This is a genomic window from Pseudomonas sp. zjy_15, from assembly GCF_043101865.1.
GTDB classification, from domain to species: domain Bacteria; phylum Pseudomonadota; class Gammaproteobacteria; order Pseudomonadales; family Pseudomonadaceae; genus Aquipseudomonas; species Aquipseudomonas putida_Y.
Window position 1 is genome coordinate 1 of sequence record NZ_JBICII010000032.1, and the last position, 56,807, is coordinate 56,807.

The window sequence follows — 56,807 nt, forward strand, 5'->3', positions numbered from 1 at the left end:
CACTTGTGATGCTGATAATCTTTTTGACTATCAGTCCGTACTCACAAGCACCCACACGAATTGCTTGATTCGATTTGTTAAAGAGCGTTTGGTTAAGAGCTTTTCGTCTCAACCGAGGCGCGCATTCTACGCTTTCCTCAGAACCTGTCAAGCGTTTGTTTTGAAGTTTTTACTACCACTTTCTTTCGAAAGCTAACAACTTCAACAACTTACTGCTTGCCCCGAAGCGTTCATCGCTGCGAGGAGGCGAATAATACGCGCTTTGAAATCAGAGTCAACACCTTGTTCTGAAAAACTTTTCCAACAACCTTTTGCCGCTACCTGGCAACTAATGAAAGCGCAGTGGATCTGTAAAGAAACACACCACGGAGCGTAGCGGCCATGAGCAATGGGCAAAGCGAGAAAACCCCCGGTCTCTCTGCAGATGAAGAGCAGGAGGTCAGCCACAGCCAACCGCCGCGGGCGGCACTGCTGCATGAAATCATTCGCTACCAGGGCGATCAGGAGCTGGAACGTACACTTGCCGCGTTGTGGTGGTCGGCACTGGCCGCCGGCCTGTCCATGGGGTTGTCGTTGATGGCCATGGGGCTATTCTACGCCCGCCTGCCGGAAGGCGACGGTGCCCACGTGATCGCCAGCATCGGCTATAGCGCGGGCTTTCTTGCCGTGATACTGGCCCGCCAGCAACTGTTCACCGAAAATACGATCACCGCGGTGCTGCCCGTCATGACCGCCCCTACGCTGGCCAACTTTGGACGACTGCTACGTCTCTGGGGCGTGGTGTTGCTTGGCAACCTGGCAGGTACTCTGCTGATAGCCTGGGTGATGCTGGAACTGCCGATCTTCGACAGCAAGACCGATGTGGCATTCCTGGAGGTCGGCCGCAAGGTAATGAAGAACGACGTCAGCCAGATGTTCGCCAAGGGCATCATATCGGGCTGGATGATTGCCACCATGGTCTGGATGATTCCGTCAATGGAGCACGCCAAGATCTGGATCATTCTGATGATCACCTACCTGATGGCCCTTGGCGATTTCACTCATATAGTGGTGGGGTCAGTCGAAGTGTCCTACCTGGTGTGGGCTGGCGACGAAACCTGGCGCCGCTTCTGGCTGGAATTTGCATTGCCGACGCTGGCGGGCAACATCATAGGCGGCAGTTTCATCTTCGCCCTGATCAGCCATGCACAAGTGCGCAGTGACAGCGGTAAACCACCCTCGCGACTTCTGGATGACGACCAGGCCCTGTCCGCGCGCAGCAGGCACGAGCACAAATGATACTCAGCGTGCCGCTACGGTGAGTTCATTCCCCCTGGCCTTGCTAACTCACGGGCCAGGGGCTACACACCAGTTCCGCCCGCCATGCGGCGAGTCCTGGCTACCCCGTCTCCATCTGAGCCGGGTTGGCCAACATTACAAGGAACCGTCAACTGCCCCCACTTTGATCGAATCAACCGTGAATTGGCTTGTAAGGTCATTACTCGCCAATGAAGCACTGTTCAACAATATTCAAGCGAATTATGCGATGAACGGTACATCGGCAAAAGAAGATAAGCATTATGGACAACCGCAACGGCAAAGGGCTTTCATTCGTCAAGCGCATCTACCTGCCGCGTGTCATCGGCCTGGGAATCGGCCTGTTCACGGTCATGGCGGCCATTGCGCCGCTGTCGCCACCCTTCTGGACATGGCTGCTGGTACTGTTCAATGGTTTGCTGTGGCCGCACGCGGCCTACCTGTGGGCTTCCCGCTCGACAACGCCTTACCAGGCGGAACAGCGCAACCTCCTGCTGGACTCGCTGATGGGCGGGTTCTGGACCGCCGCCATGCACTTCAACCCGCTGCCCAGCGTGACCGTGCTGTCGATGATGACGATGAACAACGTCGCCGCCGGCGGCAAGCGCATGGTCTTTCGCGGGATGCTGGCGCAACTGGCCGGCATGCTCGCCGCCCTCCTGCTGCTTGGCCCTGGCTTGCAATTGATCGCCACGCCCCAGCAAGTCTATGCGTGCCTGCCAATGCTGGCGCTGTACCCGCTGGCCTTGGGCTGGGTGTGCTACCAGCTTGCGATCAAGCTGGGCGACCACAAGCGCCGGCTGAGTGCCCTGAGCCTCACCGACAGCCTGACCGGCCTGTTCAACCACGGCGCCTGGAAGGACCTGCTGCTGCTGAAGTTCCAGGCTTGCAAGCAGCAACAGGGGCACGCGGTGATTGCCCTGATCGACATCGATCACTTCAAGACCATCAACGACACCTTTGGCCATGTGGTCGGCGACTGTGTACTGCGCCAGCTCAGCGCTGAGCTGCGGCGAAGCCTGCGCGAGGGCGACCAGGCCGGACGTTACGGCGGCGACGAGTTCTGTGTGATCCTGCCCGAGACCAGCCAAGCTCAGGCCTGCCAAGCAATGGAGCGCCTGCGCGAACGGGTTTCCAGCTACCGCAACCCGCAGCTACCGCACCTGCGCATAAGCCTGAGTATCGGCCTGTCGCCCTTCGAGGCCGACCTCGAGTCCCCTGAACATTGGCTCGAACAGGCGGACAAGGCGCTATACCTCGCCAAGCACGCTGGCCGCGATCAGGTCAATTTTGCCCGCGGTCAAGCTGCCACGCTCAGGCTGGCCTATCCTGATTGAACCTCCTTCCTGACTGCCTGGCGGGAGGTTGCCTGAAGGAGCCGCTCGCGCATGGCCAGGACCGCCAAGCTTTCACCCGCTAGCCCCACACCGCGCTTTCAGGTGCGCCACCTCATTGCCGGTTTCAGCGCAGTGTTCGGTCTGGCTTGCCTGGTCATTCTCGGCGCGCTGTTCAATATCGCTAGCACACTCGACCGACAGGAGCGCCAACGTAGCGCCTTCCATGCGAACCAGGCGCTGGAACAACGGCTGCTCGCCTCACGCCAGTTTCTGTCCAGCTATGCCGTATGGGATGCAGCCTTCGAGCACCTGGCGGGCCAAGCCGACTGGCAATGGGCCTACGAGGAAAAGAACGTAGGCGAGTCGCTGTACAGCGCCAGCGGCTACGAAGGGGTGTTCGTCGTGGAAAACGACCGCACCACCTATGCCTTGTTCAAAGGCCAGCCCAGCCAGGCAGGTGCCAACACCTTTATAGACACACCGCTACAGCCGATCATCGAACAGGCCCGCGCAGCAGCAATTTCACGCGAGCAGGTCACCCGTTTCGTGCTGTTCAATGGCTGGCCGGCCGCACTCAGTGCAGCAGCCGTGCGCCCGGACAGGGAGGTTACCGACAGCGAAGTGAGCCAGGCGCCGGTAATGCTGTTCATCGACCAGCTCACCGAAAGCAAACTGGCACAGTTGGGCAACGGCGCCGGCCTGACCGGCATGCACGTGGAAAAGGAGGATAGCCAGAATCACAGCCACCTGCGTATCGACCTGGGCGACACCGGCTACCATCTGACCTGGAACAGCCCGCTGCCGGGGCGTCAGATGCTGTGGGCTGTGTTGCCAGCACTATTGTGCGCACTACTGATACTTGGACTGGTGATGCTTTACCTGTTCCGCCATGCCTTGCGCAGCTCCCGGGCAGTCGGCCTCACGCTCGTGCATCTGCAACAAAGCAACCAGGCCCTGGAGGCCAGCGAGCAACGTTTCCGCGCGGTGGCCGAGTCGGCATCCGACTGGATCTGGGAAACCGACCGGCAACAACGCCTGACCTACCTGTCGCAACGCTTCACCACCGTCACCGGTTACCTGGTGGACGGCTGGCTGGGCCACCCGCTCAACCAGTTGCTGGCCTGCGATACCACGCCGCTGTCACCTTGGCTGGACGCTCTGGCTACCGCCGACCCACAGCAATTGGCCAACCTGCGCTGCACTTACCGCGACCAGAATGGCCAGAACCGCTACTGCCGGATATCCGCCCGCGCTATCTGGCGCGATGGCAAGGCCATCGGTTTTCGGGGTACCGCCAGCGATATTACCGACGAAGTCGACGCCCACGCGCGCATCCAGCACCTTTCGCAGCACGACCCACTGACCGGGCTGGCCAACCGCAACAAGCTCGCCAGGCACCTGGAGCAGGCCTTGTTGCGCGGCAGTGACTCGCCGCCGCTGACCTTGTTGCTGCTGGACCTGGACAACTTCAAGCCGATCAACGACTCGCTCGGTCATGCCGCCGGAGATGCCGTGCTGCAAGAAGTGGCAACGCGCCTGCGCGACACCACCCGCGACGGCGATCTGGTCGCGCGTCTGGGCGGCGACGAGTTCATCCTGGTACTCAGCGGCATGGACAACAGCAGCGAAATCGACCGCTTCTGTGCGCGCCTGATCGGTCTGCTGCAGCAACCCATCGTTTTCGACAGCCAGCCTCTGCACATTGGTGCCAGCATTGGTGTTGCCCAGACGCGCAACCAGGGCTTCGATGCCGGTGAGCTGATCCGCTGTGCCGACATCGCCCTGTACCAGGCCAAGGCCGATGGAAAGAACACATGGCGCTACTTCGTTGCCGAAATGAATCAGCAGATCCAGTATCGCCGTCAGTTGGAGAACGACCTGCGCCGGGCCCTGCGCAATGAGGAGTTCGAGTTGCATTACCAGCCGCGCTACCGCCTCGACGACCTGCGTATCGTCGCGGTCGAGGCCTTGGTGCGCTGGCAGCACCCCCAGGAAGGCTTGCTGGGGCCGGACACCTTCATCCCGTTGGCTGAGCAGAGCGACATCATTGTTGCGCTAGGCCGCTGGGTGCTGCGCGAAGCTTGCCGCACGGCTCATGACTGGCCGGCCGACGTACTGGTTTCGGTCAACCTGTCGCCTGCGCAGTTCTTGCGCAGCGATGTGGTAGCCGACGTGCGCGAAACCTTGCTGGACACCGCCTTCCCCGCCCAACGGTTGGAGCTGGAGATTACCGAGAACGTGATGCTCAACGACATCGAGGGTGCGCTAGGTACCATGCTGTCGCTCAAGGAGCTTGGCGTGCGTCTGAACATGGACGATTTCGGCACCGGCTATTCGTCGTTGGGCTACCTGCGTACCTACCCGTTCGACAGCATCAAGATCGACAAGCGCTTCATCAGCGGCCTGAACAACGGCGGCAGCGACCGCGCTGTGGTCCAGGCCATCATCAACCTGGGTGAGGCGATGGGGCTGACAGTGACAGCCGAAGGCGTGGAAAGCGAACATCAACTCAAGGCGCTGGAAAAGGACCGCTGCCATGAAGTGCAAGGCTATTACCTGAGCAGACCCCTGGACAGCGCCGGGTTGGCGGCGTTGCTGCACCAAACATCCCAAAGCACTGCACAGCCCTTGTAGACGCGGCCTGGTACTGCTCCTAAACAGACTGGGTGCGCTGCTGCAGGCTGCGCTGCGCCACGATCTCGGGCAGGTCACACCGACGCAGATAGGTGCGCAGCGGTTCACCAATGTTCAAGCGGTCATCCACATGCTGATCCAGCAACAGCGACAGTCGTTCGCGGCACAGCGCCATGCGCTGCCCTTGCTCGGGCCGCCAGACAAACTCGCTGCAGGGGGTGATACTGGCGTCGGCCACGTCCATGCCGAACGCGTCCTCGGAGAAACGCACGATATGAACACCGCGCTTGCCGTGAAAACCGACAAAGCCCTTTAGCTGATCGGCGGCGTTGCAGATATCCTGGGAAGTGATGGCCATGACGTAACCTCGCAATGAAATCGGAAGATACGCACGCCTGGCAGGAGAAGGGTTGCCTCTGTCGGGCAACTCACAACGGCAGCCTAACGCAACTGGCGGGCCGCTCGCCAAGTTTTTTCGTGTTTGCCCGACAGTCAATGCCGGCTTGGCCTGACGGTCGTCGGCGAATTAAAGCTGCACTGCCTTCACCACACGCACAGGCTTACCGCTTCGAAAGTTACATTTCTGCCTGACGAGGCAGCACCATCACTGCGGGTCGCCGCCCTCGTGCACCTGCACACTCGCCGTCATCCCCGCACTCAAGGTCAGCCCTTCCGGCACTTGGTCCAGGCGAATCCTCACCGGTATGCGCTGGGCCAGTCGCACCCAGTTGAAAGTCGGTTCTACCTCCGGCAGCAATTGGCTGTCCGGATTGCTGTTGCGATCGGTAATGCCGCGGCTGATGCTCTCCACGTGCCCCTGCATCGGTTCACCCGCCCCCATCAGCCAGACTTTCACGGTGTCCCCAACGCGAATGCGCGGCAGCTTGGTTTCTTCGAAATAGGCCTGGATGTAGAACGTCGAATCATCCACCAGTGCCATCACCGATTCCCCGGTGTTCACATAATTGCCTTCAGCCAGACGCAGATTGGTGATATGCCCGCTGCGCGGTGCCCGCACTTCACTGCGCGCCAGGTTGATCTTGGCCACCTGCAACTGCGCCTCGGCCTCATGCAACTCGCCGCGCGCAATGGCGGCATTGATCTGGGCGTTTTCACGCAACTCGGCACTGATCGCCTCTGGCCCTAGGGCAGTACGCCGGGCCGCTTCACGCTCGCGCAAGCGCAGTTGCTGGGCGCGGGTCTCGGTCACCGCACTGGCCTGGTCGAAGGCGGCCTGGAAACGCTCGCGGTCGATACTCATCAACAGGTCGCCAGCCTTGACCTGCTGGTTGTCATGGACCTTGAGTTCGCGCACCCAGCCAGACACATCAGGCGCAATCACCACCACATCGGCGCGTACACGGGCATCGCGCGTCCACGGGGTGAGCATGTAGTACTGCCACAGCTGGTAGCCGGCCAACACGGCCAGGGCCACCACACACAGGGTCACCAGAGTACGTACGGCCGCACGCATCGAAACACTCCTTTATAAAGTTCCCAGCAGGCGTACCACCAGGAACAACACACAAACGAACAGCGCCGCGTCGAACAGCGCCTCATGCCAGATCCAACGCCCCAACGGTGTGGCATGCACCACCAGGCGCAGCAGGCCGGTGAGCAGCAGCGCCAACAACACATAAAGCAGAAACGGGCTGAGCAGCACACCGCCCACTTCCCACTCACGCAAGCCCATGGGTGTCCTCCTGCCAGCGGCACCATTTGCCCCAGCTTTTCTGTAATTGCAGCACCGCCCCCTCGGCCAGCCGAAGCGGGTCGCTGGCAGGCAGCCGACGCAAGGCAGCAATGAACTGCTCACTGGCAGCATCCAACCGCTGCCCTCGCCCGGCAGCAGGCCCATTGGCCAGCACTGCTTCCAATTGTTGCAGGTACTCGCGCTCGGCCCGCCCCAGGGGGGCCTGGGCGACCGCCAGGCACATGCGCAGGTGCACCAGTTCGTCGCCGATATCCAGCCCGTGCAGGCCGTCATCCCAGCGTTTGCGTTCGCCTTCCGGTAATTCACTGGCATGCCGCGCCAGTTGCATCAGCCGGTCGGCCATGCGCCCGCCAAACCAGCTGTCAGCCCCGCGCAGGTCGCGCCGAGTCAGGCGCACCAAGTCGTTCTGGGTTGCAGCACGCAAGCGCCGGCCCAGCCAGGCCGGGTGGCGGAACACCAATAAGCGAAAGGCCATGACCGCTGCCGACACCCCCACCAGCATGGCCAGGGCACTGTTCAGCATGGTCGCCACGCCGAACTGCATGGCGTTGAGCGGCGACACCAGCACAATGAAGTGCAGGCAATAGGAAGTGGCCGTAGCCCCGGTACGCGGATGGGCCATGCCCAGTGCACCTAGAAACAGCGGCACGCCCATGCCCAGGCAGAGCATGGCGAAACTGCTCCATTGCGGCAGCATGATCTGCCCGACCAGAAACGCAGCCGGTATTGCCAGGAATATCCCGCGCAGGAAGCTCAGGCCGATCTGCGCGCCGTTTTCGCGACTGGCGAACAGGCTGCAGACCACGCAGGTAAGCACCAGGCCACCCGGGGCCGAAGGCCAGGCCGTAGCCAGCCAGAAGCCACTCATCACCAAAAAGGCCAGCGCGCTGCGCGAGCCGAACAGCAAGGCCAGCGACCAGTCTCGGTGCGCAGCCAATCCCTGGGACACGTCCTTGGGTGCCCTGCCCGCCTCCACATCCTCAAGTGCCTGGCTGGCGGCCATGGCATAGTCCAGCAGCAGGGCCATGCGCGCCAGGCAGAAGTGTTCAGCCGAACTGATCTGCTCATCGTGTGCGGCATCCCAGATGCGCTGACGCAGCAACAACAGGCTGGGCTGGTCGGGTTGGTCCAGCAACGTGCGCACTTCCTGCAACCAGGGCGTCAGGTGCTCGACCTCACACTCTTCCAGTTGCCGCCACTGGCGGCGCACCGAACGGGAAATACGCAACAGCACCATCAGTTTCTGGCTAAGGCCACGAATGGCACGAGCACGTTGGCGCCCGCGATTGCCCTCGAACCAGGCATGCTCACGTTGGCTGTCGATGGCAACGATGCGCCCCAGGCTTTCCAGCAGGCCTTTGCGCGCCTCGTCCTCTCCGCCCAGCATGGCTCTGGCGGCCTGCAGGCCGTTCTGCCAGGCCTGTCGCGCCTGCCCGCCCAGTTGCTGCTCGACCCGCATGGGCCAAAGCAAGGCACTGCTGGCTGTTGCACAGAAAATACCCAGGCAGATCTCGGTACAGCGAGCCACGGCCTGGTCGAATACCTGCAGGGGGTGATCGATGGCCGGCAAGGCAATGATCGCTGCGGTATAGCCGGCCAGTACAAAGGCATAGGCCCAGGCGCTGCGCAACTGGGTGGACGCGGCGGTGCACAGGGCCAGCCACAGCGCCAAGGTAAGCAGGAACAGGCCGGGGGTCTGGGCGAACAGGCCGATGAACAGCACCGACATGACGGTACCTACCAACGTGCCGGCCAACCGCGCCAAGCCTTTCTGCACCACCATGCCCGATAGCGGCTGGGCGACGATGAAAGCAGTCATCAATGCCCAGGAGGGTTGCTCAAGCCCCCAGCGCATCGCCAGCCACAACGCCAGGCCGCCACCGAGCAGGGTCTTGATGGCGAACTTGAGGGCGAGGCTGCTGGGAGCGAACAGGGCCTGAAAGGTGATGGGCACGAGGCGGACCTTGCGGGGAAAAGTCTTGCTGAAAAGATAGACAATGATAAGCAGGATAAAGCGGAAACGATTAATTAGCTAGCTAATCATGTATATTCGATTGGCCTGCACTGAAAGGGACAGCTCAGGCAGTAAAAAATGCAGGCAAAAAAAATGGGCGACCGAAGTCGCCCTAAATGCCTTGCGTGCTCGTGTACCCGGAAGGTCAGCGCGGCTTGCGCTTGTTCGAGTCCTTCCAGATGAAAATGCCCAGACCGGCAAAGAAGGCGACCATCAACCCGACCGTTACCACACCGGCGATAACCACGTTGTCGAAGAACATGTTGGCCTCCCCATTCGTTTGCCGTTGTCCGATGGGTGCAAGTTAACCAATGTGGAGGCGGGGAAAATTGATCAGCGTCAATGGTGCCCGGGGCCGGGCACGCGAGGGGGGCGCAGGGTTGACCTGCGTCAAGTTTCAGCGCTTCTTCGGCTTGCCCTTGGGCTTCTTTTTCTTGCTGGTACTCAATGGCAGGGCCTGCTCGAAAGCGTTGCGCATTTCGTTCAGCCGCTTTTCCTTGAGGTCGTGGACGCGCTTGGCACGTTCGGCATCGAAATCGATGAGGTTGTCTTGGCTCATGGGTGGGCTCGACGATCAACAGAGAATTGCATGATGAAGCCAGGCGCAGGCGCTGACCAGCCCCTGTATCAGACTTCGATGTCCACCAGCAGTCCCTGGCGTACATGCTCGCCCATCAATGGCGCTACCGGCACGGTGTTGTCGGCATTGACCTCGTCACCCGGGACGGCATCGTAGCGCTCGTGCTCGCCCTTTTGCCGGCGTTGCTGCTGGCGGCGCTGTTCATCGCGCAGCAACAGTACCTGCTCCTGCGGATCGCGCTGGCGCTTGAGGTCGATGGCACTATCGCCGGACGCAGGCTGCGTCGGCACCACCGGCTTGATGTCAGGTGTTGGCTTGACCGGGTCCTGTTGCGAGGTGACCGGGGCGGCACTGAGCGGAATGATCGGCGGCAGCATGGACGTTCTCCTATGCCCCCTGTATCGGCAGGCGCAGCTTTACCTTGATGTCATGGACAACATTTACTCGGCTTCGTCACCAGGGAAGTCGTCACCTGGCGGGCTGGCCTCGCTCCAGGGTCGCTTGTACACCTGCTGCCAAACCGCAGCCATATGATCGCGTATTGCCTGCGGCGCGGCTTTCAGCGAGGCGCTGTCCTCGCGCTCACCACCGACCGGCTCCTCGCCCGCCGGGGTGATCAGCGACTGACCGGTAATGGTGTAACTGGCCTGCCCTTCACGCATCTCGATGTCGATGTCGTGCGGGTCGATACCGCCGCCGCAGAACGCATGGCTGGCCAACGTTACCTCGGCCACGCCATTCTTGTTCAGGTCACTGACATCACTGACGTCATTATAGAAGTCAACGTCCAGATCCAGCCCCGGGCAAGTGGTTTCCTGCTCGATCTGCCAACGCGCCCTGAAGGTGTCGTTCTCGGCCGTGCGCCCGTACAAGGTGGCCTTGAGCACCACCTTGTCCACTTCCTGTCCGCTTTCCAGGTCGCTGGCCTGGCCATCGCTGCGGCTCAGAACCAGCAGCCCCTCGCCGTCAACATCCCGAAAGTGCACGCTCTTTATCGGCGTCTGCACGCCCAGTACCTCAAGCTGCTCCATCGGGATGGGGGGCAATGTCTCAAAGTCTTTCTGCTCGCAGGCGCTCAGCAGCACCAGGCTGCCCACGGCTATCGAAGCGCTGATCCAGCGTTGCTTGGCAGACATGTTGATCCAGGGCCCTCGTCGGCGGCGCTGTGCAGAACGATGAAACGACTAGACTGTGCCTTTCGGTACCTTTCGATGCTATCGGCACTTTGGTCTGACCGGCCGATCCGTTAACATAATCGGCTTTTTCACCGCGGGAGTTCAGGCAGTATGGCGCAGCAGTATCAACCGGGGCAACGCTGGATCAGCGACAGCGAAGCAGAGCTCGGCCTGGGTACCATCCTGGCGCAGGATGGCCGCCTGTTGACCGTGCTCTACCCGGCCACTGGCGACACCCGCCAGTATTCCCTGCGCAACGCGCCGCTGACCCGCGTGCGCTTCTCGCCAGGTGACCAGATCACCCACTTCGAGGGCTGGAAGTTGACCGTGCGCGAGGTCGAGGACATCGACGGGCTGATGGTCTACCACGGCCTGGACGGGCAAAACCAGCCTCGCACCCTGCCCGAAACCCAGTTATCGAACTTCATTCAGTTCCGCTTGGCCAGCGACCGTCTGTTCGCCGGGCAGATAGACCCACTGTCGTGGTTCAGCCTGCGCTACAACACCCTGCAGCACACCAGCAAGCAGATGCAGTCGGCACTGTGGGGTTTGGGCGGCTGCCGCGCACAGCCCATTGCCCACCAACTGCACATCGCCCGCGAAGTCGCCGACCGCAGCGCCCCGCGCGTTCTGCTGGCCGACGAAGTGGGCCTGGGCAAAACCATCGAAGCCGGCCTGGTCATTCACCGCCAGCTGCTGTCGGGTCGCGCCAGCCGCGTACTGATCCTGGTACCGGAAAACCTCCAGCACCAGTGGCTGGTGGAAATGCGCCGGCGCTTCAATCTGCAAGTGGCGCTGTTCGACGCCGAGCGCTTCATCGAGAGTGACGCCAGCAATCCGTTCGAGGACGCCCAACTGGCGTTGGTTGCCCTGGAGTGGCTGGTCGACGACGAAAGGGCCCAGGACGCGCTGTTTGCCGCAGGCTGGGACCTGTTGGTAGTCGACGAAGCCCACCACCTGGTCTGGCACGAAGACCAGGTCAGCGCCGAGTACGGCCTGGTCGAGCAACTGGCCCAAGTGATCCCGGGCGTACTGCTGCTCACCGCCACCCCAGAGCAGCTTGGCCAGGACAGCCACTTCGCCCGCCTGCGCCTGCTCGACCCCAACCGTTTTCACGACCTGGCCGCTTTCCGCGCCGAGAGCGAGCACTACCGCCCGGTAGCCGAGGCGGTGCAGGAGCTGCTCGACGAGGGCCGTCTGTCGCCCAAGGCCCACGCCACCATCCAGGGCTTCCTGGGTGCCGAAGGCGAAGCCCTGCTGGCTGCGGTCAGCGACGGCGACACACAGGCCAGCGCGCGGCTGATTCGCGAGTTGCTGGATCGCCACGGCACCGGCCGCGTATTGTTCCGTAATACCCGTGCGGCGATTCAGGGCTTCCCCGAGCGCCAGTTGCACGCCTATCCGCTGGCCACGCCCGAGCAGTACCGCGACCTGCCAGCCGGCGAGCACGCCGAGCTGTACCCGGAAGTTGCCTTCCAGGCCCAGGGTGACGTTGCGGATGACGAGCGCTGGTGGCGTTTCGACCCGCGTGTCGACTGGCTGATCGACACCCTGAAGATGCTCAAGCGCACCAAAGTGCTGGTGATCTGCGCCCACGCCGAAACCGCCATGGACCTGGAAGATGCCCTGCGCGTGCGCTCCGGCATCCCGGCTTCGGTGTTCCATGAAGGCATGAGCATCCTCGAGCGCGACCGCGCCGCTGCCTACTTTGCCGATGAAGAGTTCGGTGCCCAGGTACTGATCTGCTCGGAAATCGGCAGCGAAGGCCGCAACTTCCAGTTCGCTCATCACCTGGTGATGTTCGACCTGCCAGCGCACCCCGATCTGCTCGAACAGCGCATCGGCCGCCTTGACCGGATCGGCCAGAAGCACACTATCCAGTTGCACATCCCGTACCTGCAGGACAGCCCGCAGGAGCGCCTGTTCCAGTGGTACCACGAAGGCCTCAACGCCTTCCTCAACACCTGCCCCACCGGTAATGCCCTGCAACACCAGTTTGGCCCACGCCTGCTGCCGCTGCTCGAAGGCGGCGAAAACAAGGCCTGGGATACCCTGGTGGCCGACGCCCGCGGCGAGCGCGAGCGTCTGGAAGCCGAACTGCACACTGGCCGTGATCGCCTGCTGGAGCTCAACTCCGGCGGTGCCGGCGAAGGTCAGGCGCTGGTCGAGGCTATTCTCGAACAGGACGACCAGTTCGCCCTGCCGATCTACATGGAAACCCTGTTCGACGCCTTCGGCATCGACAGCGAAGACCATTCCGAGAACGCCCTGATCCTCAAGCCGAGCGAGAAGATGCTCGATGCCAGCTTCCCGCTGGGCGACGATGAAGGCGTGACCATCACCTACGACCGTGGCCAGGCGCTGTCGCGCGAGGACATGCAGTTCCTCACCTGGGAGCACCCGATGGTGCAGGGCGGCATGGACCTGGTGCTGTCAGGCTCGATGGGCAACACCGCCGTGGCGTTGATCAAGAACAAAGCGCTCAAACCAGGCACTGTACTGCTTGAACTGCTGTTCGTCAGCGAGGTAGTGGCACCCCGCAGCCTGCAACTGGGCCGCTACCTGCCACCGGCGGCACTGCGCTGCCTGCTCGATGCCAATGGCAACGACCTGGCGTCACGCGTGGCCTTCGAAACCCTCAATGACCAGCTCGAGAGCGTACCGCGCGCCAGCGCCAACAAGTTCGTCCAGGCCCAGCGCGATGTGCTGGCCAAGCGTATCAGTGGCGGTGAAGAGAAGATTCTGCCAACCCACGTCGAGCGCGTGGCCGAAGCCCAGCGCCGCCTGGCAGCCGAGGCCGACGAAGAGTTGGCGCGCCTGGTAGCGTTGCAAGCGGTCAACCCGAGTGTGCGTGACAGCGAAATCGACGCCTTGCGCAAGCAGCGCGAAGATGGCCTGGCGATGCTGGAAAAGGCCGCCCTGCGGCTGGAAGCCATCCGCGTGCTGGTGGCTGGCTAAGAAAAACCAGGCACCGCTGCCCTTGTGGGAGCGGGCGGCCCGCGAACACCGGCGCAGTCGGTGACAGCCACCGTGCTGGATTCTTCGCGGGCACGCCCGCTCTGACCGGGCAAGCAATATTCCTGACTGCGATTACAGTGATAACCAAATCGTAGAAATCATTGTGCCATTAGTCAGGAAGGCTTAAATACTCCTTCCTATACTGCCTCTGGACAGTCTGCACAGGGTTGTAGCGCAGACGAGTGAAGACTCGATCAAGAGGCATTCCATGGAATGGCTGGGGCTGCAACTGTTCGCCGATCTTCCCGCAACCGGGCGCATCGTCATCGACTGCCGTCATGAACCGTTCTTGGTTCTGCTCGCCTATTTCGTTGCTTGCGCGGCCTGTCTAGCCACCCTCGACATGGCCGAGCGCCAGTCCCACAGCGACGACCCGACCGCCCACCGGCAATGGAACATGCTGGGAGCCTGCTGCCTGGCAGGCGGTATATGGGCCATGCACTTCATCAGCATGCTGGCTTTTCGGGCCCCGGTAGAAGTGCACTACGACGTATCCCTGACCATTCTTTCACTGCTCATCGCATTGTGCGTGGCCTGGCTGGCCATGCACAGCCTCGAACGCAGCAAGATGCGCGCGTACCACTTTGTGCCGAGCGCAGTGCTGATCGGCCTGGGCATCATCCTCATGCATTTTGTCGGCATGGCCGCAATGGAAACGGGTGCCCGCCAGTACTACCAGACCGGCTTGCTACTTGCCTCTGCCGCCATTGCCCTGCTTACCGCCCTGACCGCGCTGTACCTGGCCCGCTACTTGCGCAATGGCAGCGGCACCCTGTACCAGGCCATGAAGTACGGCGCCAGCCTGCTGATGGCCGGCGGCATCGTCGCCACTCATTTCACCGCGATGTCGGCCATGACCCTGATCATCCCTGCCGATACCGCACTGCGCCTACCGTCTGGCGACAACAGCCTGCAACTGGGACTGGGCATCGGCTTCATCACCCTGCTGATCAGTGGTGCCAGCATCAGCGCCGCACTGGCCGACAAGAAGTTGCAAAGCAAGGAGCACGACCTGCGCCGGGTCAGCGTGCTGCTCAGCCAACTGGACCAGGCCCGCGCTTCGCTGCAGCAGGCGGCGCACTACGACGCCCTGACCAACCTGCTCAACCGCCGTGGATTCAACCAGGTATTCGCCGAGCGCCTGGTCGAACATCAGGCCAGTGAAAACCGCCTGGCCGTGATGTTCCTCGACATCGACCATTTCAAGCGCATCAACGACAGCCTCGGCCACGACGCCGGTGACGAGCTGCTCAAGGTGATCGCCAACCACATCAAGGCCGCTACCCGCAGCCACGACCTGGTTGCGCGCTTTGGTGGCGACGAATTCTGTGTGGTCACCAGCCTGAACAGCCGCGACGAAGCCCGCCACCTGGCCCAGCGCATCATGCAACGGATGAAAGACCCCATCGACCTGGGCGGGCGGCGCATGGTCATGACCACCAGCATCGGTGTAAGTATCTTCCCGGACGATGGCGGCACAGCCGAAGAGCTGCTCAAGCATGCCGACCTGGCCCTCTACCAATCCAAGGACAACGGGCGCAACAGCCTGAACTTCTTCAATGACAGCCTGAAGGCCCGCGCGTCGATCGCCTTGCAACTGGAAGAAGAGCTGCGCCTGGCCCTGCTCGAAGAGCGTGGGCTGCGTGTGTACTACCAGCCGATCTTCGACCTGCGCAGTGGGCAAGTGGCCAAACTGGAAGCGCTGGTACGCTGGCAGCATCCTCAACACGGCCTGCTCGGGCCCGACCGTTTTGTCGGCATTGCCGAAGCCAACGGACTGATCATCGACCTGGACCTGTGGGTGCTTCGCCACGCCTGTGCCGACCTGGCCCGCTTGCAGCGTCACGGCTGCGGCGAAGTCAAGGTCACGGTCAATTGCTCGGCAGTCACCCTCAGCCACGACGAACTGCCCAACGAAGTTGAAAAGGCGCTGCTCCACGCCGGCCTTGCGCCGCGCCATCTGGAGCTGGAAGTGACCGAGAACGCCCTGGTGGGCGATATCCAGCGCACGGTCAGCCTGCTCAAACGCGTCCGGGCCTTGGGGGTGGCACTTTCGATCGACGATTTTGGTACCGGCTACTCGTCACTGGCCTACCTCAAACGCCTGCCGCTGGATGTACTGAAGATCGACCGCACCTTCCTGCAGGATGTACCGGGCAGCCAGAAAGACCGCGAAATTGTCCAGGCAATCATCGCCATGGCGCATACCCTGCACCTGCGGGTAGTCAGCGAGGGCGTGGAAACCGCCGAGCAGCAGGCTTTCCTCGAAAGCCATGGTTGCGACTACCTGCAGGGCTACCTGTTGGGGCGCCCCGTACCGCTGGCCGAGTTGCGTCCTCTGCTGGAGCGGTTGCAGCGCCAGAGTGGCCGGATCACTCCTTGTTGCGGTACAGCTCTACCAGGGTCGCCGGATCTTTTTGCAGGTAACCCTGGCTACCGTGCAACCGCATCAGTTGCGCGGCAAGGCCACTGAGTGGCGTTGCTGAGCCTTGCTCGCGGGAAAACTTGACCGCGCCATCGAGGTCCTTGAGCAGCGTGCGTACGTGCCACTTGATCGGCTCGAAGCGGCTCTCGGCCATTTGCGGCGCAAGAATCTGCAATGGCTTGGAATCGGCAAAACCACCGGCCAGCGCTTCAGCGATCAGCGTCGCATCCACGCCCGACTGTTCGGCCAGTGCCACCACTTCTGCAATTACCAGGGCATTGCACGCGACGATCATCTGGTTGCAAGCCTTGGTCACCTGGCCCGCGCCTACCGCCCCCATATGCGTCACGCGCTGACCAAGCACCTGCAGCACCGGGCGTGCACGCTGCAGGTCGGCCGCTTCACCACCAACCATGATCGCCAGCGTGCCAGCTTCGGCACCGGGCGTACCGCCAGATACAGGTGCATCCAGCCACGCCATGCCGCACAGTGCCGCCAGCTCGGCGGCCATTTCACGGGTGGCGGTGGGTTCCAGGCTAGAGAAATCGATCAGCAACTGGCCGCTGCGCCCGCCTTGGGCAATGCCTTGCTCACCGAACACCACTTCACGCACCACCGCCGTGTCGGCCAGGCACAGTAGCACCATGTCGCTGTCACGGCACAATTCGGCCGGGCTGTTGGCCAGGCGAGCGCCAGCAGCGACCAAGGCGGCGCACTTGTCCGGGCTGCGGTTCCAAACCGTCAATGGATAACCCGCTGCCAGCAGGCGGCGGCACATGGGCAGGCCCATCAGGCCGATGCCGGCGAATCCAAGCGAAGGTCGTGCAGTGCTCATCGATAAACTCCTGACTGATTCGAACATTTCCCAGATTGGCGACGATCCCGGTGGCGCCTGGCACAACGGTGCCACATTACGCATCCCGTAAACTGTTACCGCCACGCCGAATTGTTACTTCCCTCTACCCATCCTGATTGCTTTCAATCACCAAAACGGCGCTGATGCGTATTTTTGCGCACCAAAAAAGATCACGCTTATTCCTGGCACTTCACCTGGATCACGATGAACGGCGACACCACCACCGCCCAGATCTCTGGCTCGCGGCTTTGCAGGTCCAATGCCTGCTCGGCCGACACCGGCCCAACGGTGCCATCACTACGCCACTTGGCGAAGATCTCGCTGCGATTCTCGGCCATCGCCTCGGCAACAGCGATCAGGTCAAGGCTGGGGTCGACCCAAATCAGGTCACCCTTGGCCCAAAAACGCTCCAGCGCTTTCCACTCGATGATTGCCGTCTCGCCAAGCAATTTGGCATAGAGGGTGCTTGTTTGATCAGTCATGGGCGGTATCCGCAAAAGTCGGCCAATAAAAAGGCCGGCATTTTTGCAGAAAAACCCGGTTTCAAATATGTAATTTGGTCGATTGACCCCGGGTTTGTGGGACGGGGTCGCAGATGCAGGCAGTTTGATGGCGCCTTTCTGTATCTTTCTGTCGATCAAGCGACAACACAGGAAAGACGCACTTTTCGACCGCTTTTCAAGCGCTCGAACAGCGCTCTACACTGTACCGGTACAGTTCCGGGACATGTTCCGGGGGAAGGTGGGCTTGCGCGTTGGCATGGCCACGCCGCGAATCCCGCCCGGTCTGTAGCCCTGGCCGCCAGGACTATAAGAATTACAACAGAATGAGTGGAGCACTATGATCAAGATTTCCAAGCTGTTCGCCGCAATGGTTCTGGCCGGGGTAGCCAGCCATTCGTTTGCCGCCGATACCATCAAGATCGGCATCGCCGGTCCCAAGACGGGTCCTGTGACCCAGTACGGCGACATGCAGTTCATCGGCGCCAAGCAAGCCATCAAGGATATCAACGCCGCGGGCGGCGTCGATGGCAAGATGCTCGAAGCCAAGGAATACGACGACGCGTGCGACCCTAAACAGGCCGTGGCAGTCGCCAACAAAGTGGTCAACGATGGCGTCAAGTTCGTCGTCGGCCACCTGTGCTCCAGCTCCACCCAACCTGCGTCCGACATCTACGAAGACGAAGGCGTGATCATGATCACCCCCGCCGCCACCAGCCCGGAAATCACCGCCCGTGGTTACCAGCTGATCTTCCGCACCATCGGCCTGGACAGCGCCCAGGGCCCGGCAGCCGGCAACTACATCGCCGACCACGTCAAGCCGAAGGTCGTTGCCGTCCTGCACGACAAGCAGCAGTACGGTGAAGGCATCGCCACCGCCGTCAAGCAGACCCTGGAAAGCAAAGGCACCAAGGTTGCCGTATTCGAAGGCCTGAACGCTGGTGACAAGGACTTCTCCTCGATCATCCAGAAGCTCAAGCAGAACAATGTCGACTTCGTCTACTACGGCGGCTACCACCCAGAGCTGGGTCTGATCCTGCGCCAGGCTCAGGAAAAAGGCCTGAAAGCCAAGTTCATGGGTCCGGAAGGCGTGGGTAACGACTCCATTTCGCAGATTGCCCAGGGCGCTTCCGAAGGCCTGCTGGTCACCCTGCCGAAGTCGTTCGACGCAGACCCGGAGAACAAGAAGATCGTCGACGCCATCAAGGCTGACGGCAAGGACCCGAGTGGCCCGTTCGTATTCCCTGCCTACTCGGCCGTCGAACTGATCGCTCAAGGCATCAAGAAAGCCGGCTCCGATGATACCGAGAAGGTGGCCAAGGCCATCCACGAAGGCACCTTCAAGACCCCGACCGGCGACCTGTCGTTCGACAAGAAAGGCGACCTGAAAGACTTCAAGTTCGTGGTCTACGAATGGCACTTCGGCAAGCCGAAGACTGAAGTCTCCCCTCAGTAACTGCGTGACTAATAGCTGACCTACGAGCCCACTGTGCGAGCAGTGGGCTTCGTTTTATGAGGTTCATGGGCCCGATCCCCGCGATCCGGGGGCGGGCTCACCTGAAAATCTTAAAACCGTCATCCGCGGTTTCCTGGCCGTACCCCTGCCAGTGAAATGCAAATCAGGTTTTTAGGAGCGCTGTAATGCCTGAGATCTACCATTTCTTCCAACAACTGGTTAATGGATTGACCATCGGCAGCACCTATGCCTTGATCGCCATCGGCTACACGATGGTGTACGGCATCATTGGCATGATCAACTTCGCCCACGGCGAGGTGTACATGATCGGTTCCTACGTGGCCTTCATCGCCCTGGCGGGTCTGGCCATGATGGGTATCCATTCGCTGCCGATCCTGATGACCGTCGCCTTCGTCGCGACGATCTTCGTCACCAGTGCCTATGGCTACAGCATCGAACGAGTTGCCTACCGCCCCCTGCGCAACAGCAACCGTCTGATCCCGCTGATTTCCGCCATCGGCATGTCGATTTTCCTGCAGAACACGGTCTTGCTTTCGCAGGACTCCAAGGATAAATCCATCCCCAACCTGATCCCCGGGAGTTTCTCCTTCGGGCCAGGCGGTGCTGAAGAAGTACTGATCAGCTACATGCAGATCCTGGTGTTCGTCGTCACCCTGGTGGCCATGACACTGCTCACCCTGTTCATCTCTCGTTCCCGCCTGGGCCGCGCCTGCCGCGCCTGTGCCGAGGACATCAAGATGGCCAACCTGCTGGGCATCAACACCAACAACATCATTGCCCTCACCTTCGTCATCGGTGCCGCCCTGGCGGCCGTGGCGGCCGTGCTGCTGAGCATGCAGTACGGGGTGATCAACCCCAACGCCGGCTTCCTGGTGGGCCTGAAAGCCTTCACCGCGGCGGTACTGGGGGGCATCGGCAGCATTCCGGGCGCCATGCTCGGTGGGCTGGTGCTGGGTGTAGCCGAAGCATTTGGCGCCGACATATTCGGTGACCAGTACAAGGACGTGGTGGCATTCGGCTTGTTGGTTCTTGTCCTGCTGTTCCGGCCGACCGGCATCCTGGGCCGCCCGGAGGTTGAAAAAGTATGAACAGAAATCTCAAACAGGCGTTCTTCAGCGCCTTGCTGGTCTGGGCCGTGGCCTTCCCGGTGCTGGGCCTGAAACTGAGCATCGACGGCATCAGCCTGGTCGTGCACAGTCAGGGCTCGTTCACCATCAGCATCATCGCCGTGTGTTCGGTGCTGATGTTCCTGCGCGTGCTGTTCGACAAGCAGTGGAGTTCGGTGATGGGCCGCCGTTCGGATCGCAAGCTGATCCCCCCGGCAGTCAGCAACTACCTCACCCTGCCCAAGACCCAGCGCTATGTCATCATCGGGTTGATCGTGATGGCACTGGTATGGCCGTTCTTCGGCTCTCGCGGTGCGGTCGACATCGCCACGCTGATCCTGATCTACGTGCTGCTGGGCCTGGGCCTGAACATCGTGGTCGGCCTGGCAGGCCTGCTCGACCTCGGCTACGTGGGTTTCTATGCCGTCGGTGCCTACAGCTATGCCATGCTCTCGCACTACCTGGGCTGGAGCTTCTGGGTGTGCCTGCCGATTGCCGGCCTGATGGCTGCCACATTCGGCTTCCTGCTCGGCTTCCCGGTGCTGCGCCTGCGCGGTGACTACCTGGCGATCGTGACACTCGGCTTCGGCGAGATCATCCGCCTGTTCCTGCGTAACCTCACCGACTGGACCGGTGGCCCCAACGGCATCAGCAACATCCCCAAGCCGGAGCTCTTCGGCTTGACTTTCGAACGCCGTGCAGCCGAGGGCATGCAGACTTTCCACGAGTTCTTCGGGCTGCAATACAACTCGATCAACAAGGTCATCTTCCTGTACCTGGTGGCCCTGCTGCTGGCCCTGCTGGCTTTGTTCGTGATCAACCGCCTGCTGCGCATGCCGATCGGTCGTGCCTGGGAAGCACTGCGTGAAGATGAGATCGCCTGCCGTGCACTGGGCCTGAACCCGACCGTGATCAAGCTCTCGGCATTCACCCTGGGTGCCTGCTTCGCCGGTTTCGCCGGCAGCTTCTTCGCCGCGCGCCAAGGCTTGGTGACGCCGGAGTCGTTCACCTTCATCGAGTCGGCGATCATCCTCGCCATCGTCGTGCTTGGCGGCATGGGCTCACAACTGGGCGTGATTCTCGCGGCCATCGTGATGATCCTGCTGCCTGAGCTGATGCGTGAGTTCAGCGAATACCGGATGCTGATGTTCGGTGCGCTGATGGTGTTGATGATGATCTGGCGTCCGCAAGGCTTGCTGCCTATGCAACGTCCACAGATGGAGCTGCCCCGATGAGCCGCGAAATTCTGCAAGTCAGCGGCCTGAGCATGCGCTTTGGCGGCTTGTTGGCGGTCAACGGCGTGGGCCTGACCGTCAAGGAGAAACAGGTAGTGGCGCTGATCGGCCCGAACGGCGCCGGCAAGACCACCGTGTTCAACTGCCTGACCGGCTTTTACAAGCCCAGCGGCGGCACCATCCTGCTCGATGGCCAGCCGATCCAGGGCCTGGCCGGCCACCAGATTGCGCGCAAGGGCGTGGTGCGAACCTTCCAGAACGTGCGCCTGTTCAAGGAAATGACCGCGCTGGAAAACCTGCTTATCGCCCAGCACCGCCACCTCAACACCAACTTCTTCGCTGGCCTGTTCAAGACCCCGGGTTTCCGCCGCAGCGAGAAGGAAGCCCTGGAGCGTGCGCAGTACTGGCTGGAGAAGGTCAACCTCACCGAGTTCGCCAACCGCACCGCCGGCACCCTTGCCTACGGCCAGCAGCGCCGCCTGGAAATCGCCCGCTGCATGATGACCCAGCCACGCATCATCATGCTGGACGAACCAGCCGCAGGCCTGAACCCGAAAGAAACCGAAGACCTCAAGGCCCTGATCGCCTACTTGCGTGAGTCGCACAGCGTCACCGTGCTGCTGATCGAGCACGACATGAAGCTGGTGATGAGCATCTCCGACCATATCGTGGTCATCAACCAGGGCACCCCCCTGGCCCACGGCACGCCGGAAGAGATCCGCGATAACCCTGATGTGATCAAAGCCTACCTGGGGGAAGCGTAAATGCTGAAGTTTGAAAACGTTTCCACCTTCTATGGCAAGATCCAGGCGCTGCACAGCGTCAACGTGGAGATCAACCAAGGCGAAATCGTCACCCTGATCGGCGCCAACGGTGCCGGCAAGTCGACCTTGCTCATGACCCTGTGCGGCTCGCCGCAGGCGCACAGTGGCAGCATCAAGTACCTGGGTGAAGAACTGGTCGGCCAGCCGTCCTCGCACATCATGCGCAAAAGCATCGCCGTCGTGCCGGAAGGCCGCCGCGTGTTCGCCCGCCTGACCGTCGAGGAAAACCTGGCAATGGGTGGTTTCTTCACCGACAAGGGCGACTATCAGGAGCAACTGGACAAAGTGTTGCAACTGTTCCCGCGCCTGAAGGAGCGCTACATGCAGCGTGGCGGCACCATGTCCGGCGGCGAGCAGCAAATGCTCGCCATTGGCCGGGCACTGATGAGCAAGCCCAAGCTGCTGCTGCTCGACGAGCCCTCGCTGGGCCTGGCACCGATCATCATCCAGCAGATCTTCGACATCATCGAACAGCTGCGCCGCGATGGCGTGACGGTGTTCCTGGTGGAGCAGAACGCCAACCAGGCGCTGAAGATCGCTGACCGGGCTTATGTGCTGGAAAACGGTCGGGTGGTGATGCAGGGTACGGGGGAAGCACTGTTGACCGACCCGAAAGTGCGCGACGCGTACCTGGGGGGTTGAATGAAAAAGGGCCTTCGGGCCCTTTTTTCTGCCTGCAGGACGTGTATCGTGGCCAGCTCTTTGGCAAAGATTCCCCGGAGCCCGCCCCATGCGCCTCACCCCTACCCTGCTGCTCAGTGCCCTGCTGCCCCTGTTCGCTGGCTGCCAGTTACTGGCTGAGCAGCCCCGTGACCCGAACATCGGCACCACGCGCATGCAGGGCGAACTGAGCGCCAATGGCGGCCGCCTGTTGTTCAAGCCCTGCAGCGAAGCACGCCGCTTCGTGATCAATGACGTCGCCGGCACCGGCATCCTGCCGGAGGCCGCCAACCTGGCCAAGGACGCCAACGCCAAGTTGTTCGCCGACGTGCGCGGTCGCCTCACTGGCGCCAAGCAGGCCGACAACGACGGCCAGCTGGAGGTCAGCCGCCTGTACCGCCTGGAACCCTCCACCCGCGCTTGCGACGACCCCAACTTCAAGCAGCTGACCCTGCGCGCCAACGGCCATGAACCGGACTGGGACATCAAGGCCAGCGGCAAGGGCATGGTCATCGAGCGAATCGGCCAGCCCCCCCTACCCTTGCCGTTCCTGGAAGAAGAAGTACCCGGTGGTGGCTTGACCCTGACCAGCGAAGCCAACGGCCAGCACGTGGAACTGTGGGTCGCTCCGCAGCGCTGTGCAGATATCGCCACTGGCGCCATCCACCACCTGCGCGCCGAACTGCGCATCGACGGCAAGACCTTGCAGGGCTGTGCTTACTACGGCGGCGCACGCGACAACTGATCACCGGGCGTTTTTATCCTGCCAGTAGGGGCAGCGAACAGCTTATACTTGGCGGTTTGTGTAAAGCCGCCGGCCGCCCATGGCCGGGATACTGGACCCTGCCATGCTACGAATCACCGAACTGAAGCTGCCCCTGGACCATCCTGACGAAGCGTTGCGCGAAGCCATCGTCCAGCGCCTGGGCATCCGCGACGAGCAACTGCTCAGCTTCAACCTGTTCAAGCGCAGCTACGATGCGCGCAAGAAGAACAGCGAACTGCTGTTCATCTACACCATCGACCTGGAAGCCAGCAACGAGGCCGAGCTGCTCAGCAAGTTCGCTGATGATCGCAACATCGGCCCTGCGCCAGATGTCACCTACAAGTTCGTCGGCCAGGCCCCGGCAGGCCTGCAGGAGCGCCCGATCGTGGTCGGTTTCGGCCCGTGCGGCATCTTTGCCGGCCTGTTGCTGGCACAGATGGGCTTCAAGCCGATCATCCTCGAACGCGGCAAGGAAGTTCGCCAGCGCACCAAGGACACCTGGGGTCTGTGGCGTAAAAGCGTACTCAACCCTGAGTCCAACGTGCAGTTCGGTGAAGGCGGCGCCGGCACCTTCTCCGACGGCAAGCTCTACAGCCAGATCAAGGACCCGCAACACCACGGCCGTAAAGTGCTGGAAGAATTCGTCAAGGCCGGTGCGCCGGACGAAATCCTGTACATCAACAAGCCGCACATCGGCACCTTCCGCCTCACCGGCATGGTCGAACAGATGCGCCAGGACATGATCGCCCTGGGAGCCGAAGTGCGCTTCCAGGAGAAGGTCACCGACCTGTTGATCGAAGGTGGCCAACTGACCGGTGTCGTGCTTGAAAGCGGCGAACAACTGCACTCTCGCCATGTGGTATTGGCCCTGGGCCACAGCGCCCGTGACACCTTCCGCATGTTGCACGCCAAAGGTGTCTACATGGAAGCCAAGCCGTTCTCGGTGGGCTTCCGTATCGAGCACCCGCAAACGCTGATCGACAAGGCGCGCCTGGGTAAGTACGCCGGCCACCCGAAACTGGGTGCCGCCGACTACAAGCTGGTTTACCACGCCAGCAACGGCCGCTCGGTATACAGCTTCTGCATGTGTCCGGGTGGCACCGTGGTCGCGGCCACCAGCGAGCCAGGCCGAGTCGTCACCAACGGCATGAGCCAGTATTCGCGTAACGAGCGCAACGCCAACTCCGGCATCGTCGTCGGCATCGATCCCGAGCGCGACTACCCGGGTGGCCCGCTGGCCGGTATCGAACTGCAGGAGCGCCTGGAGGCGCACGCCTATGTAATGGGCGGTAGCAACTACCAGGCCCCAGCGCAACTGGTGGGCGACTTTGTCGCCGGCCGCCCCTCCACCGCTCTGGGCAGCGTCGAGCCGTCCTACAAGCCGGGCGTGACCTTGGGCGACCTGGCGCCGAGCCTGCCGGACTTCGCCATCGAGGCGATCCGTGAGGCACTGCCAGCGTTCGACCGACAGATCAAGGGCTATAACCTGCATGATGCGGTGTTGACCGGGATCGAGACGCGCACCTCGTCGCCACTGCGGATTACCCGGGGTGAGGATTACCAGAGCCTGAACCTCAAGGGGCTGTTCCCGGCGGGTGAAGGGGCCGGGTATGCGGGCGGGATCCTGTCAGCCGGTGTGGATGGCATTCGCATCGCCGAGGCGGTGGCGCGGGATATGCTCGGCCTCTGATTCTTTATCGAATGACAGGGCCTCTTCGCGGGTGACCCCGCTCCTGCACGGAACAGTGGTCTCCCCGCAGGGGCGGATTTCCCCAAGGCCTGCTGGCAACAACATATAACAAAAACGAATATGGTTTTTGTTTTAAGGAACATCGTCACAGGCTAGGGTGTACGCCCGTACCCTTCGTAAACTGCTCATGGAGGGCCTATAGCCCGTGCGTAGCCTGCTTACCCGTTTCTTCCAACTGGAAGCCGCCAGCGGCCTGCTGCTGATCGCTGCCGCCGTTCTGGCCCTGGTCATCAACAACTCGCCACTGTCCTACCTGTACAGCGGCTTGCTCGACGTACCCGTCGCCGTCCAGATCGGCGCGCTGAACATCGCCAAGCCATTGCTGCTGTGGATCAACGACGGCCTGATGGCCCTGTTCTTCCTGCTCATCGGCCTGGAAGTCAAACGCGAGGTGGTCGACGGCCACCTGTCCAAGCCCTCACAAGTGATCCTGCCTGCCACCGCAGCCGTGGGCGGCATGGTGGTGCCAGCGCTGATCTACTGGTTCATCAACCGTGACAACCCCGCAGCCGTGGCCGGCTGGGCAATCCCTACCGCCACCGACATCGCCTTCGCCCTCGGTGTCCTGGCCCTGCTCGGCAAGCGCGTACCGGTGTCACTGAAGTTGTTCCTGATGACCCTGGCGATCATCGACGACCTGGGTGCAATCATTGTGATCGCCCTGTTCTACTCCGGCACCCTGTCGAGTGTGTCACTGCTGCTGGCTGCGGCCTGTCTGGTGGTGCTGGTGGCGATGAACCGGCTTGGCGTGGTCAAGCTTGGACCCTACATGATCGTTGGCCTGATCCTGTGGGTCTGCGTACTCAAGAGTGGTGTGCATGCCACCTTGGCCGGTGTCGCCCTGGCCTTTTGCATTCCGCTGCGTACACGCCATGCTGAATCGTCGCCTCTGCTGGCGCTGGAACACGCCCTGCACCCTTGGGTGGCCTATGCCATCCTGCCACTTTTCGCCTTCGCCAATGCCGGCGTTTCACTGACAGGCATGACCGTAGATAGCTTCACCCACCCAGTGCCGATGGGCATCACGGTCGGCCTGTTGCTGGGCAAGACCGTGGGGGTTTTCGGCCTGACCTGGGTGGCGGTCAAGCTGCGCCTGGCCTCGCTGCCTGCAGGTGCTGGTTGGGGGCAAATACTGGGGGTGGCGATACTCTGTGGCATTGGCTTCACCATGAGCCTGTTCGTAGGCTCGCTCGCCTTCGCCCCGGGTAGCAGTGATTACGCGGGCATGGACCGCATGGGTATTCTGACTGGCTCGTTCTTTGCCGCAGTGATCGGCTACGCTGTCACCGCGATGGCCAGCCGCAAAACCAGCGTTGCCTGACTTGACTGAAGCATAAGAAAAACCCCGACTGGCAGCAGCCATGTCGGGGTTTTTATTACTGCACTACGGTCAGTGCGAAACGCGACTGGTACCGTCTACAGTCATGATGCGCACTCGGTCGCCAACACGGAAGATTTCGTTCTCCTGCACGGCCTGCACATAGGCGCGCATGCTGCCATCATCTTCACGAACGGTAATTTCGACACCTTGGGTACGAGTCAGGCCTTCTTCTGCTGCGGAACCCGCCAAGCCACCGGCCACGGCACCGATCACGGCAGCCACGATGCTGCCACGGCCACCGCCCACGGCGCTGCCGGCTACACCGCCCACGATGGCACCAGCACCGCCGCCAATCGGGGTCTTGGTGCCCTCGATCTTGACCGGACGCAGGGATTCGATGGTGCCCATACGCACGGTTTGCACGCGGCGGGCTTCGTCACGGGAGTAGCTGTCACCGGTCAGGCTCGAGGCACAGCCCCCCAGCAGCAGCGACATGGTGGTAAAGGTCGCCACCAGCAAAGCGGATTTACGCATGGGTAAAGTCTCCATAAGTCAGGTGCTCATTAGACGCTGCACATTGACGGCTGTCACGGTACAAACGTAATAAAATTGTTTTCATTCAGCCGGGGTACAGCCTGCCGGGCTGTGTCGAAGGCCTTTCAAGTGAGACCAAGAATAGCCATGGATTACTTCATCGTCGTGGTCACCACCGTTACGGGACTGTATTTTCACTGGTGGCTGTATGTGCGCATGCGCCGCTGGATGGACCGTGACCTGGCCTTGTCGCTGGCAGGGGCTGATCCTGAAAAACGCGCGTTCATGCTTGAAAGGTTGGCGCAGGCGCGGCAGGAGAAGGTAGGGCGTAAGCAACTACCGGGGTGGTTGGAGCGCGAGGCGGCGGGATATCCGGGGTAACTTGATCGATGGCTGGGGCCGCTTGGCAGCCCCAGTTACTCAGGGTGCCAGCCGCTCTCGCAGCCACTGCCCATCCACCAGCCGATAGTTCAACCGGTCATGCAGGCGGCTTGCGCGCCCCTGCCAGAACTCGATGCGCTCGGGCAACAAACGGTATCCCCCCCAATGCTCAGGGCAATGCGGCTGGGTGTCGGAGAAACGCGCTTCAGTGGCCTTTACCAGGCCCTCCAGTTCCTCACGCCCGGCAATCACGCGGCTCTGTGGCGAGGCCCAGGCCCCCAGACGGCTGCCCAGCGGGCGGACCTGGTAGTAGGCATCCGACTCCTGCGCCGTAACCTTCTGCACCCGACCTTCAATGCGTACCTGACGTTCCAGCGCCGGCCAGAAGAAGGTCATGGCCGCAAAGGGGTTGGCTTGCAGTTGCTGGCCTTTGGCGCTGTCGTAGTTGGTGAAGAAAGTGAACCCCTGCTCGTCGAGCCCCTTCAACAGCAATACACGGCAATGCGGGCGACCTTCGCCGTCCACGGTGGCCAAGGTCATGGCGTTGGCTTCCACCGGTACCTGCTCGGTTTTCACCGCATCGGCGAACCACTGGTGGAACAGGGCAAACGGCTCCCCCGGTGCCTGGGCTTCGGTCAGTCCATCACGGGTGTAGTCGCGGCGCATATCGGCCAGGGATTGGGTCATGACTGCGGTTCCTTGACGATCAGTTGGTCTTCGCAGGGCTGTTGGCAGCTACTTTCTTGTCAACGGCAGCTTTCTTGGCAGCAGGCTTGGCTGGCGCAGCTTTTTTCTTGGCTGCAGTCTTCGCTGGTGTTTTGGCCTTGGCTACAGGTTTCTTCGCCGCAGCCTTGGCGACCGGCTTGCTGCCAGCAGCCTTGGCATCCTGCACGGCCACCATCGAGGCCGGGGCGGGTGCCGGGGCGGCCTGCTGGTATTTGGCCAGGAGTGCAACCATGGTGTTCTGCGGGGTCAGCAACATTTCCACGCGGCGGTTCAGGGAGCGCCCCTCGGCGCTGTCGTTGGCAGCGCGCGGCATCATCGAGCCCATACCCTTGAGGGTCAGGCGGTCACGCTGCAGGCCGCTGAGGCGGAAGATGGCCGATACCGAAGCGGCGCGCTCCAGGCTGAGCTTCTGGTTGGCAACGGCGGCACCGCTGCTGTCGGCATGGCCCAGCACCAGCACGGCAGTCTTGGGGTCGCCTTCGACAGTCTTGGCGACGCGGGTGATCGGGCCCAGGGACAGGGGCAGCAGCATGTTCGGGCGATCACGATTGTATGAGCTGTCTACCGGCAGGGTTACCGCCAGCACATTGTCGCGACGCTCCAGCTCCAGCTTGCTGTCCTTGATCGCTTCACGCAGCTTGGGCTCGTATTCGTCCAGCCAGGCCTGGGTAGCCTTCTGATCAATCTTCGGCACCACCGGCCCCTTGGCTTGCTCGTCGTCACCGCCAAACGGCCACCACCAGCGGCTGGCGCTTTCGGATTTGGCATCGGCTTTGGCCACGGTTTCAGTAACGGCTGACTTCACTTCCTGCTCGGCAACCTTTTCCGAACCGAAAGGCCACCAGCTGGAACCACCTACCTTGGAGCCATCCGGGGAGTGGCTGGCGCAGCCGGTAACGGCGGTCAGGCACAGGGCGAGTGCTAAGGTTTTATGTGAAGACATCAGCGATACACCATGAAATAGAAAGATATTTTGCCCAGGGACTTCAGGCCTTGGCATTGAGGATAGTCAAAGGGGTGTGGCAATACCCGCATTACCCGATCAAAGGCAAGTGGCAAGAACGCGCACCAGTTTCTGGGCCCGTGGGTCCATCAGCACATAAGGGCCTAGGGTATTGACCACAAAACCGAAGGCCACATCGTGCTCCGGGTCGGCAAAACCGACCGAGCCACCGGCACCGGGGTGGCCAAAGGCGCGGGCGCCAAGACCAAAGGTGGCATTCGCCACATCGGGCTGGTCGAGCATGCAGCCCAGGCCGAAACGGGTCTGAGTGAGCAAGGTACGATCCTGGCCGAGGCTATGCTCGCGGGTCAGCTCATCGAGCAGTTCGGATTCAAGCAGGCTGCCGTCCAGCAGCCCGGCATAGAACCCCGCCAGGCTGCGTGCGTTGCCATGGCCATTGGCCGCTGGCTGCTGCATGCGTCGCCATTCCGGTTTGTTGGTGCTGGTCAGTATCGCGGGCGGGTTGGTAAAGGCGCGGGTCGACAGTGCCTCAGGCTCGCGCATGGTCACCTGCAGCAAGCGTTGCGCTGCGGCATCTCCAGCGTTGCCCTTGCCACGGGCAATATGCGCCACGCGGTGGAACTCTTCGTCGGCCAGGCCAACATGGAAATCCAGCCCCAACGGGCGGGCGGTACGGGCCACGATCGAGTCGCCAGGGCCACGGCCGTCGGCACGGCGGATCAGCTCGCCGATCAGCCAGCCATAGGTGATGGCGGCATAGCCGTGTTCTGTGCCTGGCGTCCACCACGGAGTCTCGGCGGCCAGGGCATCGACCATGACCTGCCAGTCATACAAAGCTTCGGCCGGCAGCAGCTCACGAATGGCCGGCAAGCCGGCACGGTGGCTGAGCAACTGGCGCAAAGTGATCGACTGCTTACCCGCCTGGGCAAACTCGGGCCAGTAGTTGGCCACCGGGGTATCGAGGGCCAGCTTGCCCTCGCCGACCAGTTGCAGGGCGGTAACGGCCGCGAAGGTCTTGGTGCAAGAGAACAAGTTGGCGATGGTATCGCTGTGCCAGGCCTGCTGGCCGTCCTTGTCGGCACAGCCGGCCCACAGGTCAACGACGGTTTCGCCACCCACCTGGATGCACAGCGCGGCGCCACGCTCCTGGGGATCATCGAACAGCGCGGCAAAGGCTTCGCGCACGGCTTCGAACTTCAGCTCATAGTGACCCTGGATCTGCACCCGCTGCTCTCCGTACGACCATATCCAAAAAGGTGTGCATTGTTTCAGTAGTTGGGCGTTTTGCAAACTGGCTTGGACCAAGTGGTCGCGACACAAAGCCACTCCCACGTAAGATGACTGCACCAGCCTGACTTCAGGGGGCCGGTCTTTCCAGCTCGGCACGCAGCTGGCTCATGGTGTGCAGGTTACTTTTGCGCACGGCATCGACAAACCCTGGATAGGGCATGTCGGTAATCGCCACCAGCCCGAGGTGGCCGTTCTCACCATCGAGCAGGCGACCGCTGGCCGGTTGGTCGAGGTACTGGAACCAGTGCGCGCCAACGATCATCGGCTGCGCCAGGGCCGCCTTGAGGAAGTTTGCGTAGGCCGGGCCGCGATCCTCTTCCCGCGCCAGCTCCAATGGCCCCGGCCAGAACGGCCCGCGATCACGCGAGCCGAACTGGAACTCGGACACGAGCACCGGCTTGTCCATCTCCGCCAGGCGGGCAAAGTCGTAGCCGTCCTGTGGCTTGAGGGTATAGAAGTTGAAGCTCAGTACATCGCAGAACTCGGCACAGGCCTTGACCGCCTCCGGTGTACTGACCGCATAGCGACCACCCAGGAGCATGTGATTGGGCGCATGCCACTTCAACGAATCGGAAATGGTCTTGAAGTAGGTCTCGGCAAATACCCGCTGGAAGTGTTGGTAGTCACGCTCGATTTCCGGGTGCTCCGGGTTAGGCAACGGCGCCTCGAAGCCAGGATCCTCCATTAGCTCCCAGGCGGTCAGTTCGATCCCCCAGGCCTTGGACAACCCCTCCTGGTTGCGATACTTGTCGCGCAGCTGCTTGAGAAACGCGCGTTTGGCTGGCACGTCGGTGGTCAGGCGCAAGGTACCGTAGGCCAGGCCATAACGGGCCTGGGGATCGCTTCCGGGGGCAGCCCAGGCCAGTTCGTTGTCCGCGAAGTAGCCGATCAACCAAGGGTCGTCGCGGTGATCGCGAGCGGCGATGGCCACCGCACGTTCGGTGGCCATGGCAAATCGCGGGTCGAACGGGTCGGGCATACGCCCCCACCAATCCATGCCAGTGCTGATGCTGGCATAGTCGCCCACGATCGACAGCGGCAAGGTATACGGCATGCGTCTGGCCTGGCCAAGGGCCGGCTCGCTCCAGTTGCCAACGGTGTTGAACCCCCAGGCCAGAAGCCGGTCAAGCGCGTGCGCCTGCCAGCGGTCGGCATCCAGCACCGGCAGTGCGCAGTTGGCTGGCTGGCCCTCCACTGCGGGCGGACAGGGTTTGCCATAAGTACGCTGCAGGTTGGCGGCGTAGAAGTCGAACCAACGCCCCTGCTTGAAATTGCGCCCCTGCGACGAGGCATTACCATCGTCGTTGTTGCTTTCGCCATAGAACCCGGCCAGTGCATCGCCCTCGGCGGGCAGGGCCTTGAACATGCCTTCGCGCCCGGCGACATACGTACGCCCACCGTCTGCCGCCACGGCGTTCACCCCCAGCGAATAGAACGGGTGCCCATCCGGCGTTATCAGGTACCAGCGGCCATCACGCTTTTCAGTGCGAAAGAAGCCCTTGGCTGCAAAGGCCGGCCCGCCCACCAGGCCACCGTAAGCGTCCAGCTGCTGCTTGCTGCGCTCCGCCAACCAACCCTTGAGCTGTTGCTGTTCACGGGTATCGGCCGCCTTGAGCTGCTCGTCACTGGATACCTTCTCGGGCCAGTTCCCGCGAGTCGACTGGCCATAGGCATCAATCAGCTCGTGATAGGCCGCCCTGTACGCCTGGTCGTCATCCTGGATACCGACACGCTCGATCAACAGGCTCTGCGCCACCTTGGGGCTGGGGATGCTCAGGCTGACCGAGGTCACCTGCTTGAGGTCGACTGCACCGGCACTGCTGGTCAAAAGGAGGCGCTGACCACCGTGGGTCCACGGCATCGGCGGGCCGGCGCGCATGCCCTGGTCCAGCGGCGAACTGGCTGTCAGCGGCACCATCACCGTTTGCGCGGGGCCTGCGGGCAGGTCGATACGGCTGGTCAAGGTGCCGCCATCGCTGCCTTGCACCGTGACATCCACGGTCAATGCCCAATCCATGGCACTTTGCAGGCGCAAGGTCAGGAACTGCCCGGCGGACCAGTCCCACACCCCGCTCTGCGGGCTCAGGCGCAGGGTGGGCTGCTGCGCCGGGTTGAACACCACACGCCGCAACACCTCGCCCTCGGCCGTTTGTTCCGCGTTGTACTGCGGCATGCCGGCATTCACGGTCGCCACATTGACCACCGAGGCCGGGCGCACGAAGCTGAACAGCGTTTGCTGCTCGGCCAGCAAGGGCGAACTGCACAACAAGGCGAAGACGGCGGGCACGGTACGGCGGATCATAAGGCGAGGGCTCTCCTTCAGGGCCCTGATGGGCCCAAGACTGAGTAATGGACAATGCGCCGGCGCAAGTGCTCGGCGGTCAGGAAATTTCCCGCCGGAACGGCGGCAGCGCATTGAGAATAGCCTTGCCGTAGCGCTGGGTGACCAAGCGCCGGTCAAGCAAGGTGATAACGCCGCGATCCTGCTCGGTACGCAGGAGGCGACCGCAGGCCTGGATCAGCTTCAACGAGGCGTCGGGCACGGCAATTTCCATGAACGGGTTGCCGCCACGTGCCTCGATCCACTCGGCCAGCGCAGCTTCGACCGGGTCATCGGGCACAGCGAAGGGAATCTTGGCGATGACCACGTGTTCGCAATACGCACCCGGCAGGTCGACGCCTTCGGCAAAGCTGGCCAAGCCAAACAGCACGCTGTGCTGGCCATCGTCGACCCGCGCCTTGTGCTTGTTCAGGGTTTCCTGCTTTGAAAGGTTACCCTGGATGAGCACCAGCTTGCGCCAGTCACGGTCCAGACCGTCAAACACATCCTGCATCTGCTTGCGTGACGAGAACAACACCAGCGCGCCACGGGCATCTTCGACAATGTTCGGTAGCTCGCGGATGATCGCTGCAGTGTGCGCCGCAGCATCGCGGGGGTCGGCCTTCAGGTCGGGGACCCGCAAAAGACCGGCATCGCCATGCACAAACGGGCTGGGCACCACACAAGTGACGGCATCGCGCGGCAACCCCGAACGCATGCGGAAACGGTCGAACTTGCCCAGCGCGGTCAGCGTCGCCGAGGTCACCAGCGCACCGTGCGCCACGCTCCACAGGCTGCGCCGCAGCATTTCTGCGGCGAGGATGGGGCTGGCGTTGACTTCGATGTCGAACAGCGCGCCACTCTCGGCCAAGGTCAGCCAGCGCGCCATGGGCGGGCTGTCTTCCGGGTCTTCGGCAGTGAAGGCCGTCCACAGCTCCCAGTTGCCCTGGGCACGGGTGACCAGGCTGCCGAACAGCGGATACCACTCTTCGGCCTGATGGCTGGCGATGCCGATGTTGACCTCACCGTCCATGCCCTCCTTGAGCAGGTCAGCCAGGCGGGTGAACAGATCGTTGAGGCGGGCAAAGCCCTTTTTCAGTTCGATGCCCACTTCGCGAATCTGCTCCGGCACCACCCCACCCTCGAAACGGTAACGCGGGCGTTCACGGCCTTCGGTGTCCTCGCTGGGACGGAAGTCGGCTACCTGTTCACAAAGGGTGAACATGAACTGCTGCTGGGTGCGTACTTCCCGCGCCAGCTCCGGCACCTGCTCGATGTACTTGCCCAGGTCGCCGGGCAGCGGATGCTGGGCCAGCAATTTGGTCAGGTTCTTGGCGGTCTGTTCCAGCCAGTCGGCGGTGGAACGCAGCCGCGAATAATGGGCGAAATGGCCGATGGCCTTGTCTGGCAGATGATGGCCTTCGTCGAACACGTACATGGTATCGCGCGGGTCGGGTAACACCGCACCGCCACCCAGGGCCAGGTCGGCCAGGACCATGTCGTGGTTGGTGACGATCACATCGACCTTGCCCATGCCTTCGCGAGCCTTGTAGAACACGCACTGCTGGAAGTTGGGGCAGTGGCGGCCGGTGCACTGGCTGTGGTCGGTGGTCAGCCGTGCCCAGTCCTGGTCTTCCAGGGCCTCTGGCCAGCTGTCACGGTCACCGTCCCAGCGGTTGCCGGCAAGCTTCTCGATCATGCTGTTGAACAACTTCTGGCTGCGCTCGTCGACTTCGATACGGAAGCCTTCTTCTTCGAACAGTTGAGCCGTGGCGGACTGGGCGTGGCCTTCCTGCAGCAAGATGTCGAGCTTGGACAGGCACAGATAGCGGCCACGGCCCTTGGCCAGGGCGAAGCTGAAGTTGAGGCCGCTGCTGCGCATCAGGTCGGGCAGGTCCTTGAAGACGATCTGCTCCTGCAGGGCCACGGTGGCCGTGGCGATCACCAGGCGTTTGCCCGCGGCCTTGGCAGCCGGGATGGCAGCCAGGCTGTAGGCTACCGTCTTGCCGGTACCGGTGCCCGCTTCCACGGCCACCACCGCAGGCTCGCCAGCGCGGCGGCCTTCATCGTCGCAGGCAATGTCGCCAAGTACCTTGGCCACTTCGGCGATCATCAGGCGCTGGCCATAGCGCGGCTTGAGGCTCTTGGCTTCGAGAAAACGCGAATAGGCGCCCTGGATAGTGGCTTTGAGTTCGTTGCTGATCATGGTCTGCAGGCGCCCGGAGGGCTGGATATATTTTCAGTGTTTCGCATGGGGCGGCTATCATACCCCGCTATTGCCCTTTCTGCCGCATGGAGATCCGAATGCTCGCCTTTGCCCTGCCCTACACACTGCATGTTCTGGCCGCCCTGGTATGGGTCGGCGGCATGTTCTTCGCCTGGCTGGTGCTGCGCCCGGCAACGGTTGCAGCCCTGGAAGGGCCTGCCCGCCTGCGCTTGTGGGTGGAAGTTTTCCGACGCTTCTTCGGCTGGGTCTGGCTGGCGGTGGCGATTTTGGCGATAAGTGGTATCGGCATGTTGCACATGCGCTTCAGCGGTTTCGAGACAGCACCCAGGTACGTACACGTGATGATCGGTGGCGGGATCGCCATGCTTGCCTTGTTCATGCGCATTCAGGCGTTGCTGCTGCCGGAATTGAAGGCAGCAGTGCAGGCCGAGGACTGGCCGACAGGGGCGGCGGTACTGGGGCGCATTCGGCGGATGGTGGGGGTCAATCTGCTGCTGGGGCTGGCCGTGGTTGCGGTGGCCAGTTCGCGGCTGGTGATCTGACAGGTTCTGCGCGCAACCAGTAGCGAAACCGGTGCCACGGTGGATGTCACCGGCGTTGCCGGTGTTCGCGGGCAAGCCCCACAAGGGATCGCGGTGAGAATCACAGCCACTGCTGCTCACTTCACCCGCGGCGCCTCGCGCACACGGGGAATGGACATGACATGGAAGATCCCCGTCAACAGGATTTGCAACCGGTCAAACCAACGGTGACTGCGCCCGCGCAGGCTGCGATTGAAGAACAGCACTTCAAGCAAGTGCAGACCCAACAAGACGATGCCTGCGGCATTGATCAGCAGATTGAAGGGCAAAGGTTGTGGCATCAGCTGATTGAACAACAACACCCCCCAGAAAGCGACCGTCAGGACCTTGCCCAGACCCAGGATGAACTTCATACCCGTCCCTATAGATTGTTGTCATGTCGAGGCGACCCGATCGAGCAAGCCGTGCGAACGACATTGACGGTAATGCCAAGGCAGGCGCCTGCACCACTCAGTTGAAGTGCAGCTCCACCCGTCGGTTGCGCGCGCGGCCCTCCTCGGTTTCGTTGTCGGTCACCGGCTCGCTTTCCCCGCGGCCCTGGCTGGTGACCTTGCCCATCTCCAGGCCCTGACCAATCAGGTACTCGGCGACGCTGCTGGCGCGGCGTTCGGAAAGTGCCTGGTTGTAGCTGTCGGAGCCCACACTGTCGGTATGCCCGATCACACGGACCTTGGCCACCGTCGGTGAGTTGAGTTTCGCCACCAGGCCTTGCAGGCGTTGCTGGGCCGCCGGCGTCAGTTCGGCGGAGTCGAAGGCGAACATCACCGCGCCGTTGTCATCGAGGGTGATCACCTCTGGCGAGGGTTCGGGAGCACTGGCAGGTGGCGCTGCCGGGTACTGTCTGAGTGGGCAACCCATGTGGTCGACCGCCGTGTTGGCTGGGGTCTCGGGGCAGTGATCACGTCGATCGAAAATGCCGTCACCGTCTTCGTCACCGTCCTGGGCATAACAAATCAGCCCCCCGGCGATGGCGCCCAGGGCACCACCACCGGCAGCCCAGGAAGAACTCTCGATGGCGCCAAGGCCACCACCGACCAAGCCGCCCAGCAGGCTGCAGATGGGCCAGGTCCTTTGATTGAGGGGCGCACTGCCATCGCTGTGCGTAGCGCAGCCCGCGAGCAGGCTGGCAGCCACCAACAGCGGCAATGCCGCCTTCGACGTCACACTCATGCTGAATGCTCCTGTGTCATTGGCCACAAACGGCCGGGCGGCATGAAGATGCGCCCGTGCCACTGCTCAAGGCACGAGCGCACGCCGTCTTACCGCTGGATCTTGATCTCGGTACGACGGTTCATGGCACGCCCTTCGGCTGTGGCATTGTCTGCCACCGGCTGGGTCTCACCCGCGCCGACCACCGAAACGAAGCTGCTGCGCGCTACACCGCTGTCGACCAGATAATCGGTCACCGAATGGGCACGTCGCTCGGACAGCTTCTGGTTGTAGCTGTCGGAACCGACGCTGTCGGTATGGCCGCTGACGCTAAGGCGGGCAGATGGCGCTTCCTGCTTCAGACGCGTAGCAATGGTATTGAGGCGCTCTTTGTCACTGGCAGTCAGGCGCGCAGAGTCGAACTCGAAGTGCACATCACGGATGACAATGACTTCTTCCTTCTGCACCACCACTTCTTCGACCACCGCGACCGGCTCAGGCGGGCATCCGTTGGCATCGACCTGCACACCACGCGGGGTGCCAGGGCATTTGTCACGGCTGTCGGGCACGCCGTCGCCATCCTCGTCGCCATCGCCGTGGGCCCAGCAATAGCCCGCCGCCAGGCCACCGCCCAGCAACGCACCCCAGCCAGCCCAGCTGGAACTTTCGATGGCGCCCAAGGCGGCGCCGCCTACACCCCCGACGGCGGCACATTTCGGCCAGTCGGTTTTTTGCAAACCTGCACAACCAGTCAACACACTGGTGAGCAGTACCAGGGGTATCGCTGTGCGTACTATGCTCATTTCATTGCTTCTCCTAGGGGGAATCGGCATAAGACCGATCTCTGGGAGTAAAGACCGCTCATCCCAACCCTGCCAGCAATAAGCTACGTCACGGCCACATGCCTCTTTGCCCACACGCCGCAGCCCGCTAGTCTTGGACGACTAGAACGAGGAATGGCAATGACCGAAGGTTTTTCCAAACGCACCCCGCAACAGGCCCTGGCAGCCCTGCTCGAGCGTTTCACTCCGCAACGCCTGCTGCTGGTAGGTACGCGCTTTCCGGCGCTGGACGCCTTCGCCCAGGCGCACCCCCAGGTGACCATCGACATCGCCGCCCCAGGCCCGCTGCCGGCCGAACTGGCCGCCCAGCGCTTTGACCTGGCGGTACTGGTGGACTGCCTGGAGCACTTGCCCAAGCGCACCGGCCTGGAGCTGCTCGGCGGCATTCGCAACCTCAACGCCAGCCGGGTTGCAGTGCTGGCCGACCTGGCCGCCTGCGGCTGGCAGGACACCGACTTCTTCGCCCTGGCCTTGTCGGCCAGCGAGAAATTCCGCCGTGACCAACAGGTTTTGAGCCTGTTCACCTATGATCTACATGACTATAAGCAGGTACCGGACTGGCTCAACGCCAGGTTCTGGGCCAACCCTGAAAACTTCGGCAAGTACTGGTGGTGATGATGAGTGTCTCGGTCTGCCCTTGTGGCAGTGGCAACCTGCTTGACGCCTGCTGCGGGCATTACCATGCCGGTACCCCGGCACCGGATGCCCAGGCCCTGATGCGCTCACGCTACAGTGCGTACGTGCTGGGCCTGGTCGACTACCTGGTAGCCACCACCCTACCGGTTCAGCAAGCCGACCTGGACCGTGCTGCCATCGCCGACTGGAGTGCACAGAGCACCTGGCTGGGCCTGGAGGTGGAAAGCGCAGAAGTGCTGGGCGGCCAGCCGGAACACGGCTTCGTCACCTTTACCGCGCGTTGGCACGACCAAGAGGGCGATCATCAGCACCGTGAACGCTCGGCCTTCGTCCAGCATGCCGGTCGTTGGTACTTCATCGACCCAACGGTCGGGCTGAAGGCCGGGCGCAACGACCCCTGTCCCTGCGCCAGCGGGCACAAATTCAAGAAATGCTGCGCCAGCTACGTAGGGAACTGAACATGATCAAGCGCACCCGTCTGCTACTGCTCGGTGCGCTGCTGGCATGGCTGACGGGTTGTGCCAGCTGGGGCGAGGACTGGCGCGAGCCCGAAGTGCATCTGGTCGAGGTCGAAACAGTCAAGGCCAGGTTGCTGGAACAGGAGTTCGTGTTGCACCTGCGGGTCGACAACCCCAATGACAGCCGCCTGTTCATTCGCAACGTGTCGTATGCAATACGCCTCAATGACCTGCTACTGGTGCAGGATCAAGCCAGCGTATGGCGCAGCGTGGGCGGGCATGCACGGCGCACGTTCAAGATCACCGCACGAACCAACCTGTGGCAGCACCTGAAGCCACTGGCCAAACTGCTGAAAAGCAAGCAGCCGCTGCATTACACCCTGCAGGGCGAACTGGCGACCGGGTTGCTCATCCATCGGGACCTGCACATATCACGCAGTGGTGAGATAATCTCCGGCGATCACATACCGGAGTAACCCTGCAATGTCCCAACAGCCTCACGTTCATGGCCCTGACTGCAACCATGACCATGATCACCACCACGATCACGGCCATGTACACGGCCCGCACTGCAACCACGGCCATCAGGAGCCGGTACGCAACGCCCTGAAGGACGTTGGCCGTAACGACCCGTGCCCGTGCGGTAGCGAGAAAAAGTACAAGAAGTGCCACGGCGCCTGATCGACTGACTCGATAAAAAACTGAGAGATTGCGCGAACACTGTGGGGAGCGGGCGCGCCCGCGAACACGGGCGAAGCCCGTGCCATCCACCGCGTCACCTGCTTCGCGGGCTTGCCCGCTCCCACAGGTACCGTGCCAGCCTCTGAATCATGAGCCTGGCACAGGTAGGCTACGCGGCCTTTCGCCGGTTAGCCCCCAGCAGGTCCTGGTACCAGAGGCCGGCATCATAGGCGATGGTCACCAGGGTGGTCTCGACATACTGCGGGTGCTGGGCCATGCGCTGGGCAACCGCCAGGCAGGCAGCGGCTGTATTACCGACGAAAATGCCACTCTGCATGTAGAACCAGCGCTGTGCGGCCAGCATTTCTGCATGGTGCACCTGGGCCCGCTCGTCCACCAGCGACCAGTCCATGAACGGCGGGCAAACGCCCACGGCCATGCCTTCAAAACGATGATCGGCGAACACGCCGGCCCTCGAGTCACAGCCATTGGGATCGACCAGCACCGTCGACACCTCGAAGCCATGGTCCTTCAGCCCCAGGGTGATACCCGTGAAACTGGCGCCAGTACCCGCACAGCCCACGAACAGGATCTGCCTCCCCGCCCCGGCGTTGGTCAGTTGCATGGCCAGTTCGCTGGCGGTCTGATAGCGGTGGGCCTCGATGCCTACCGGGTTGTTGAACTGGTCGGTGTAGAAGTATGACTTGCCCAGCGCGGCCTGGTTATCCAGGTGATGCATCACCACGTCCTTGGGTGTGGCACCGGCCATCAGCATTTCCTTGCCGATCAGTCGGGCACCGAAACACTCCAGCAGATCCCGCTTGGTCTGGCTGAAACTCAGCCCGACCGCCAGCTCTACGGCGACCTGGTATTTGTGGCAAGCCGCCAGCAAGCCAAAGCCGAAACTGCCACCGGTCTTTTCGATGACGGTCGTCACCCCGGGAATGATGTCACCCTTGCGCACGGCATGTTCGACGATCTGCCGCGCCGCCCGGTATTTGTGGCTACCGCCCGGGTTGTTCATTTCCAGTTTGGTGTAGATGCGATCGCTGACACTGATGAGCTCGCTCATTTGCGGCTACCTTCCATTGAAGTATGCAGACCGGCCTTGTTCTGCAGCAAGCCGGCAGTGGCAACCAGCAACCCCATGCAGAGGACCATGCAGATGGCATTGGTACCGTCCCAGCCAACCGAGCTCAGCAACAGCGAAGGGCTGAATGCGCCGAGGGTGGCAAAAACGGCAATGGCCAGGTCGTTCTTGCCCTGCATCTGCATCGCGGCCGGGCTGTTCTGCAGTGACTGGGCCAGCAACGCACCTCCGCCTACATAAGTGAGGTTCCAGCCCAGTCCAAGGGCAATCAGTGCCAGGGTCATCATGGCGTAGCTGTGCGACCAGATATTCATCGCCGAGCAACCGATCAACAGGGCCAGGCCCGCGCAAATGGTGGTCTTGATACCCAGTCGCTGGATGATGGCGCCGGTGAAGAACGACGGGGCAAACATGGCGATCACATGCCACTGGATCGCCAGTCGGACGTCAGTGAAGTCCTCGTGCATGTGTTTCATGTGCATCGAAGCCTGGATCATCAGCAGGTTCATGATCCCGTAGCCCAGCGCAGCGACAGCCATTGCCACAACCACGCTCGGGCCTGCCGGCTCGGCGCGGGTGCTTGCCGGCTGTGTTGCGCTGTTGATCGCGCTGGCCGTACCCGCATCATTGGGCAGGCACAGGGCAATCAACAACGACAGCAGCGCCAGGCCGACAAACGCGGCATAACACAACGAAAACAGTGGGAAGCCACCAACATCACGCAGCCACTCGGTAAGCGTTGGCCCGACGACAGCCGCGATGACCCCGCCAGCCACGACCAGCGAAAGCGCCTTGGGCTTCAAGGCCTGGGAAAGATTGTCGGTTGCCGCGAACCGGTTGAAGTTGGCGAACGCGATGTACACACCCAATGCTGAGTGGCTGAGGACCAGCGTTGGAAAATGCTGGTGCTCCACCGCCAGAAAGCCGCTTACGCCAGACAGCGCCAGGGGAATCGCGCCCAGCATGAACGCCTTTTTACGGCCGATGCGGCTCATCAGCCTGGAGACCGGATAGGTTGCCAACATCAGGCAAAGAAACTGGAACCCGTACGGCACCGTGGACCATGCGGCGTCAGGCGCCAACGAGGCCCCGACAATGGCGGCCATCGTCACCGACATCACGGCAGTCGTCAGGTTGATCGACTGTGCGGTGAAATACAGGTACGTGCGCCGCGGTAACGTGCTGTTCATAATGCGTGCTCGTGATAAGGGGACAGGTCGATTTCGGCCTCGGGGAACACGCAGATCAGCCGTTCCTTGCCTTTACCCAGGCGTTTGCGCTTGACGCCAAGGCGCCCGATGCGCCGAGGCGAATCGAGGTGCGTGCCACCGCACGGGATTTCTATCCCGTTGTAGGTCCACAAACGCGCGTCCTCCAGGCCTTGAACCGCGTAGTGCTCGATGGGCGCATCGCAGCCGATCAGTTCATTCGCCCGTCGTTCTATTTCAAGTACGTCTTCAGCCGTGAACGCGTCCTCGACCAGGAAGTCGAAACGTGCCGTGTCTTCTTTGATATGGCAGCCGATCGTCCATTGCTTCAGCTCTTCACGCAGCCCGATGGCGGCGGCATACAGGAAGTGGCTGGCACTGTGAGACAACGTCAGCCGTTCGCGCCGTTCAATATCGATAGTGACGCGGGCTGGCATGCCTACGGTGACTTCATCAAGCAAGTGCAAATCATCAGGGTGCAAGCTGTGAATAATGATGCCGCCCAGTTTTCCGCCTTTGAAACCCTCCAGGCGAATAGGGCTACCGTAGAGTTTTTTAACCCAGATGAATCGCACGGTACCCACCGGTAATTCAATCGTGCCGAAGTCCGCTTCCTGGCCGCCACCTTCCGGGTAGGCCACTGTGCTCAACAACTCGATGCCGTCACTGTGCACGCGTGCTACTTGAGTGTTCGCGCCCGCCAGGTACTGGTCTTTGTAATACAGTTTCTCGGTATTTCGTAAAACTTCATAGTTAAGAGAGTTCATGATTCCAATACCACCTGCAATGATGTTTTAACCTGTACCCGGGCAGCGGCCGGGACGTCTTTGGTAACAATGCAGCCCGGTCCGATAAACGCGCCGTCACCCACATGAATTGCGCCCAGCACACTGGCGAAAGCGCCGATCTGTACCCGGTTACCCAACGTCGGATGCCTGGGGTTCGAGGGGTTGTCACTGATACCGCGGGCGCCCAGGGTCACCCCGCCCAGCACGTAGCAATCGTCACCAATGGTCGACGTTTCACCAATGACGGTGCCCATGCCATGATCGATGATGAAGCGCGCACCGATGCGGCTGCGGAAATGAATCTCCGCCCCCGACAGCATTTTTCCGCGCCGGGAAATCATGGCGGCCAGGCATTGACCGCCGGCGCCGTAGGTAGCGGCGCTATTGTTGTAGATCCAATGGGCAAGCCGATAATGCAAAACCGCAGAATAAGAGGTGTAGGTTTTTGCAATGAATACCAGGTCGCGGCCGGCAGCCGGATCTTTCATGGCAAATGCCTGCAAATCGGCATGTGCCTGTTCAGTCACACTTTCAATGACCGATGTTTCTTTCAGTGCTTCGAACTCGACGATTGAACAACACTCCAATAACGCCGAGGTCACAAGATTCTTTACAACTTTGAATGACTCCAGTTCGTCAGGGACAGGAAGCCTGGCAATGACGGCTGATTGCATGTCCATAGGGTGCATGGGCTTGATATCCAGTTATCGGGTCTGCACAAACGCTATAAGTGCCGCCTTTGTTGGCAGCCGAAAGTTTCGACACGGGGATAGTGGCATGTGCTGGCCATTTGCAAACGAACAGTCGACAAGCATTTCCGTTAACTGTTAGGCTTTTTTTTCTAACGGTTTCGGACCTGCCATGACCCCCTGCAGCCTTCATCACCTGTTGAAACAACGCCTGGATGCAGGCGAGTGGTTGCCAGGGCAACGCATGCCCTCCATCCGCAAGCTGACGGCTGCAGTCGACTTCAGTTACCACGACGTCGTATCGGCCTATGCCCAGTTGGTCAGCGAAGGTGTGTTGACGGCATCACCCGGCCGTGGCTACTTCGTGGCAAACCGCGCCCGGCAAACCAGCGTGATCCACGAACCCGAGTGCATGGCCGGCGATCCGCTGTTCCGGCTGCTGCAGGGCGGCCAGCACTTCACCAAACTGGGCAGCGGCTGGCTGCCCCCTGCATGGCGCGACACCGAGTTGCTGGCCAAGGCAATTCGGCGCACGGCGCGGTTGGAGCAGAGCTCGCTGGCAGAGTACGGCGACATCCAGGGCTACCTGCCCATGCGTAAACAGCTGTGCGTGCACATGAAACGGCTGACCCGTGTCGAAGCCCGCCCCAACCAGTTGCTGACCACACTGGGGGCTACGCAAGGCCTGGACCTGGTGGCACGGTTGCTGATCAAACCAGGCGACCACGTTTTCGTCGACGAACCGGGTAACGGCAACCTGATCAAGCTGATCCAGCTGGCGGGCGGGCACGTCGTCGGTATTCGGCGGACCCAGGACGGGCCGGACGTGGAAGAAATGAGAAGCCACCTGGCCAGGCACAAGGTCAAGGCGTTTTTCTGCAACAGCACCTTCCACAACCCGACCGGCAGCAACATCAGCCCGCACAACGCCTTCAGCGTCCTGCGCCTGGCGGTGGAGCACGAGTTCTTCGTGGTCGAGGATGATGTGTATGGGGACTTCAGCCCCGCCGTGCGCCAGACCTTTGCCGAGCTGGACAACCTTGACCGGGTTATCTACATCGGCAGCTTCTCCAAGTGCCTGTCGGCATCGCTGCGCGTGGGGTTCATTGCCTGCTCGCAAGACCTGATCGAGCCGCTCACACGCCTTAAACTGCTGACCTGCGTTGCTGTCCCGGCGTTTTGCGAACGCTTCGTCAACACCATATTGTCGGATGGCACCTATGCCCGGCACATGAAGGACGTGCAGCAGCGCCTGATTCGCCAGCAAGTGCAAACCCAACGCTTGCTGCTCGAGCGCGGCTGGCAGTTCGACATTGCACCACAAGGGGGGATGTTCCTCTGGGTCTACCACCCGGACCTGCCCGACCTGCAACCTTTCATGCGTAAACTGGAGCAGCACAAGATCCTGCTGATGCCCGGCTCTGCATTCGCGGTGAGCCGTGACTATCAACGCTACACGCGTATCAATTGCACGCATTTTTCCGACGCCTTGGCTGAGCACTTCGACGTTTGACCCGCGCAATCAAATAAACCGACCTGGGACCTTGCACGGCGCCTGCGCGCTTACTACCTTAGCGCCTTTCCAAACCAGCCTCGCCTTGCAGGAGCCCTTGCCATGGCCGCCCCCGCCTTTCCTCCCTTCCGCTTGCGGTTCGCAACCGCTGCCACCCTGCTCGGCATGCTCGGGCTGGCCGGCTGCCAGATGGGCGGCTACCAGGATAGCGTGCCACCGACCAGCGGCGTGCAGCCGCTCAAGGGCCTGGCGCAGAACGTTTCGGTACGGCGCAATGCCATGGGCGCGCCGCTGATCGAAAGCAGCAGCTTCCATGATGCGCTGTTCAGCCTGGGCTATGTGCACGCCAGCGACCGCATCGAACAGATGGTCGCCATGCGCCTGCTCGCCCAGGGCCGTCTGGCCGAACTGGCCGGCAGCGAAGCGCTGGACATCGACCGCCTCATGCGCGCCGCCAACCTCAAGCAGAGTGCCGCCCAGCAATACGCCGACGCATCGCCACGGCTCAAGCGCTTCTTCGAAGTGTACGCGCGCGGGGTCAACGCCTACCTGTTCCGCTACCGCGACAAGCTGCCAGCAGGCCTGGCCAGCAGTGGCTATCGCCCCGAATACTGGAAGCCTGAAGACTCGGCGCTGATCTTCTGCCTGTACGCGTTCAGCCAGTCGGTCAACCTGCACGAGGAACTCAGCGCCCTGACCCTGGCGCAGAAAGTGGGTAGCGACAAGCTGGCCTGGTTGCTGCCCGGGGCCCCGGACGAGCCGTTGGCCGAAATGGAAGTGGACAAGCTCAGGGGCCTGAACCTCGCCAGCCAGTTGCCGGGGTTGCCCGCCCTGACAGCCGCCAGCCAGAAGCTCGCCGACCTCGACCTGCTCGGTAGCCCGGGGTCGGCCAACCTGGCCCTGGGCCCGCAGCGCAGCCGCAGCGGCAAGAGCCTGCTGGCCAGCGACAGCCGCGCCGGCTGGGCCTTGAGCCCGGTACAAATCAATACCAGCAAGTACCAGGTGGCCGGCCTGTCCTTGCCCGGCCTGCCGATCGTGCTGGCCGGCTACAATGGCAAGCTGGCCTGGAGCAGCAGCGCAGTGATGGCCGACAATCAGGACGTGTTCCTTGAGCAGTTGCGCCGCCAAGGCAATCAGTTGAGCTACCTGGCCGACGGTAAATGGCTGCCGGCCCGCACCCGTATCGAAACCTTCTTTATCCGTGGGCAACGACCACTGCGCGAAGTGATGTACGACACCCGCCACGGCACCCTGCTGGCCCAGCCAGAAAACGCTAGCCTGGGCCTGGCGCTGAACCTGCCACAGTTCAAAGGTGATCGCAGCCTGGATGCGCTGTTCGACCTGACGCGGGCCAAGAACCTGGAGCGAGCCTTCGACAGCACCCGGGAAGTGACCGCTGCTGCCGTCAACTTCGTTTTCGCCGAGCCTGAGCACATCGGCTGGCAAGTCAGTGGCCGCTACCCCAATCGCCGCGATGGCCAGGGCTTGCTGCCCTCGCCGGGCTGGGACGGGCGTTACGATTGGGACGGCTATGCCGACCCGATGCTGCACCCATACGACCAGGACCCACCCGCGGGCTGGATCGGCCACGCCAACCAGCGCAGCCTGCCGCGCGGCTATGGCATGCAGTTGTCCAGCACCTGGTATTACCCCGAACGTGCCGAACGCCTGGCACAGCTGGCCGGCAACGGCCGCCACGACAGTCGCAGCCTGATGGCCCTGCAGAACGACCAGGTGACCTTGCTGGCCAACAAGCTCAAGCAGATGTTCGACGCCCCCGGCATGGCCCAGCCTCTGAAGCAGGCGATCGACGCCCTCCCCGCTGTGCAGCGCGACAAGGCCCGCGACACACTGGCCCGGATCAAGGCTTTCGATGGACGCCTGAGCCCGGTGTCGGCAGATGCCGCGCTGTACGCGTTGTTCTTGCAGGAGGTCGCTCGACAGACCTTCCTCGATGACCTTGGCCCGGCGTCCAGCCCGGCCTGGCAGGCGTTCGTCAGCAATGCACGTTTGTCGTTCTCGGCGCAGGCCGATCACCTGCTGGGCCGCGATGACAGCCCTTTCTGGGATGACCGCACCACGCCGCAAAAAGAAGACAAACCCACCATCCTCGCCCGCAGCCTGGCGGGCGCAATGGAGGCCGGTATCGCGCAACTGGGGGCCGACCGACGCACCTGGCAGTGGGGCAAGCTGCACCAGTACCGCTGGCCGGCACCGGCCTACCATGGCCTGGGTGATGCGATCAGCCGTGCGCCGCTTGCCGCAGGCGGCGACTTCACTACCCTGGCCCTCACACCATTCGCCTGGGGCAGCGACTTCGACACTCGCCTGCCAGCCTCGGCACGGATGATCGTCGACTTCGGCCAGGCCGAACCCTTGCAGATACTGACCAGTAACGGCCAGTCCGGCAACCCGGCCAGCGCGCATTACCGCGACGGGCTGGATGCCTGGTTCAAAGGGCGATTCATGAGCCTGCCGCTGCAACAGCAGAACTTCGCCAGGGCGTATGGCAACCAGCGGCTTACGTTGGTGCCGGGGCGGTAAAGGCGTGCTTGAGGGAAGCACGAGGGGGCCTGGTGAACGTATTCAGCAGCTCCCTCCCACATCCATCCGAACTAACGCCTTGCACCACGTATCCTAACGGGTAAGCCCAGAACCAGTGCCCGTGCCATGGACCTTGTCATCGCCCGCCCCGAAGGGCTGTACTGCCCGCCCGGAGATTTCTATATCGACCCCTGGCGGCCCGTGGACCGGGCTGTCATTACCCACGGCCACGGCGACCACGCACGCACCGGCAATGGCCATTACCTGACCGCCAGCCCCGGTGCCGGCATTCTGCGCAGCCGCCTGGGCCAGGCCATCAATTTGCAGACCCTGCCCTACGGTGAGCGCCTGCTGCACCACGGTGTGACGTTGAGCCTGCACCCGGCCGGGCACGTGCTGGGTTCGGCGCAGGTGCGCATGGAGTACCGAGGTGAAGTCTGGGTTGCATCCGGTGACTACAAGGTAGAACCCGATGGCACCTGTACGCCCTTCGAACCAGTGGCGTGCCACACCTTCATCACCGAGTCGACCTTCGGCCTGCCGATCTACCGCTGGCCAAGCCAAAGCGAGACCTTCGCCGACATCAATGCCTGGTGGCGGGCAAACAGCGAACAGGGCAAAGCCAGCGTACTGTTCTGCTATGCCTTCGGGAAGGCCCAGCGGATTCTGCATGGGCTGGATGCCAGCATCGGCCCGATCCTCGTGCATGGCGCCATGGAGTCGCTCAACCGGGTGTACCGGGATGCCGGTATCCGCCTGCCGGAAACCCGCTACGCAGGCGACATCCCGCGCAACGATCCACTGCTGCGCCAGGCACTGATCCTGGCGCCCCCATCAGCCAGCGGCAGCAGCTGGCTGCGCCGTTTTGGCGATTACAGTGATGCCTTGGCCAGCGGCTGGATGCTGCTACGCGGCGCCCGCCGACGGCGCGGCGTGGACCGGGGCTTTGTGCTATCCGACCACGCCGACTGGCCCGGCCTGCTCTGGGCCATTGGCCAGACCGGTGCCAAACGGGTAATGGTCACCCACGGCTCGGTCGACGTACTGGTGCGCTACCTCACCGAACAAGGCCTGGATGCCCGCGCCTTCGTCACCGAGTATGGCGACGAAGACGATGCGCCGAACACGGCCACTTCGCCATGAAAGCCTTCGCTACGCTGTTCCTGCGTCTGGACGCGACCACCTCCAGCAACGCCAAGCTCGAGGCACTGCGCGGCTACTTCGACATGGCGCCCGCCGAAGATGCTGCCTGGGCGGTGTATTTCCTGGCCGGCGGGCGCCCACGCCAACTGGTGCCCACCCGCCTTCTACGCGAACTGGCAACAGCGCTGGCAGGCCTGCCGGACTGGCTGTTCGAAGAAAGCTATCAGGCCGTGGGCGACCTGGCCGAGACCATTTCGCTGCTGCTGCCGCTGCACGCCAATGGCAGCGAGGAAGGCCTGGCCACCTGGGTGGAACAGCATTTGCTGCCCCTGCGCGGGCTGCCGCCTGAGCAAGTCAGGCTGCGCCTGCCACCGCTCTGGGCCCGGTTGGACCGCGCCAGCCTGATGCTATGCCTGAAGCTGATCACTGGCAGCTTTCGCGTGGGCGTGTCAAAGCTGCTGGTCACCCGCGCCCTGTCACAATTGGCCGGGCTGGACGCCAAACGCGTGGCCCAGCGCCTGGTCGGCTACACCGATACAGGCCATCGCCCTACTGCAGCCAGCTACCAGAGGCTGATCGCTCCAGAGTCCGCCGATGAACACAACCAGCGCGGCGGCCAGCCCTACCCATTCTTCCTGGCCCATCCCCTGCAAGTGTCCAGCGATCAATTCGACACCCTGCTCGGGCCACCAAGCGATTGGCAAATCGAGTGGAAGTGGGACGGGATTCGGGCGCAGGTGGTGAAGCGCGATGGCCAGCTGTGGGTGTGGTCACGCGGCGAAGAACTGGTTACCGAGCGTTTCCCCGAACTGCATGGTCTGGCACAGACGTTGCCCGATGGCGTTGTGCTCGACGGCGAGATTCTGGTCTGGAAACCCGGTGAAAACGAGACTGAACTGGCCGTGCAGCCATTTGCCTTGCTGCAACAGCGCATCGGTCGCAAAACGCTGGGCAAAAAACTGCTGAACGATGCGCCAGTGGTGCTGCAGGCCTACGACCTGCTGGAGTGGCAGGGCGATGACTGGCGCAGCCGACCGCAACACGAACGTCGAAGCCAGCTGGAACGCCTGGTGGATGAACACCCACTTGCCCCCGTGCTGTTGTCGCCTCTGCTGCAAGGCCCGGACTGGCCCGACCTTGCCCGCCAGCGCGAACAGTCGCGCAGCCTGGGTGTGGAGGGGCTGATGCTGAAGCAGCGCAAGGCCCTGTACGGCGTGGGACGCACCAAGGACATGGGCATTTGGTGGAAGTGGAAGATCGACCCGTTCAGCGTCGATGCGGTGCTGATCTATGCCCAACGCGGCCACGGCCGCAGGGCCAGCCTGTACAGCGACTACACCTTTGCCGTATGGGATGCACCGGCAGGTACCCCTGATCGGGCGCTGGTGCCCTTTGCCAAGGCCTATTCAGGGCTCAGTGACGAAGAAATGCGCAAGGTGGACGCCATCATCCGCAAGACCACGGTGGAAACGTTCGGCCCGGTGCGCAGTGTGACGCCAACGCTGGTGTTCGAGCTGGGCTTCGAAGGCATCGCACTGTCCCGGCGTCACAAAAGCGGTATCGCCGTGCGCTTTCCGCGCATGCTGCGCTGGCGGCTGGACAAGCCGGTGGAGGAGGCAGATGACCTGGCCACCTTGCAGGCGCTACTGGCCTGAAAAAGTTTGCGTTGCCCGATTGCTGCAGGATGAGGCGCATTCGCTGAAACTATGCTTCTATTTTTGAGCCGACCCGTGTCGCAGACCGTTTTCGCCACGCAGCCAGGACCAACATGCATCACTCAACCCACGACCTGCTCTCCCCCGTTCCGGGCATCACCCGCCAACTGCACAGCTTCCACTTCGGCCCCCGCAGTGGTGGCAAAGTCTATATACAGGCCTCGCTACATGCCGACGAGTTGCCGGGCATGCTGGTAGCCTGGCACCTCAAGCGCCGCCTGGTCGAGCTGGAACAGCAAGGCCGACTGCAGCGCGAGATCATTCTGGTGCCGGTTGCCAACCCGGTGGGCCTGGAGCAAGTGCTGCTGGATGCGCCATTGGGGCGTTTTGAACTGCAAAGTGGCGAGAACTTCAATCGCCACTTCGTCGACCTGTCGGACAGCATCGGCGACCAGATCGAAGAACACCTCACCCAGGACCCGCAGCACAACCTTGCACTGATCCGCGAATACCTGCGCCGCGGCCTGGATGCACACCCGGCCCGTACCCCCCTGCAGGCCCAGCGCCTGATACTGCAGCGCCTGGCCTGCGATGCCGACATGGTGCTGGACCTGCACTGCGACTTCGAAGCGGTCGAGCACCTGTACACCACACCCGATGCATGGCCCCAGATCGAACCCTTGGCCCGTTACCTGGGCGCCCAGGCCAGCCTGCTGGCAACCGACTCGGGCGGGCAGTCGTTCGATGAGTGTTTCAGCCTGGTCTGGTGGCAATTGCAGCAGCGCTTCGGCAAACGCTTCCCGATTCCGTTAGGCTGCTGCTCGGTAACCGTCGAGCTGCGCGGCCAGGCGGATGTCAGCCATGATCTGGCCAGCAAGGACTGCCAGGCGATCCTCGACTTCCTGACCCACGCCGGTGTCATCGAAGGCACCAGGGCCGCCCTGCCCGCACTGTTACGCCACGCCACGCCGTTGGCCGCGGTGGAACCCGTGGCAACGCCACTGGGTGGGTTGCTGGTTTACCATGCCAAACCGGGCCAGCACCTGGAGGCCGGCCAACTGATTGCCGAAGTCATCGACCCACTCAGTGACCGAGTCACCGCCCTGCGCAACAGCCAGCCGGGCCTGCTGTATGCGCGTAGCGTACGGCGCATGGCCACCGCTGGCATGGTCATCGCCCATGTGGCCGGCGAACAGGTATGCCGCAGCGGCTACCTGTTGGCCAATTGATCCGGGTAAAACCATTGCAGCCGGCCAGTGGTCTGTAGAAGCACAGCCGTCGAAGGACCACCTGCCTCATGCCTGCTGCTACTGACCTCGCAAACACCTGGTTTGCCATGCGCGGCTGGAAGCCCTTCGCTTTCCAACGGCGCGTATGGGCTGCCGTCGCACGGGGCGAGTCCGGTTTGCTGCATGCCAGTACCGGTGCCGGCAAGACCTACGCGGTATGGCTCGCTGCGCTACGTGCGTTCAAGCCCAGGCCGCAGGGCCGCCAGCCGGCCCCCATACAGGTGGTGTGGGTGACGCCCATGCGTGCCTTGGCCGCCGATACCGCACGCGCGTTGCAAGCGCCGCTTGAAGAGCTCGAGCTGCCCTGGAACGTTGGGGTGCGCAGCGGCGACACCAACAGTGCCGAACGCGCCCGACAGGCCCGGCGGCTACCCAGTGTGTTGATCACCACCCCCGAAAGCCTGACCCTGCTGCTGACCCGGGCACAGGCACGTGAGGATTTCGCCACGCTGCAAATGGTGGTGGTGGATGAATGGCACGAGCTGCTTGGCAACAAGCGCGGGGTACAGCTGCAGCTGGCCTTGGCGCGCCTGCGCCATTGGCACCCAGCCCTACCGACCTGGGGCTTGTCGGCAACGCTCGGCAACCTGCAACACGCACTGGATGTCTTGCTGCCCCAAGGTGGCCTGCTGGTGCAAGGCCGGCAAGACAAAGCGCTGCAGGTCGACACCCTGCTGCCAGCAGCGATCGAGCGCTTCCCTTGGGCTGGGCACATGGGCCTGAAGATGCTTGACCAGGTCAGCCATGAGATCGATGCCAGTGCCAGTAGCCTGGTGTTCACCAATACCCGTGCCCAGGCCGAAATCTGGTACCAGGCCCTGCTTGAGGCCCGCCCGGACTGGGCCGGGCTGATCGCCCTGCACCACGCCTCGCTGGCCCGTGATACCCGCGACTGGGTCGAGCGCAGCCTCAAGCAAGGCAGCCTGAAGGCAGTGATCTGCACCTCCAGCCTGGACCTGGGCGTGGACTTTCTGCCTGTGGAACGGGTGCTGCAAATTGGCTCGGCCAAGGGTATTGCCCGCCTGATGCAGCGGGCGGGTCGCTCAGGACATGCGCCAGGGCGGCGCTCGAGGGTCACCCTGGTGCCTACCCATAGCCTGGAACTGGTGGAAGCGGCTGCGGCTCGGCAGGCACTGATAGCCGGCCACATCGAAGCCCGCTTTTCACCGTGCCTGTGCATGGATGTGCTGGTACAGCATCTGGTCAGCATGGCCTTGGGCAGTGGCTTTCGCCCGGAGCAACTGCTCGCCGAAGTGCGCAGCACCTGGGCCTTTCGCGAGTTGCGCGACAACCAATGGCAATGGGCGCTGGACTTCGTCTGCCAAGGCGGCAGCTCACTGACCGCCTACCCGGACTACCAGCGCGTCGAGCGCCAGGCCGACGGTGTTTACCGGGTTACCAGCGAACGCCTGGCGCGGCGCCACCGCATGGGCATCGGCACCATCGTCAGCGATGCCAACCTGCAACTGAAATACTGGAGCAAGGGCGGCGGCGGGAAAACGCTGGGCAGTATTGAAGAAGCGTTCATCGCCCGCCTGCGCCCCGGCGATACGCTGGTGTTCGCCGGGCGGGTACTGGAGCTGGTGCGGGTGGAAAACATGACCGCCTATGTGCGTCGCAGCACCGCGCGCAAGGCCACTGTAGCGCGCTGGAACGGCGGGCGCATGCCACTCTCGAGCGAACTGGCCGACGCGCTGGTCGAGCAGCTCGATGCTGCCGCCCATGAACGCTTTGACTGGCCAGAAATGCGCGCAGTACGCCCGCTGCTTGCGCTTCAGGCGCAGTGGTCAGCCTTACCCACCACAGGCACACTGCTGGCCGAGACCTTCAAATCCCGCCAGGGCTGGCACCTGTTCCTGTATCCCTTTGCCGGGCGTATGGCCAACCTGGGCTTGGCCAATCTGATTGCCTGGCGGGTCAGCCGCGCACAACCACTTTCGGTGTCGATTGCCGTCAACGACTACGGATTCGAACTCCTCAGCCCGGCCAAGGTGGACTGGGCCAGTCACCTGCCGCAAGCGCTCGGCACCGGGCACCTGCTGGAAGATGTGCTGGCCAGCCTGAATGCCGGGGAAATGGCACTGCGGCGCTTTCGGGAAATTGCCCAGATTGCCGGGCTGGTGTTTGGCGGCTATCCCGCCGCGCAGAAGAGCACGCGGCAAATCCAGGCCTCCAGCGGGCTGTTCTATGAGGTGTTTCGCAAACACGATGCGGGGAATCTGCTGCTTGGCCAGGCGCGGGATGAGGTATTGAGCGAAGAGCTGGAAATCGAACGGCTGCGTCGGCAATTGCTGAAAATGAGCGCGCTGCAACTGGACCTGCGGGCGTTGAAGCGGCCAGGGCCACTGGCGTTTGCCTTGCTGGTGGAAGGCATGCGCGAGACATTGAGCACCGAGAAGCTGGCAGACCGCATTGCGCGGATGGTGGCGGACCTGGAGCAAGCGGCGGACGCGGAATGAATTACCAACCCATCGAACACTGTGGTCAGGTGCTCTGGCTGCTCGCCGACAAAGCCATCTACTGGCCCGCCCGCCTCGCCCTGCTGGTGGCCGACGTGCACATCGGAAAGGCCGCCAGCTACCGCGCCCTGCATCAACCGGTGCCACGCGGAACGACTGAGGCGACACTCGCCCGTCTCGATAGACTGCTGGCCGAGCACGACTGTGAGCAACTGATCATCCTGGGCGATTTTCTTCACGCCCGGACGGCCCGAGCACCGGCAACACTGGCCAAGCTGGATGATTGGCGGAAGCGACAGAGAAAGCTGAAAATTGCCCTAATACGCGGCAATCATGATCGCAACGCCGGCGATCCACCAGCTTCGCTCGATATTCAGATCGTGGACGAGCCTTGGGTTCTGGAGCCCTTTGCCCTGCAGCACGAACCGCAGCCCCACCGCACCCATCCGGTGCTCGCGGGCCATGTACACCCGGTGTTCGTCCTGCGCGGCAAGGCCCGTCAGCGCCTGCGCCTGCCTTGCTTCGTGATCGATGAGCAGGTCAGCCTGCTACCTGCGTTCGGTGAGTTCACCGGAGGGTGGGAAGTCACCCCCGCCAGCGCCAGCCGGGTGTACCTGGCGGGCGCTGACCGCATCTGGCCGCTATAGCGACGCTCAGGCGACTGGTGCGGGAGGCGGCTCGTCCGGCAAGGTCGGCTCACCCGGCTCCATGGGAGGCGTCTCACCGGGTTCCGGCGGTTGCGGAGTATCGGGGTCAGGTTGATGGGGCACGCCCCCCGCCTGCATGGGCAGCGGGTGCGCCAGCAGTGACCAGGGCAACAACCCTACGTGATTGGGCTGCAGGCCTGCCAGCTTGGCACTGATTGCGGGATGGAGTTTCATAGGCTGCTCCTGACGAAAGCCGATGCACATCATGCACACCGGCGTTACTTCGTTGGAGTGCCAAAGGCGCGGGTAATTCCCCGCGCTTGTCGGCTCAGGTGCGCGGCAGGGTGACGCCACGCTGGCCCTGGTATTTGCCGCCACGGTCCTTGTACGACACTTCGCACTCTTCATCGGACTGCAAGAACAGCATCTGCGCCACGCCCTCGTTGGCGTAGATCTTCGCCGGCAGCGTGGTGGTGTTGGAGAACTCCAACGTCACGTGGCCTTCCCACTCGGGCTCGAGTGGCGTGACGTTGACGATGATGCCGCAACGGGCGTAGGTGCTCTTGCCCAGGCAAATGGTCAGGACATCACGCGGAATGCGGAAATATTCGACAGTGCGCGCCAGGGCGAAAGAGTTTGGCGGGATGATGCACACGTCACTCTTGATATCGACGAAGCTGCCGGCATCGAAGTTTTTCGGGTCGACGGTGGCCGAGTTGATGTTGGTGAACACCTTGAATTCGTTGGCGCAGCGCACGTCGTAGCCATAACTGGAGACGCCGAAGGAGATCACACGGCTGTCCTGCTCGCCGCGCATCTGGCGCTCGACGAAGGGCTCGATCATGCCGTGTTCCTGCGCCATGCGGCGAATCCACTTGTCCGATTTGATGCTCATGGCGGGGTGTCCTGAAGAGTTGCGTGGTGAAAATCGTGATGCGCATATTACCGGTCCCGGCGCCCAGGTTAAAGTTCCATCCCAAATCCCGCGCCGGGTGGGGGCTGCAGCCGCCGCCGATCCGAATTTGCCTAAAGCGCCTTCTGACCATTGGCAGGTTGCGGAAAGTGGGGTAAGGTGTTGCCACTGTGCTGCACGTGACACCGAGAATCTCTAGTTTGATGCACGATCCTGATCGGCCCATCGCTGAATTTTCTGCTCTCTTTGCGCTCAGTCCCGGGCAGGGTTTTTCCTGACCGTTATCAAATTGTCCAAGGAGACAGAAAAATGTCCAACCGTCAATCCGGTGTTGTTAAGTGGTTCAACGATGAGAAAGGCTACGGCTTCATCACCCCTCAGTCGGGCGACGACCTGTTCGTGCACTTCAAAGCCATCCAAGCTGACGGCTTCAAAACCCTGAAAGAAGGCCAGGCTGTTACTTTCGTCGCTACCCGCGGCCAGAAAGGCATGCAGGCTGAAGAAGTTCAGATCGCCTAAGTCGATCTAGCTTCCTAGCTTTCAAAAAAACCCGCCTTCTGGCGGGTTTTTTATGCCTGTGCAAAAACCATGCATGCAAGTGTGGGATCGGCCTTGTGTCGCGAAAGGGCCGCAAAGCGGCCCCAGCAATACTTGATTGCATCACGGATCTTGGGGGCGCTTCGCACCCCTTTCGCGACACAAGGCCGCTCCCACTGGGACTGCGTCAGTCTTCGCTGATGGTAATGCTCGGCATTGCTGGCGCCGCTGCTTCCTGCAGCACGATCCGCGCGCCCACCTGGCGGGCCAGTTCCTGGTAAACCATGGCAATCTGGCTTTCCGGCTCGGCGATCGCCGTCGGCTTGCCGCTGTCGGCCTGCTCACGTATCAGCATCGACAACGGCAGCGACGCCAGCAGGTCGACGCCATACTGGCTGGCCAGCTTCTCGCCGCCACCTTCACCGAACAGGTGCTCGGCATGGCCGCAATTCGAGCAGATATGTACGGCCATGTTCTCGACAACGCCCAGCACTGGAATGTTGACCTTGCGGAACATTTCCACGCCCTTCTTGGCATCCAGCAGAGCCAGATCCTGCGGCGTGGTGACGATCACCGAACCGGCCACCGGGACCTTTTGTGCCAGGGTCAACTGGATGTCACCGGTACCTGGCGGCATATCGATCACCAGGTAATCCAGGTCATCCCAGGCGGTCTGGGTGACCAGTTGCAGCAGCGCGCCGGACACCATCGGGCCACGCCATACCATCGGCGTGTTGTCGTCTGTGAGGAAAGCCATGGACATGACTTCCACACCGTGAGCCTTGATCGGCACGAACCACTTCTGCTCGCGAATCTGTGGACGGGTGCCCTCGGCGATGCCGAACATCACACCCT

The 56,807-nt window shown here is 62.2% G+C and carries 53 protein-coding genes (1 of these 53 running past the window's edge); 27 read left to right on the plus strand and 26 right to left on the minus strand.

Translation table 11 applies throughout. The features are described from left to right. Positions 1-381: 381 nt before the first annotated feature. From ACF8EF_RS05390 to ACF8EF_RS05400, 3 genes are all read left to right on the plus strand, one after another. Positions 382-1,278 (plus strand): formate/nitrite transporter family protein, encoded by an 897-nt coding sequence (locus tag ACF8EF_RS05390; RefSeq protein ID WP_339443713.1) that lies wholly within the window; start codon positions 382-384, stop codon positions 1,276-1,278. 281 nt (positions 1,279-1,559) lie between these two features. After that, positions 1,560-2,633 (plus strand): diguanylate cyclase, encoded by a 1,074-nt coding sequence (locus ACF8EF_RS05395; protein WP_176685302.1) that lies wholly within the window; start codon positions 1,560-1,562, stop codon positions 2,631-2,633. Positions 2,634-2,684: 51 nt separating this feature from the next. After that, positions 2,685-5,267, plus strand: coding sequence for an EAL domain-containing protein (locus ACF8EF_RS05400; RefSeq protein ID WP_392460653.1), 2,583 nt, complete (start codon positions 2,685-2,687; stop codon positions 5,265-5,267). A 19-nt stretch (positions 5,268-5,286) separates the two neighbouring features. On the opposite strand, the gene ACF8EF_RS05405 is transcribed toward ACF8EF_RS05400, so the two are convergent. The 8 genes from ACF8EF_RS05405 to ACF8EF_RS05440 all read right to left on the minus strand — a co-directional run bounded on the left by ACF8EF_RS05405 (position 5,287) and on the right by ACF8EF_RS05440 (position 10,711). Then, positions 5,287-5,625, minus strand: coding sequence for a DUF2025 family protein (locus ACF8EF_RS05405; RefSeq protein ID WP_176685304.1), 339 nt, complete (start codon positions 5,623-5,625; stop codon positions 5,287-5,289). A gap of 246 nt (positions 5,626-5,871) precedes the next feature. Next, a complete protein-coding gene (locus tag ACF8EF_RS05410) occupies positions 5,872-6,741 on the minus strand; it encodes an HlyD family secretion protein (protein ID WP_176685305.1) in 870 nt (289 codons plus the stop codon). 12 nt (positions 6,742-6,753) lie between these two features. Then, complete coding sequence (locus tag ACF8EF_RS05415; RefSeq protein WP_012051433.1) at positions 6,754-6,960, minus strand: DUF1656 domain-containing protein; 207 nt, start codon at positions 6,958-6,960, stop codon at positions 6,754-6,756. Beyond that, positions 6,947-8,935: an FUSC family protein gene (locus ACF8EF_RS05420; RefSeq protein ID WP_392460654.1), complete on the minus strand. Its 1,989-nt coding sequence runs from the start codon at positions 8,933-8,935 to the stop codon at positions 6,947-6,949. The genes ACF8EF_RS05415 and ACF8EF_RS05420 overlap by 14 nt, the downstream gene beginning before the upstream one ends. A gap of 205 nt (positions 8,936-9,140) precedes the next feature. Next, the gene (ccoM, locus tag ACF8EF_RS05425) at positions 9,141-9,257 is read right to left on the minus strand and encodes a cytochrome c oxidase subunit CcoM (protein ID WP_003254862.1); all 117 of its coding nucleotides are present in this window, start codon (positions 9,255-9,257) and stop codon (positions 9,141-9,143) included. A 135-nt stretch (positions 9,258-9,392) separates the two neighbouring features. Continuing rightward, on the minus strand, positions 9,393-9,554 hold the full coding sequence (locus ACF8EF_RS05430; protein WP_003254864.1) for a hypothetical protein: 162 nt from the start codon (positions 9,552-9,554) through the stop codon (positions 9,393-9,395). A gap of 68 nt (positions 9,555-9,622) precedes the next feature. After that, on the minus strand, positions 9,623-9,952 hold the full coding sequence (locus ACF8EF_RS05435; RefSeq protein WP_176685307.1) for an aspartate-semialdehyde dehydrogenase: 330 nt from the start codon (positions 9,950-9,952) through the stop codon (positions 9,623-9,625). A gap of 63 nt (positions 9,953-10,015) precedes the next feature. Next, the gene (locus ACF8EF_RS05440; RefSeq protein ID WP_176685308.1) at positions 10,016-10,711 is read right to left on the minus strand and encodes a M949_RS01915 family surface polysaccharide biosynthesis protein; all 696 of its coding nucleotides are present in this window, start codon (positions 10,709-10,711) and stop codon (positions 10,016-10,018) included. A 150-nt stretch (positions 10,712-10,861) separates the two neighbouring features. On the opposite strand from ACF8EF_RS05440, the gene rapA reads away from it, so the two are divergent. Then, entirely contained in the window at positions 10,862-13,708 is a 2,847-nt protein-coding gene (gene rapA / locus ACF8EF_RS05445) for an RNA polymerase-associated protein RapA (RefSeq protein WP_339443716.1), read from the plus strand. 268 nt (positions 13,709-13,976) lie between these two features. Continuing rightward, positions 13,977-16,241 (plus strand): bifunctional diguanylate cyclase/phosphodiesterase, encoded by a 2,265-nt coding sequence (locus ACF8EF_RS05450; RefSeq protein ID WP_176685310.1) that lies wholly within the window; start codon positions 13,977-13,979, stop codon positions 16,239-16,241. Here the strand turns inward: ACF8EF_RS05450 and ACF8EF_RS05455 are convergent. Both ACF8EF_RS05455 and ACF8EF_RS05460 read right to left on the minus strand, forming a co-directional pair. Then, positions 16,141-17,028, minus strand: a complete 888-nt coding sequence (locus tag ACF8EF_RS05455) for an NAD(P)-dependent oxidoreductase (RefSeq protein ID WP_176685311.1) — start codon at positions 17,026-17,028, stop codon at positions 16,141-16,143. The two genes, ACF8EF_RS05450 and ACF8EF_RS05455, sit on opposite strands and share 101 nt — an antisense overlap. Positions 17,029-17,225: 197 nt before the next feature. Beyond that, positions 17,226-17,531: a DUF2288 domain-containing protein gene (locus ACF8EF_RS05460; RefSeq protein ID WP_176685312.1), complete on the minus strand. Its 306-nt coding sequence runs from the start codon at positions 17,529-17,531 to the stop codon at positions 17,226-17,228. Between the two features lie 358 nt (positions 17,532-17,889). Between ACF8EF_RS05460 and ACF8EF_RS05465 the strand changes: the two genes are divergently transcribed. The 8 genes from ACF8EF_RS05465 (at position 17,890) to nhaA (ending at position 26,688) form a co-directional block, all read left to right on the plus strand. Then, entirely contained in the window at positions 17,890-19,005 is a 1,116-nt protein-coding gene (locus ACF8EF_RS05465; protein ID WP_176685313.1) for a branched-chain amino acid ABC transporter substrate-binding protein, read from the plus strand. Positions 19,006-19,190: 185 nt separating this feature from the next. Further along, positions 19,191-20,114 (plus strand): high-affinity branched-chain amino acid ABC transporter permease LivH, encoded by a 924-nt coding sequence (gene livH / locus ACF8EF_RS05470; RefSeq protein WP_008097482.1) that lies wholly within the window; start codon positions 19,191-19,193, stop codon positions 20,112-20,114. Next, the gene (locus ACF8EF_RS05475) at positions 20,111-21,367 is read left to right on the plus strand and encodes a high-affinity branched-chain amino acid ABC transporter permease LivM (protein WP_176685314.1); all 1,257 of its coding nucleotides are present in this window, start codon (positions 20,111-20,113) and stop codon (positions 21,365-21,367) included. Before livH ends, ACF8EF_RS05475 begins: the two co-directional genes overlap by 4 nt. Beyond that, positions 21,364-22,131 carry a high-affinity branched-chain amino acid ABC transporter ATP-binding protein LivG gene (gene livG, locus ACF8EF_RS05480; RefSeq protein WP_021785842.1) on the plus strand — a complete coding sequence of 256 codons (768 nt, stop codon included), beginning with the start codon at positions 21,364-21,366 and terminating at the stop codon, positions 22,129-22,131. The genes ACF8EF_RS05475 and livG overlap by 4 nt, the downstream gene beginning before the upstream one ends. Continuing rightward, the gene (locus tag ACF8EF_RS05485) at positions 22,132-22,833 is read left to right on the plus strand and encodes an ABC transporter ATP-binding protein (RefSeq protein WP_021785841.1); all 702 of its coding nucleotides are present in this window, start codon (positions 22,132-22,134) and stop codon (positions 22,831-22,833) included. An 88-nt stretch (positions 22,834-22,921) separates the two neighbouring features. Further along, a complete protein-coding gene (locus tag ACF8EF_RS05490) occupies positions 22,922-23,596 on the plus strand; it encodes a COG3650 family protein (protein WP_084850151.1) in 675 nt (224 codons plus the stop codon). Positions 23,597-23,699: 103 nt separating this feature from the next. Continuing rightward, complete coding sequence (locus tag ACF8EF_RS05495; RefSeq protein ID WP_392460655.1) at positions 23,700-25,307, plus strand: NAD(P)/FAD-dependent oxidoreductase; 1,608 nt, start codon at positions 23,700-23,702, stop codon at positions 25,305-25,307. Between the two features lie 205 nt (positions 25,308-25,512). Beyond that, complete coding sequence (nhaA, locus tag ACF8EF_RS05500) at positions 25,513-26,688, plus strand: Na+/H+ antiporter NhaA (RefSeq protein WP_176685316.1); 1,176 nt, start codon at positions 25,513-25,515, stop codon at positions 26,686-26,688. Between the two features lie 69 nt (positions 26,689-26,757). Here nhaA and ACF8EF_RS05505 read toward each other — a convergent pair whose 3' ends face one another. Continuing rightward, positions 26,758-27,222 (minus strand): glycine zipper 2TM domain-containing protein, encoded by a 465-nt coding sequence (locus ACF8EF_RS05505; RefSeq protein WP_009684613.1) that lies wholly within the window; start codon positions 27,220-27,222, stop codon positions 26,758-26,760. Between the two features lie 147 nt (positions 27,223-27,369). Between ACF8EF_RS05505 and ACF8EF_RS05510 the strand changes: the two genes are divergently transcribed. Continuing rightward, positions 27,370-27,603: a hypothetical protein gene (locus tag ACF8EF_RS05510; RefSeq protein WP_176685317.1), complete on the plus strand. Its 234-nt coding sequence runs from the start codon at positions 27,370-27,372 to the stop codon at positions 27,601-27,603. Between the two features lie 39 nt (positions 27,604-27,642). Here ACF8EF_RS05510 and pdxH read toward each other — a convergent pair whose 3' ends face one another. From pdxH to dinG, 5 genes are all read right to left on the minus strand, one after another. Further along, a complete protein-coding gene (gene pdxH / locus ACF8EF_RS05515) occupies positions 27,643-28,290 on the minus strand; it encodes a pyridoxamine 5'-phosphate oxidase (RefSeq protein ID WP_176685318.1) in 648 nt (215 codons plus the stop codon). A 19-nt stretch (positions 28,291-28,309) separates the two neighbouring features. After that, positions 28,310-29,272: an OmpA family protein gene (locus ACF8EF_RS05520; protein ID WP_176685319.1), complete on the minus strand. Its 963-nt coding sequence runs from the start codon at positions 29,270-29,272 to the stop codon at positions 28,310-28,312. 99 nt (positions 29,273-29,371) lie between these two features. Then, complete coding sequence (locus tag ACF8EF_RS05525) at positions 29,372-30,517, minus strand: serine hydrolase domain-containing protein (protein WP_176685320.1); 1,146 nt, start codon at positions 30,515-30,517, stop codon at positions 29,372-29,374. 133 nt (positions 30,518-30,650) lie between these two features. Then, positions 30,651-32,885 (minus strand): beta-galactosidase, encoded by a 2,235-nt coding sequence (locus ACF8EF_RS05530; RefSeq protein ID WP_392460657.1) that lies wholly within the window; start codon positions 32,883-32,885, stop codon positions 30,651-30,653. A 79-nt stretch (positions 32,886-32,964) separates the two neighbouring features. Next, positions 32,965-35,109, minus strand: coding sequence for an ATP-dependent DNA helicase DinG (gene dinG / locus ACF8EF_RS05535; protein WP_274148987.1), 2,145 nt, complete (start codon positions 35,107-35,109; stop codon positions 32,965-32,967). A gap of 98 nt (positions 35,110-35,207) precedes the next feature. On the opposite strand from dinG, the gene ACF8EF_RS05540 reads away from it, so the two are divergent. After that, positions 35,208-35,672, plus strand: a complete 465-nt coding sequence (locus tag ACF8EF_RS05540; protein WP_020191313.1) for a CopD family protein — start codon at positions 35,208-35,210, stop codon at positions 35,670-35,672. Positions 35,673-35,788: 116 nt separating this feature from the next. On the opposite strand, the gene ACF8EF_RS05545 is transcribed toward ACF8EF_RS05540, so the two are convergent. The 3 genes from ACF8EF_RS05545 to ACF8EF_RS05555 all read right to left on the minus strand — a co-directional run bounded on the left by ACF8EF_RS05545 (position 35,789) and on the right by ACF8EF_RS05555 (position 37,663). Further along, positions 35,789-36,064: a DUF1145 domain-containing protein gene (locus ACF8EF_RS05545; protein ID WP_176685323.1), complete on the minus strand. Its 276-nt coding sequence runs from the start codon at positions 36,062-36,064 to the stop codon at positions 35,789-35,791. A 97-nt stretch (positions 36,065-36,161) separates the two neighbouring features. After that, positions 36,162-36,881, minus strand: a complete 720-nt coding sequence (locus tag ACF8EF_RS05550) for an OmpA family protein (protein ID WP_209967676.1) — start codon at positions 36,879-36,881, stop codon at positions 36,162-36,164. 89 nt (positions 36,882-36,970) lie between these two features. Continuing rightward, on the minus strand, positions 36,971-37,663 hold the full coding sequence (locus ACF8EF_RS05555; RefSeq protein WP_176685325.1) for an OmpA family protein: 693 nt from the start codon (positions 37,661-37,663) through the stop codon (positions 36,971-36,973). 159 nt (positions 37,664-37,822) lie between these two features. Between ACF8EF_RS05555 and ACF8EF_RS05560 the strand changes: the two genes are divergently transcribed. The 4 genes from ACF8EF_RS05560 to ACF8EF_RS05575 are packed head-to-tail and all read left to right on the plus strand — an operon-like array spanning position 37,823 to position 39,477. After that, the gene (locus ACF8EF_RS05560; protein ID WP_176685326.1) at positions 37,823-38,317 is read left to right on the plus strand and encodes a DUF6231 family protein; all 495 of its coding nucleotides are present in this window, start codon (positions 37,823-37,825) and stop codon (positions 38,315-38,317) included. Between the two features lie 2 nt (positions 38,318-38,319). Next, the gene (locus tag ACF8EF_RS05565) at positions 38,320-38,796 is read left to right on the plus strand and encodes a YchJ family protein (RefSeq protein WP_392460658.1); all 477 of its coding nucleotides are present in this window, start codon (positions 38,320-38,322) and stop codon (positions 38,794-38,796) included. A gap of 2 nt (positions 38,797-38,798) precedes the next feature. After that, entirely contained in the window at positions 38,799-39,272 is a 474-nt protein-coding gene (locus ACF8EF_RS05570) for an LEA type 2 family protein (RefSeq protein WP_176685333.1), read from the plus strand. Between the two features lie 7 nt (positions 39,273-39,279). Continuing rightward, positions 39,280-39,477, plus strand: coding sequence for an SEC-C metal-binding domain-containing protein (locus tag ACF8EF_RS05575; RefSeq protein ID WP_003254900.1), 198 nt, complete (start codon positions 39,280-39,282; stop codon positions 39,475-39,477). Positions 39,478-39,646: 169 nt separating this feature from the next. On the opposite strand, the gene ACF8EF_RS05580 is transcribed toward ACF8EF_RS05575, so the two are convergent. Genes ACF8EF_RS05580 through ACF8EF_RS05595 form a run of 4 tightly spaced genes read right to left on the minus strand, consistent with a single transcriptional unit; the run spans position 39,647 to position 43,252 of the window. Then, positions 39,647-40,549 carry a pyridoxal-phosphate dependent enzyme gene (locus tag ACF8EF_RS05580; protein WP_176685334.1) on the minus strand — a complete coding sequence of 301 codons (903 nt, stop codon included), beginning with the start codon at positions 40,547-40,549 and terminating at the stop codon, positions 39,647-39,649. Further along, positions 40,546-41,757 (minus strand): MFS transporter, encoded by a 1,212-nt coding sequence (locus ACF8EF_RS05585; protein ID WP_176685335.1) that lies wholly within the window; start codon positions 41,755-41,757, stop codon positions 40,546-40,548. Before ACF8EF_RS05585 ends, ACF8EF_RS05580 begins: the two co-directional genes overlap by 4 nt. After that, positions 41,754-42,542, minus strand: coding sequence for an alanyl-tRNA editing protein (locus ACF8EF_RS05590; protein ID WP_176685336.1), 789 nt, complete (start codon positions 42,540-42,542; stop codon positions 41,754-41,756). The genes ACF8EF_RS05585 and ACF8EF_RS05590 overlap by 4 nt, the downstream gene beginning before the upstream one ends. Further along, on the minus strand, positions 42,539-43,252 hold the full coding sequence (locus ACF8EF_RS05595) for a serine O-acetyltransferase (RefSeq protein WP_176685337.1): 714 nt from the start codon (positions 43,250-43,252) through the stop codon (positions 42,539-42,541). The genes ACF8EF_RS05590 and ACF8EF_RS05595 overlap by 4 nt, the downstream gene beginning before the upstream one ends. A gap of 172 nt (positions 43,253-43,424) precedes the next feature. On the opposite strand from ACF8EF_RS05595, the gene ACF8EF_RS05600 reads away from it, so the two are divergent. The 7 genes from ACF8EF_RS05600 to pdeM all read left to right on the plus strand — a co-directional run bounded on the left by ACF8EF_RS05600 (position 43,425) and on the right by pdeM (position 54,502). Continuing rightward, the gene (locus tag ACF8EF_RS05600; RefSeq protein WP_176685338.1) at positions 43,425-44,765 is read left to right on the plus strand and encodes a PLP-dependent aminotransferase family protein; all 1,341 of its coding nucleotides are present in this window, start codon (positions 43,425-43,427) and stop codon (positions 44,763-44,765) included. Between the two features lie 102 nt (positions 44,766-44,867). After that, positions 44,868-47,309, plus strand: a complete 2,442-nt coding sequence (locus ACF8EF_RS05605; RefSeq protein WP_392460659.1) for a penicillin acylase family protein — start codon at positions 44,868-44,870, stop codon at positions 47,307-47,309. Between the two features lie 126 nt (positions 47,310-47,435). Beyond that, entirely contained in the window at positions 47,436-48,452 is a 1,017-nt protein-coding gene (locus ACF8EF_RS05610; protein ID WP_392460660.1) for a ligase-associated DNA damage response exonuclease, read from the plus strand. Further along, entirely contained in the window at positions 48,449-50,107 is a 1,659-nt protein-coding gene (locus ACF8EF_RS05615; RefSeq protein ID WP_392460661.1) for an ATP-dependent DNA ligase, read from the plus strand. Before ACF8EF_RS05610 ends, ACF8EF_RS05615 begins: the two co-directional genes overlap by 4 nt. Positions 50,108-50,220: 113 nt before the next feature. Then, positions 50,221-51,336, plus strand: coding sequence for a succinylglutamate desuccinylase/aspartoacylase family protein (locus tag ACF8EF_RS05620; protein WP_176685342.1), 1,116 nt, complete (start codon positions 50,221-50,223; stop codon positions 51,334-51,336). A gap of 68 nt (positions 51,337-51,404) precedes the next feature. Continuing rightward, entirely contained in the window at positions 51,405-53,855 is a 2,451-nt protein-coding gene (locus tag ACF8EF_RS05625) for a ligase-associated DNA damage response DEXH box helicase (RefSeq protein ID WP_392460663.1), read from the plus strand. Then, on the plus strand, positions 53,852-54,502 hold the full coding sequence (gene pdeM / locus ACF8EF_RS05630; protein WP_392460664.1) for a ligase-associated DNA damage response endonuclease PdeM: 651 nt from the start codon (positions 53,852-53,854) through the stop codon (positions 54,500-54,502). Before ACF8EF_RS05625 ends, pdeM begins: the two co-directional genes overlap by 4 nt. 6 nt (positions 54,503-54,508) lie before the next feature. Here the strand turns inward: pdeM and ACF8EF_RS05635 are convergent, their stop codons facing one another. Next, positions 54,509-54,736: a hypothetical protein gene (locus ACF8EF_RS05635; RefSeq protein ID WP_003254918.1), complete on the minus strand. Its 228-nt coding sequence runs from the start codon at positions 54,734-54,736 to the stop codon at positions 54,509-54,511. A 94-nt stretch (positions 54,737-54,830) separates the two neighbouring features. Further along, complete coding sequence (dcd, locus tag ACF8EF_RS05640; protein WP_176685345.1) at positions 54,831-55,397, minus strand: dCTP deaminase; 567 nt, start codon at positions 55,395-55,397, stop codon at positions 54,831-54,833. 327 nt (positions 55,398-55,724) lie between these two features. On the opposite strand from dcd, the gene ACF8EF_RS05645 reads away from it, so the two are divergent. Then, a complete protein-coding gene (locus tag ACF8EF_RS05645) occupies positions 55,725-55,934 on the plus strand; it encodes a cold-shock protein (RefSeq protein WP_003254922.1) in 210 nt (69 codons plus the stop codon). 205 nt (positions 55,935-56,139) lie between these two features. Here ACF8EF_RS05645 and apbC read toward each other — a convergent pair whose 3' ends face one another. Further along, positions 56,140-56,807, minus strand: the 3' portion of a protein-coding gene (apbC, locus tag ACF8EF_RS05650; RefSeq protein WP_176685346.1) for an iron-sulfur cluster carrier protein ApbC. It continues 427 nt past the right edge of the window; only the last 668 of its 1,095 coding nucleotides appear in the window; its start codon lies off the right edge, out of view — the gene reads right to left on this strand; the stop codon is at positions 56,140-56,142.

Coding starts and splice junctions, on each gene's coding strand:
- ACF8EF_RS05390 (WP_339443713.1), top strand. CDS start 382: ATGAGCAATGGGCAAAGCGAGAAAACCCCCGGTCTCTCTGCAGATGAA.
- ACF8EF_RS05395 (WP_176685302.1), top strand. CDS start 1,560: ATGGACAACCGCAACGGCAAAGGGCTTTCATTCGTCAAGCGCATCTAC.
- ACF8EF_RS05400 (WP_392460653.1), top strand. CDS start 2,685: ATGGCCAGGACCGCCAAGCTTTCACCCGCTAGCCCCACACCGCGCTTT.
- ACF8EF_RS05405 (WP_176685304.1), bottom strand. CDS start 5,625: ATGGCCATCACTTCCCAGGATATCTGCAACGCCGCCGATCAGCTAAAG.
- ACF8EF_RS05410 (WP_176685305.1), bottom strand. CDS start 6,741: ATGCGTGCGGCCGTACGTACTCTGGTGACCCTGTGTGTGGTGGCCCTG.
- ACF8EF_RS05415 (WP_012051433.1), bottom strand. CDS start 6,960: ATGGGCTTGCGTGAGTGGGAAGTGGGCGGTGTGCTGCTCAGCCCGTTT.
- ccoM (WP_003254862.1), bottom strand. CDS start 9,257: ATGTTCTTCGACAACGTGGTTATCGCCGGTGTGGTAACGGTCGGGTTG.
- ACF8EF_RS05430 (WP_003254864.1), bottom strand. CDS start 9,554: ATGAGCCAAGACAACCTCATCGATTTCGATGCCGAACGTGCCAAGCGC.
- ACF8EF_RS05435 (WP_176685307.1), bottom strand. CDS start 9,952: ATGCTGCCGCCGATCATTCCGCTCAGTGCCGCCCCGGTCACCTCGCAA.
- ACF8EF_RS05440 (WP_176685308.1), bottom strand. CDS start 10,711: ATGTCTGCCAAGCAACGCTGGATCAGCGCTTCGATAGCCGTGGGCAGC.
- rapA (WP_339443716.1), top strand. CDS start 10,862: ATGGCGCAGCAGTATCAACCGGGGCAACGCTGGATCAGCGACAGCGAA.
- ACF8EF_RS05450 (WP_176685310.1), top strand. CDS start 13,977: ATGGAATGGCTGGGGCTGCAACTGTTCGCCGATCTTCCCGCAACCGGG.
- ACF8EF_RS05455 (WP_176685311.1), bottom strand. CDS start 17,028: ATGAGCACTGCACGACCTTCGCTTGGATTCGCCGGCATCGGCCTGATG.
- ACF8EF_RS05460 (WP_176685312.1), bottom strand. CDS start 17,531: ATGACTGATCAAACAAGCACCCTCTATGCCAAATTGCTTGGCGAGACG.
- ACF8EF_RS05465 (WP_176685313.1), top strand. CDS start 17,890: ATGATCAAGATTTCCAAGCTGTTCGCCGCAATGGTTCTGGCCGGGGTA.
- livH (WP_008097482.1), top strand. CDS start 19,191: ATGCCTGAGATCTACCATTTCTTCCAACAACTGGTTAATGGATTGACC.
- ACF8EF_RS05475 (WP_176685314.1), top strand. CDS start 20,111: ATGAACAGAAATCTCAAACAGGCGTTCTTCAGCGCCTTGCTGGTCTGG.
- livG (WP_021785842.1), top strand. CDS start 21,364: ATGAGCCGCGAAATTCTGCAAGTCAGCGGCCTGAGCATGCGCTTTGGC.
- ACF8EF_RS05485 (WP_021785841.1), top strand. CDS start 22,132: ATGCTGAAGTTTGAAAACGTTTCCACCTTCTATGGCAAGATCCAGGCG.
- ACF8EF_RS05490 (WP_084850151.1), top strand. CDS start 22,922: ATGCGCCTCACCCCTACCCTGCTGCTCAGTGCCCTGCTGCCCCTGTTC.
- ACF8EF_RS05495 (WP_392460655.1), top strand. CDS start 23,700: ATGCTACGAATCACCGAACTGAAGCTGCCCCTGGACCATCCTGACGAA.
- ACF8EF_RS05505 (WP_009684613.1), bottom strand. CDS start 27,222: ATGCGTAAATCCGCTTTGCTGGTGGCGACCTTTACCACCATGTCGCTG.
- ACF8EF_RS05510 (WP_176685317.1), top strand. CDS start 27,370: ATGGATTACTTCATCGTCGTGGTCACCACCGTTACGGGACTGTATTTT.
- pdxH (WP_176685318.1), bottom strand. CDS start 28,290: ATGACCCAATCCCTGGCCGATATGCGCCGCGACTACACCCGTGATGGA.
- ACF8EF_RS05520 (WP_176685319.1), bottom strand. CDS start 29,272: ATGTCTTCACATAAAACCTTAGCACTCGCCCTGTGCCTGACCGCCGTT.
- ACF8EF_RS05530 (WP_392460657.1), bottom strand. CDS start 32,885: ATGATCCGCCGTACCGTGCCCGCCGTCTTCGCCTTGTTGTGCAGTTCG.
- dinG (WP_274148987.1), bottom strand. CDS start 35,109: ATGATCAGCAACGAACTCAAAGCCACTATCCAGGGCGCCTATTCGCGT.
- ACF8EF_RS05540 (WP_020191313.1), top strand. CDS start 35,208: ATGCTCGCCTTTGCCCTGCCCTACACACTGCATGTTCTGGCCGCCCTG.
- ACF8EF_RS05545 (WP_176685323.1), bottom strand. CDS start 36,064: ATGAAGTTCATCCTGGGTCTGGGCAAGGTCCTGACGGTCGCTTTCTGG.
- ACF8EF_RS05550 (WP_209967676.1), bottom strand. CDS start 36,881: ATGAGTGTGACGTCGAAGGCGGCATTGCCGCTGTTGGTGGCTGCCAGC.
- ACF8EF_RS05555 (WP_176685325.1), bottom strand. CDS start 37,663: ATGAGCATAGTACGCACAGCGATACCCCTGGTACTGCTCACCAGTGTG.
- ACF8EF_RS05560 (WP_176685326.1), top strand. CDS start 37,823: ATGACCGAAGGTTTTTCCAAACGCACCCCGCAACAGGCCCTGGCAGCC.
- ACF8EF_RS05565 (WP_392460658.1), top strand. CDS start 38,320: ATGAGTGTCTCGGTCTGCCCTTGTGGCAGTGGCAACCTGCTTGACGCC.
- ACF8EF_RS05570 (WP_176685333.1), top strand. CDS start 38,799: ATGATCAAGCGCACCCGTCTGCTACTGCTCGGTGCGCTGCTGGCATGG.
- ACF8EF_RS05575 (WP_003254900.1), top strand. CDS start 39,280: ATGTCCCAACAGCCTCACGTTCATGGCCCTGACTGCAACCATGACCAT.
- ACF8EF_RS05580 (WP_176685334.1), bottom strand. CDS start 40,549: ATGAGCGAGCTCATCAGTGTCAGCGATCGCATCTACACCAAACTGGAA.
- ACF8EF_RS05585 (WP_176685335.1), bottom strand. CDS start 41,757: ATGAACAGCACGTTACCGCGGCGCACGTACCTGTATTTCACCGCACAG.
- ACF8EF_RS05590 (WP_176685336.1), bottom strand. CDS start 42,542: ATGAACTCTCTTAACTATGAAGTTTTACGAAATACCGAGAAACTGTAT.
- ACF8EF_RS05595 (WP_176685337.1), bottom strand. CDS start 43,252: ATGCACCCTATGGACATGCAATCAGCCGTCATTGCCAGGCTTCCTGTC.
- ACF8EF_RS05600 (WP_176685338.1), top strand. CDS start 43,425: ATGACCCCCTGCAGCCTTCATCACCTGTTGAAACAACGCCTGGATGCA.
- ACF8EF_RS05605 (WP_392460659.1), top strand. CDS start 44,868: ATGGCCGCCCCCGCCTTTCCTCCCTTCCGCTTGCGGTTCGCAACCGCT.
- ACF8EF_RS05610 (WP_392460660.1), top strand. CDS start 47,436: ATGGACCTTGTCATCGCCCGCCCCGAAGGGCTGTACTGCCCGCCCGGA.
- ACF8EF_RS05615 (WP_392460661.1), top strand. CDS start 48,449: ATGAAAGCCTTCGCTACGCTGTTCCTGCGTCTGGACGCGACCACCTCC.
- ACF8EF_RS05620 (WP_176685342.1), top strand. CDS start 50,221: ATGCATCACTCAACCCACGACCTGCTCTCCCCCGTTCCGGGCATCACC.
- ACF8EF_RS05625 (WP_392460663.1), top strand. CDS start 51,405: ATGCCTGCTGCTACTGACCTCGCAAACACCTGGTTTGCCATGCGCGGC.
- pdeM (WP_392460664.1), top strand. CDS start 53,852: ATGAATTACCAACCCATCGAACACTGTGGTCAGGTGCTCTGGCTGCTC.
- ACF8EF_RS05635 (WP_003254918.1), bottom strand. CDS start 54,736: ATGAAACTCCATCCCGCAATCAGTGCCAAGCTGGCAGGCCTGCAGCCC.
- dcd (WP_176685345.1), bottom strand. CDS start 55,397: ATGAGCATCAAATCGGACAAGTGGATTCGCCGCATGGCGCAGGAACAC.
- ACF8EF_RS05645 (WP_003254922.1), top strand. CDS start 55,725: ATGTCCAACCGTCAATCCGGTGTTGTTAAGTGGTTCAACGATGAGAAA.